This window comes from Streptosporangium sp. NPDC000509, assembly GCF_042898365.1.
Classification (GTDB): Bacteria; Actinomycetota; Actinomycetes; order Streptosporangiales; family Streptosporangiaceae; genus Streptosporangium.
Window position 1 is genome coordinate 282,137 of the sequence record NZ_JBIAYX010000010.1, and the last position, 56,073, is coordinate 338,209.

A 56,073-nucleotide genomic window follows, 5' to 3' on the forward strand; every position below is an offset into this window, starting at 1 on the left:
AAAGGCGTCCGATGCAGCGTACGGTCGGGGCGTGCGTAATTGGATGTGCGTAGTACTTATGGGAACACTCCTGGCCTGTCTCACTGGCTGCACAGTCGCCCCCAACGGCTATGTCGGTATCAGTGTGGACGAGTCAGGTCACCTCATCGCCGTACTGGCCTGGTGTGGGCCTGCACCGGACGGAGTGAGGCTCTACCACGAGCGTGTCACTCCCCGAAGGAGCCCGACCGGCAACCCCGACGATGCGTACATCGACGACGCGGTATACCAAGCACCCACCTTGAACGGACAGAGCGCCTCGTTTCGACTCGACGCCCCCGCCGGTGGCTGGATGATCACGCCCAAGCCTCCCTCTCTGGAGCCGGCGATCACCTACAACGCGTACGGCTTCACCAACGACAACACCAGTTCGCTACGACGCGTGACGTTCGAGCTCGACGATGCCGCCAAGATCGGCCCGGGCCAGGTGCTGATACAGGAACGGGATGAGAAGAGCCAACAAGAGATCGACGTCGTGATCTCTCTGGACGCTTTCGAGCGAATGGGCCAGGATCCCCGGAACTGTCCTTGAGATCATACTCCCGTGCAATACGCAGGAAATGATCCTGATGGCGGAAACGACCGAAAAGACGCCCGATAAGCTCCTGTTCTCGTTCGCCCAACGGAAAGGCGCGGTGAGTATGTCGTCCGACCTCACGCACGAACTCTGCCTCGAAATCGGGCGAACCGTGCGGGATGGCGCCCCGGACGGATGGCAGGAGGTCGACGCCCTTCGCTGTCAGCTCGGCACCTTCAGCATGACCGCGATCACCTATCGGATGGCGGACGGTCCCCGACAAATTCGAGATGGCGAGGACCTCGGTGATCTTTTCCATCGGCTGAAAGTGGCCGAGTACAAGCCGGGTGAGGGGACGTGGTTCGTCTGCCGGCTCGGCTACAGCCTGCGCGGGAAGTCGTACGACTCCATGATGGAGACCTTCAGCATGGAGTCGCCTTTCTCCCAGGACTACACCGTCATGATGCCGCCCGCCTTCGGGATGGAGCTGCCTTTTGCCCAAGCCGTCGAGGTGTCCGCCTGGGCCTATGTGGAGGAGCTGACCATGTTCCCGCGCAGGCCGGATCTCACCCCGTCGTGGATGCGCGCTGCCTGGCCCGAAGGTGTGCCCCTGCCTGAGGGCGACTCCACTCTCACCTCGCCGGCAGGCAGCGAACCCGGCTCGGCCTGGCCTCCGCTGGGAACCATGGTCGCGCGAACCGTCGGTCGCGACGAGGACCCGGAGACGATCGTTTTCGGGATGGCCGAACACGAGGACGGCACCGGGAACGCCTTGATCTTCATGATGTCCGCCGAGGAATCTGACGAGCAGGAGACAGGGCTCGGCATGGACACGTACTGCATCGTCCGCGAGGAGCAGGCAGGCACCACCTACGGCGGCGTGACTCACTGTGGCATCGCCTCCGGTCGCCTGACCTTCCACTTCACCGCGGAGGCCGCGAAGGAACTGAACGTGGAGCCCGTCGTCCGGATCGATCTCCAGATCGACGAGGGCGGCGTCGAACTGCTCAGAAGCAGCCTGCGGGAGATCCTGCTGTCCGGCCGTCACGACCAGCACCCCCAGGGCATGCATCTCTGACCGCCGGGCCATCGGCGGGCTGTCAAACAGGGTGACGAGGGGTCAACCACGGTCACTCACGACCGGCCCGAAGCTCAAGCCGGCAGCCCTACGGCCGTACTCGACGCACTCCCCAAGCTGACAGCGGGGGTTCGATTCCCGTCACCCGCTCCACTTCAGAAAAACGGCGTCTTCCGATCGGCCGGATAACTCACATGCTCCGGCTCATGCCCTGATGTCACACTGTCGCGATGTCCCGAACCGACCTCAGCGATATCGACTATCTGCGTCACATCGAGCACCTGGCACGCGAGATCGTCAACGCGGCAGACGACGCGGGATGGCTCACTCTCACCACCATTTCCGATGAGGCCACGCCACTTCGGCGAGCGGTGATCGAGACAGCCCGCCAACTCCGTCACCATCACTTCGATGGGGACGGATGTCTCGACGAGGATCTTCCGCTGATGAAGCTCGCCGGAGTGGTCATCCTCCGGCCGCACGCCCTTCCCATCGGCATGGAAGAGGGCTACACCGAGATCTGCGCCCGCCTGGACATCGAAGCCCGGCCCGGAGGGTGGGCGATCTGGAACACCTGGGCCAAAGACGGCCAGCCCATCTCGATCGTCCTGGTCGACTCCAGCGGCACCGAAGGACTGCTCACGAACTGGGCACAGGGCGTCGAGGTCCACCCGATCACCCCTCTCCCGGCCCAAGTAGTCCTGACCCGGCAGGGATGGGTCACCCCCATGACCCTGTCCCCTGCCAGTGCTCGGAAGCTGGGTGCGACTCGCCCCACCTGCTGAACGCCTTCCGTACACCCCGAGGTCTTCGGCGGAGGAACCCCAATTACGGGATGAGCAGGTATACGTGGGTGGATTAGATAAACTATGGGATTCTCTTCGGCATGACTGAGCCTACAGAGACCCCGCCTCCCTATATTCCTGGCCCCAGGCCCGATGACGATATCGTATCTGTTCGCATGCTGGGATCTATTGCGTTGGTTGGCGGCGCCGTTCTGTCCTTCGGCGTTCTGCTCTTCAGCGTTAGGTTCCCGTCATGGCCATGGCTCGTGGGCTTATGGTTCACAGCGCTGATCGGTCTTGGATTACGTCTGGAGGCGGCGATTCGCGAGCAGAAGCGACGTCGCGGAGATCCCCGCTGTCGCTCTTGATCTCCGCGCTGATACCCGACGTCGGGCGGATCGTCGGTTTCGTAGGACACGGAGTCGCTTTGAGCGGCAGAGCGACGAGGCCCGTTACCTCAGCAGTGGTCACCTTGGCGACGGTCGGGTCATTAGCGGACCATTAACCAATGGTGACGATGGGGCAACCACGGCCACTCATGACCGGCCGAATATCCAGCTCAACCATTCCTCAAGGCGTGATCGACGCACTTCCCAAGCCGGCAGCCCGTTCATAGCTTCACCCTGTTGCGCGACCATTGGATGATGAGAGCACAAGTGGGCGCCTTCCGATGGCCGGACCTCGAACTCGGGCGGAGCATCGACGACCCTGCCCATGCCTGCGAGCTGCTGGAGATGTACGTCGGCCCGCAGGGAGAGCCGGGCGAGGAACGGTTCCAGCTCACCGTCTGCACCCCCTCGGGCCTCGCCGATCAGCTGCAACATCATCCCTTTCTCGTCGGCCGCCACTGGCTCTTCGTGCCCGAACTGCATCCCGCCGAGGTGACCACGTGGCTGGGCGACCGGATAGCGGTGCTGGAGGCTCCGACGTGGAGCGAACTCGCTGAGAAGATCGGCCGGATCGGAGAATGGGAGTTCGAGGAGTATGACGATCGCATTTCGAGAAGCCATCTTGAAACCGCCCTTCGAAGCCATCGAAAGGATCCTGTGCCGGAATTCTCAGAGAAGTCCTTGCAAGCGGCCGCTCGGGCAGATGCCCTCCACCAGTTGGGCACCATCGCCCAGTGGCGCCCTTGCTCTCGCCATGTCGCGCACAGGCGAATGCCTCGCGGCTGCGATGACTGCATATTCGATGAGGTGAAAACGTGTCCCACCTGTCGTATATGGCCGTGCCCCACGCACTTGGCCTTGTACGACGAGACGGAAGAAGGCTGCGTCACCGAATTCCCGTCGATCCGGTCACAGATGGGACAAGCCATCATTCCGAGCTGTCGATTGTCGTCGGCGACCGCAGAGTAACCACGGATGTTTACGCATGGTGGAGCCAGTCAGGATGGGAACGAGCAGCGTTCTGTTTCACCTTCATCGCCGACCTCGCGCCTGAAGAGGTGCTACGCCGATTGGGACTCACCGAGGACCCTGAACAGGAAGGTTTCGCCACCATCGAAGTCGGCCGCGCTCCTGGTGGATCGATCATGGTGGAGGCGGGCAATGCCGGGATCTTGCGCGACGTGGTGCGCGCCCTCTCACAAGGTACGTCGATCGTCAGCGTGGAGCGCAATGTCAACCACCACTCCCACTTCGTCCATGCCGTAGACGGTCACATCGTCGAGCGCCTGGTTCCGATGTTCGCCCACTGGGGTGACAGTACCGACCCTGAACGACTGAAGCAGGACCTCGAAGAACTGGGCATGCTCTGGGATTTCGACCCGGACCCTGAAGTCTTCCCGCCTTACATCGAGGGTGCTTTGGCGCTTGCTGAACGACGTACCGGCGTCCGGCTGGAACCTCGCCACCTCCAGCCCGGCGCCTTGTCTCACCGCGCCTCCATCGCCCGCTACTACGAAAGCCCTGAAGGCGCATTTCCAGAGCTGGCTTGACGTCGGTGTCCGTCCTGCGGGGAAGCCCGCCTCGATGACGGGATTGGCCGGTAACCCCGCCTCATCTGAAGGCGGAGCGGCGGACGCGGAGTGACCTGGGAGTGTGGTGTCACCCAGGTCCGACCACATCGCACATCTTGGGGGAGGCACGCCGTGTTGACGCTGCCGAATCGCGGTGCGGCCTCCCTTCGGCATCCCGGTATCGCGGGTGGTGATGACGGAGAGTCAATACAGCGGGCCCGGACGTTGTCAAGGGACGGGGGTTCTCGGGGGGCGTCTGCGTCAGGCATCGCCGAGAAGGGCGTCGCCGCCTGCGGAGCTCGGTCCTCGATTCCGGAAGTTGCGGTCCTGATGTGAAAATTTCAGGACGAGACTGCCGATAGATTTCTCCTATATGCCCTGAAGAGATGCCGTGCTCTGGCTGTATCGGACCCGGGGTGAGGGGCATCGGTGCTGGAAGAGCGCGACCGAAAATTTCGCTCAAGTATTGACATGTTTCGGATAGATTTCCAAACTGAGTCTCCAAGCGGCCGACCCTGCCTGATGTGGTGATCGAGTAAGGGTCGCCGGCCATGACGCCATCGTGGTGTGCGTCCCCGTCCGGGGTGCGGCGTCGTTCGCGGGTTCCCGCGTATCCCTCTTTCCGTGATTTCAGTATGGAGTCAGGCATGGGCATGAAGGTTTCACCCCCATCCGCGCGCCGAAGTTTCGGTGCCCTCACCAAGATCATCAGTGCCGGCGTCGTGGGTGTCGTCGGTGCGGCGCTGATGGTGTCGGCTCCCGCGGAGGCGGCGGAGAGCACGCTGGCCGCCGCCGCCAAGCAGAGCGGTCGCTACTTCGGCACGGCGATCGCCGCGGGCAAGCTCGGTGATTCGCAGTACACCACGATCGCGAACCGTGAGTTCGACATGATCACGGCCGAGAACGAGATGAAGATCAACGCCACGGAGCCGAACCAGAACCAGTTCAACTTCAGCAGTGGCGATCGCATCTACAACTGGGCGGTGCAGAACGGCAAGCGGGTGCGCGGGCACACGCTGGCCTGGCACTCCCAGCAGCCGGGCTGGATGGAGGCCATGTCGGGCAGCAGCCTGCGTCAGGCGATGATCAATCACATCAACGGTGTGATGAACCACTACAAGGGCAAGATCTACGCCTGGGACGTGGTGAACGAGGCCTTCGCCGACGGCAACTCCGGCGGCCGACGCGACTCCAACCTGCAGCGCACCGGCAACGACTGGATCGAGGTCGCCTTCCGCACCGCGCGGGCCGCCGACCCGGCCGCCAAGCTCTGCTACAACGACTACAACATCGACAACTGGAGCTGGGCCAAGACCCAGGCCGTCTACAACATGGTCCGTGACTTCAAGGCGCGCGGTGTGCCGATCGACTGTGTGGGCCTGCAGTCGCACTTCAACAGCCAAAGCGCCTACAACAGCAACTACCGCACGACCATCTCCAGCTTCGCGGCGCTGGGTGTGGACGTGCAGATCACCGAGCTGGACATCCAGGGCGGCTCTGCCCAGACCTACGCGGCGGTGGTCAACGACTGCCTGGCGGTGGCGCGCTGCACCGGCATCACCGTGTGGGGTGTGCGCGACAGCGACTCCTGGCTGGGCGCCAACACCAGCCCGCTGCTCTTCGACGGCAACGGTAACAAGAAGGCCGCCTACACCTCGGTGCTGAACGCGCTCAACGCCGCGAACCCCAACCCGAACCCCACCCCGACGGTGACCCCGACGGTCACGCCCCCGCCGGGTGACGGGGGACAGATCCGGGGCGTGGCATCCGGCCGATGTGTGGACGTACCGAACGCCTCGACCACCGACGGCACCCAGCTCCAGTTGTGGGACTGCCACACCAACTCCAACCAGCAATGGACCTACACCTCCGACCAGGAGCTCCGCGTTTACGGCAACAAGTGCCTGGACGCCGCGGGCACCGGTAACGGCTCCAAGGTGCAGATCTACTCCTGCTGGGGCGGCAGCAACCAGAAGTGGCGCATCAACTCGGACAACTCCATCGTGAACGTCCAGTCGGGTCAGTGCCTCGACGCCGCCAACTCCAACAACGGGGCCCTGCTCCAGACCTACTCCTGCTGGGGCGGCAACAACCAGAAGTGGACCCGAAGCGGGTCGTAAGACGGCACCTGCCGGTGCCGATCGGGGCCGGGGCGGCAACGCCTGAGAACGGCGCCCTGCGGCCTCCCGTCGGCACGGCATATCCGCAGGAAGCCGGCTGAAGGAAGAAGGACGAGCCTCCCCTGGTCCGGGATGACCCCCGGACCAGGGGAGGCCGATCTGTTCACGGTCCGCCACCGGATCACATGGTGAAGGTGAGCCCCTCCCCGATCCTCTTCAGCTCGGCGTCGACGGCCTCGGCGTCGGAGAACTCCTTGGCGTACACCGGGCTGAACATGATCTCGGCCCTCTGAGCTTTCCCGGCATGGGATGCCTCACCTGAGTCGATCGCGTGCAGGCCGGGGAAGGGGAGTCCATGCCCGCACCATGGCCGACATGGGGCCGATGAGGCCCTTACCCGGCGTCGGTGTGATGGGAGCGGGCCTCGTGGATGTCGGCCTCGTGGCGTACCGCCCAGTCGGCGAGGGCCGAGAGAGGCTCCAGCAGGGTCCGGCCGAGCGGGGTGAGGCTGTACTCGACGCTGGGAGGCACGGTGGGATACACCTCGCGCCGCACCAGACCGTCGGTTTCCAGGGTGCGCAACGTGCGGGTCAGCATGCGCTGGCTGATGCCTTCGATCGCGCGGTGCAGCTCGTTGTACCGGTGAGGGCGACCGCCGAGCAGGATCAGCAGCAGCATGCTCCACCTGTCGCCCAGACGTCGGAACACGTCCCCGACCGGGCACCCTTCGAACTCGTCGATCGGCACCGGACGAGGCAACGTGTGAGCCAGCACCGAGGGAACACCCGTGTGCGTACCGGACATGAAACTGCCTTCTTCCGTCTCCGACGTGGCGGCCCGACGATTGGACCGGCCGATCACCAGCCTAGGGAGGACACGATGCCGGGCCAACGGGGAAAAACCGTGATCATCAGTGGGGGGACCGATGGCATGGGACGCGCGACCGCCCTGGAACGGCTCGCGAGAGGCGACCGCGTCACCGTGATCGGCAGCAGCGAGGCCAAGGGGCGCGCGCTGCTCGACCACGCCGCGAATCCGAACCTGCGGTTCCTGCGCGCGGACCTGTCCTCGATCGCCGAGGTCGAGCGGGTCGTCGCCGACATCGCCGAGCGCCACGACGCCGTCGACGCGCTCGCCCTGTTCGCCAACCGGATAAGCCCGAAGCGCAGGGAGACCGTGGACGGGCTGGAGTTCACGTTCGCCCTGTACTACCTGAGCCGCTATCTGCTCGGTTCTCGTCTGCGGCCGCTGCTGAACGCCGCACCCGCCCCGGTGGTCGTCAACGTCGCCGGGGTCGGCAACACCGCGGGCCGGATCTTCTGGGAGGACCCCCAGCTGACCCGCGGGTACGGCCAGGTGCGTGCACAGCTCCAGGCCGGGAGGGCGAATGACCTGCTCGGCGTCGCTTTCGCCGATCAGTCCGGGAGCTCCGGGAACGGCGGGGACACAGTCCGCTACGTTCTCTATCACCCCGGCTTCACCCGCAGTGGGGTCGACGGCCATCCGAATCCGCTGGTCCGCAGGACGATCAAGCTGCTCGCGACCTTTTTCGCGCGCCCGGTGGCCGACGCGGTCCGGCCGATCGTCGAGTGGATCGACAACCCGCCGACCGAACCGCTTTCCGCGATCGACCGGGGCAAGGCGGTCGACAGGTCACTGAAGACGCTCGACCCTGACGACGCCGCGCGCCTGGTCGCCTACACCGAGGACCGCCTTCGCCGTCTCCGCGATCTCGGAAGGCCGGAAGCTCCTCAGACCGGACGGTAGACGTCCTCATCCCTTCCGGGGGCGTCACTGTTTCCGCGGTGCTGCCGCGCGTAGTGGCGGACGGCCAAGCCTCCGGTGGCGAGGATGAGGAAGACGAGCGCGATGTCCAAGGGGTTCACCATGCGCGCCCTCTGCCCTGTTCCGGGATGGATAGTCACGATTCATCCGCGCCTCCCGGGACCGGGGCGGTTCGGCTACGACGGAGGCGAGCGTCTCTAGGGTGTGGCGAGCGCCTCCGTCGGGGAGAGCCGGGAGGCGCGGACGGCGGGGTAGAGGCCGGCGAGGGCGCCGATGACCAGGGTCGTCGCGAGACCGCCGATCGTCGCCCAGACGGGGAGCACGAGCGGCCACCCCTGGTAGAGCGCGTATCCGGCGGTGACGCCCATGCCGAGGAGGACGCCGCCCGCCCCGCCCAGAGCCGAGAGCAGCAGTGACTCGGCGAGGAACTGCGTGCGGATCTGCCCGCGCGTCGCACCGAGCGAGCGGCGCAGGCCGATCTCCGGGCGCCGTTCCAGCACCGAGATGACCATGGTGTTCGCCACCCCGACGCCGCCGACGAGCAGCGCGACCGCGCCGACCCCGAGAAGGAGCCCGGTGAACGCCTGGCTGGTGGCCTGCTTGGCGGCGAGGGCGTCGGACGGGCGCGAGACCTCGACCTCGTTGGGCGCCTGCGGGTTCGCCGTACCGGCCAGGACCGAGCGGACGGACTCCAGCCTCGACTCGTCGGAGCGGGTGTAGAGGGTCGTGGGATGCCCGTCGAAGTCGAGCACCCTCTCCGCGGCCGGCCAGCCGACCAGCGCCGCGTCGTCCAGTTCGGTGGCGAGCGGCACCGGGTCGAGGATTCCGATGACGGTGAACCGCACGCCGCCGACGACGACCTGGGTGTCAGGTGCCGCCGCGCCCACCCCGAGCCGTTCCGCCGCCCGCGATCCGAGCACCACGGCCGGATAGCGTTCGGTCGCCCCGTTGAGCCAGGTGCCGCTGCGCACCGTCGCGCCCACCGTGGACAGCAGGTCGAGGCGGGCGGCGTGGGTGGAGATCCCCCCGGTCTGCGCCTCGGAGATCTCCTCGGACCGGTAGACCTTGGCGTCGTCGACGCGCCCGGCCGCGGAGACGGACTCCACGGGGCCGATCCGCTCGATCATCGCCTCGGCGTCCATCGGCATCTTCGCCGTCTCGCCCAGCAGCGTCCGGCCGGAGGAGACGGTGAGCAGGTTCGTGCCCAGTGCCGAGAGCGTACGGTCGAGTTCGGCCCCCGACGAGGAGGAGATGCCGACCACGCCGACCATCGCGGCGATGCCGATGGCCACCCCGAGCGCGGACAGGAACGCCCGCAGGGGGCGGGTGCGCAGGCCGACCGCGCCGACCCGCATCACGTCGCGCGGTCGCATCCTGGCCGGGACCAGCTTCGGAGGTTCCGTCCGATCGGTCACGGCCATCACGCCACACCGAGGCCGGCGACGATTCGGCCGTCGCGCATCCGTACCTGCCGGGGCAGGCTCGCGGCGATCTCCCGGTCATGCGTGATGATCACGATGGTGGTGCCCGAGGCGTTCAGATCGCGCAGCAGTTCCATCACCCCGGCTCCGGAGACGGAGTCCAGTGCGCCGGTCGGCTCGTCGGCGAGGAGCAGCGGAGGATCCCCGGCCACGGCGCGGGCGATCGCGACGCGCTGCCGCTCGCCACCGGACAGCTCGTGCGGCTCGTGGTCGAGGCGGTGGCCGAGCCCGACCCGTTCCAGCGCGGCCGAGGCCCGGCGTCGCCGTTCGGACAGGCCGAGACCGGTGTAGAGGAGGCCGTCGGCCACGTTGTCCAGCGCCGGAACCCTGGCGGCGAGGTGGAAGTGCTGGAAGACGAAGCCGATCCGCGTCGCCCGCAACGCGGAGAGCCCGCTGTCCGGCAGCGTCGAGACGTCGTACCCGTCGATGCGTACGGTTCCCGAGGTGGGACGGTCGAGCGTCCCGACGACGTTGAGCATCGTCGACTTGCCCGAGCCGGAGGGGCCCACGATGGCGACGAGTTCGCCGGGTCCGATCTCCAGGGAGACCGCGGCCAGCGCGGTGACCCCTCCGGGATAGACCCTGGTCACATTCGACAGCGAGATCATTTCGGCATCCCCACGGTCATCCCCTCGTCGAGGCCGTCCCCGGAGATCTCGACCCGGCCGCCGGAGAACAGGCCCGTCTTCACCGTGAGATAGCGGGACCGGACGCCCTCGACGACCTCGACGCCGAACCCGCCCTCCCTCAGCGCCACGAGCGCGGAGATCGGTACGGTCAGCACGTCCTCGCGTCTGGACGCCGTGAAGGTCACGTCCACCGCGGCCTGGTCGAGGCCGGCCGCCGCCTTCTGGCGGTCGAGGGAGACGAGCGCCTCAAGCCTCGTCTGCGGCTCCGCGTTCGGGCCCTCCCCGGGTTCGATGATCGTGGCGACCTCGGTGACCTTGCCCGGCACCTTCCTGCCGTCGGGCATGGTAACCGACACCTTCGCCCCCTTCTTCGCCATCCGCCGGTCCTCCGCCTGCAGTCGGACGGTGACCACCTTGGTGGTGCCGGTGTAGGTGAGCACCTTCTGGCCGGGGGCGACGGGCTGGCCCGCCTCGGCCTGCAGGCTGTCCACACGGACCCTGCCGCCGGCGAAGACGACCTGGCCGAGCTCGACGACGCCGGTCTCCGCCAGACCTCGGTCGTCCTGCCACCGCATGACCGCCGAGGCCGTGGCGCCGGTGTACTCGTCGTCCACGGTGAAGCCGGTGTAGCCCAGCTCGCGGAGGTTGCGCTCCAGGCGCCTGACGTCGGCCCCCTTGGTACCGATCCGCAGGTCGCGATAGGCGGGCGTCGCGCCGTACATCAGTACCACCGGCTTGTTGTCCACCCTGTAGAGCGGCTTGCCGCGGGTGACCAGGTCACCGCTGTCCGGAAGCCAGGTGAGCGTGCCGGGCCGCCGGCTCACCGCGGTGGTGGCCGGGCCGTAGCCGAGTTCGCCGTCGGCGTCCCGCGTGTCGGTGAGCGTCTGCCGCTGCACCGTCGTGGTGGCCGGGGGCAGCACGTTCGCCGTCCTGTCCGTTCCGGTGCCGTCCGACTGGAGCAGGCCGTTCGCGGCCGCGGTGGCCGCTCCGAGGACGGCGACCGCGGCGACCAGTCCGGCGATCTTCCTGCCACGGCCTCGGCCGCGGCGTCGCCGCGAGGGGGGAGAGGACGCGTCCATGTCCGTCTCGTCGTCGAGGGTGTCCGTGCCCATCAGGAGTCCTCCCGACGGGGCGGATGGGGATGAGTGCGTCTTGGCAGGAGGGTGGTCGGGCTCATCGGGAGTCCTCCCGACGGGTCGGATGGACTTGGCCGGAGGGTGGCCGCGCTCATCGGGAGACCTCCTGACGGGCCGGACCAGGGTGGGCGCGTCTCGGCAGGTGAGTGGTCGCGCACATCAGGAGCCTCCCTGACCCGCCTCGGGCAGGAACTTCTTCGAGCACTTCTCCTGCGCGGTCTGGAAATCGGGGTCCTCGCCGACGGCTCCGGTCACGCGCAGCCCGCCGCCCTCGGGGTCCGGGAACTCCTCCACACCGTTCTCGCGCATGCACTTCGCGAACTCGCGCATCGACTCGGCCCTCTGCGGGTCCGCACCCCCGCCCGGTCCGGTGTCGCCCATCGGGGAGAACTCCTTGCAGGCCGCCGTGGCCTTCTCCATCGTCTCCTTGGAGGTGCCCTTGCCGATTCGGACGGCGACACCTTTGCCGGGTTCGGGATCCGGCATGTCGACGCCGTTCTCCCGCATGCACTGCGCGAACTTGATCCCCTTCTCGTGCTGGCTCAGGCTCGGCGCGGCGCTCACGGCGGGCTTGTCGCCGCCGCCGGTCGCGGAGGCCACGTCCGCGTCGTCGCCGGCCGTACCGCACCCTGTCAGGAGCAGGGCGAGCGCCAGGACGCCGAGAACTCTCATGATCTTCTCCTCTTCCTTCGGCCGGCTCTCCACCGGCCGTTCGAGAGGCGATGCAACAGGGGAGCGCGTTTCGGTCGCGTTTCCGTCGGAGCTAACGGCGAGCAAACACCGCGTACGCCACCATCGCCTCGTCCGGACACGACGAGGGAGTACGAGAACGCGATGCGAGTGCTGGTGGTGGAGGACGAGCGCGTGCTGGCCGGTGCGATAGCCGAGTGGCTGCGCGGCGAGACACACGCGGTCGACACCGCGCACGACGGCGCGGCGGCGCTGGAACGCATCGCGGTCAACGACTACGACGTGGTCGTTCTCGACCGTGACCTGCCCGTCGTGCACGGAGACGACGTCTGCAGGGAGCTGGTCGCGTCGGAGTCGACCGCGCGGGTGCTCATGCTCACCGCCGCCGCCGAGATCGGTGACCGGGTGGCCGGACTGTCCCTCGGAGCCGACGACTACCTCGCCAAGCCGTTCGCCTTCGCCGAACTCGCCGCCCGCGTCCTGGCACTGGGACGGCGCTCGCGACCGGCCGTGCCACCGGTGCTGCGGCGGGCCGGGATCACCCTCGACCCCGCGCGCCGGGAGGTGTTCAGGAACGGGCGGTACGTGCCGCTGTCGAAGAAGGAGTTCGCCGTCCTGGCCGAACTGCTGCGCGCGGAAGGGGCGCTCGTCTCCGCCGAACGGCTGCTGGAGAAGGCGTGGGACGAGTACGCCGACCCCTTCACCGGTGTGGTGCGCCTCACCATACTCAAACTCCGGCGCAAGCTCGGGGAGCCGCCGGTCATCGAGACGATGCCGGGGGAAGGGTACCGGATCGCATGATCATCGACAGGTTGCCCGGTCTCACGCTGAGAACCCGCCTCACCCTCGTGTACGGCGCCCTTTTCCTCGCCGCGGGTCTGACCCTGCTCGGCGTCACCTACCTGCTGTTCGACCAGCAGCTGGTCCAGTCCTTCGCCGACAGGTACGGAGGGCTCGGGAGCGAGCGGAAGGTGGTCTTCATCACCTCGAAAGGGCACGTGTTCACCGGGCCGGAGGCGGTTCAGTGGCTGCAGCGGCAGGAGGAGGCGCTGCGCGCCGCCGCGACCACCTCGCTGCTCACCCAGGGGGCGGTCGCGCTGGTCGCGGTCGGTTCCGTCGCCGTGGGCCTCGGATGGGTGGTCGCGGGGCGGGTGCTCGCCCCGCTGCGCCGGGTGACCGAGACGGCGCGGCGGATCGCGGTCACCACGGTCGCCGACCACGGCCTGCACGCGCGGATCGCGCTACGCGGCCCGGAGGACGAGGTCAAGGAGCTCGCCGACGCCTTCGACACCATGGTCGAGCGGCTCGACCACTCCTTCGACGGCCAGCGCAGGTTCGTCGCCAACGCCTCGCACGAACTCCGCACCCCGCTGACGCTCAACCGGGCGCTGGTCGAGCTGGCCATGCACCGCAGGGCGGCGTCGTCCGACGTGAAGCAGCTCGGCGAGAGCCTGCTGGAGATCAACGCCCGGCACGAGCAGCTCATCTCGGGACTGCTGCTGCTCGCCCGCGCCGAACACGAGATCGCCGACCGGTCGCCGGTGGACATGGCCGACGTGGTTTCTCACGTGATCGCGCAGACCGCCCAGCAGGCGGAGCAGGCGAAGGTCACCGTCCACGAGTCGGCGGGGCACGCGCCCACCAGCGGGGACGCGCTCCTGCTCGAACGCCTGGTGCACAACCTGGTCGAGAACGGGATCCGGCACAACACCGGCGACGGTACCGGCTGGGTGCGGGTCGTCAGCCGTACCGCGTCCGAGGGGTACGTCGAAGTGGAGGTCAGCAACACCGGACCCGCAGTACCGCCCTACGACATCCCGGAACTCTTCACACCCTTCCGACGCCTGGGGGCCGATCGCCTGGTCACGTCGAAGAGCGCGGGACTGGGCCTGTCCATCGTCCGCTCCGTGGCCCGTGCCCATGGTGGCGACGTCACGGGCTGCCCGCGCGGCGGCGGTGGCCTGGTCATGACGGCTGTTCTTCCCCGGGCCAGGGAGTGAGGCGCGGGTCGTGTCGCGGCGTCATGTCGGGGAGCGAGGGGTGGGTCGCACCGCGACGTCGCGCTGGAGAGTGAGACGCGGGTGTGTCGCGGCTTCGCGTCGGGGCGTGGGGTGTGGGTCGTGTCGCGGCTTCGCGCTGGAGTGAGTCGTGGGGACCGTTTCGCGCTGGAGAGTGCGCCGTGGGGGGCGTGTCGAGACTCCGAGCCGGTACGGCCACCACGCGATCCTCGGTCCCCATTCCCGACGGATCACGCGGTGGCCGTACCGGCCGGCCTCGTCCGCGCCGCCACCAGGTGCTGTGACGGCGCGATCCGGGGTCGTACGGATTTCGTGAGGTCATGTTCGCGTACCGAAGCGGCCTGCCCCCTGTCCCGCGCGGTTCTCACCGCGGCATGCCGCTTCGGTACGGCCTAGCATCCGACGGGTTCCGCCGTGCTGAGAACGCTGACGGTGCTGTACTGGCCGGGCAGGCAGAGAGAGCCGGTGTACGCGGTCGAGGCGACGGGAATGACGGGAACGCTGAGAGAGGTGACGGAGCACACCGGTGTAAGAGCGATCAGGGGACTGGCCGTGACGCATCCCGTGGGCTTGGTCGGCTTCGCGAGCGGTGTCGCGCCCGCCGGGCCTGTCGGTCCCGTTGGGCCCGCCGGACCTGCCGGCCCTGTCGGACCGGTGGGTCCCGCCGGTCCTGTCGGCCCTGTCGGTCCGTTCGCTCCCGGAGGTCCGTCCGCTCCTGCCGGTCCTGGCGGTCCCGCTGGCCCCACAGGTCCTGCCGGTCCTGCCGGTCCGGGTGGTCCTGCCAGTCCTTTCAGTCCTGCTGGTCCTGCCGGTCCGGGTGGTCCCGCTAGTCCCTTCGGTCCTGCCGGTCCTGCCGGTCCTACCGGCCCTGCTGGTCCGGGTGGTCCTGCCAGTCCCTTCGGTCCTGCTGGTCCTGCTGGTCCGGGTGGTCCCGCAGGTCCGGGCGGCCCTGCTGGTCCCGCAGGGCCCGGAATCCCAGGCAGGCCCGGCAGTCCACGGGGCCTCGGGCGCTCAGGTCCGGCGGCATTGGTGGAACTGGTCGCGGTGGGAGCCGGAGGCTTCCTCCTGACAGGGACGACGATCACTCTGCCGTCGTCGTCGTCATCGTCGTCGTCCAGGTGTCGTGGCCGGTCTCGGTCGTCGTTCCAGCGACACCCCTTCCCTCGACCGCCGGGTCCCGGCCCGCGACCGCCAGGTGGGCAGTCGCAGTTACGCGCACCCTTGGCGGGGCGGCACGGGCGAAGAATGGACTTCTCGCCACGGTGTACGGAATTTTGAAGCCGGGCTTTTCCGCCGGCACCCCCGGTGTCCCCGTTGTCGCTGGGAGGGGCGAAATTGAGAAGATTCGTCTCCCTTGCGGCATTCGCTGGCGTCTGATTCGACGACATCACGAGGATGCCGGCCATCGCTGCGACGGCCAGGGCGCCGACGCGCTTGCCGGAAAGGGCCGGCACCCATTTGCTATTACGAGGAAGCACGTTATTTCCCCATGTCGTTGCTAATTCCGAAATTATTCGGACCTGCCGGGTTATCACGAAAGTGATGACGCACAGGAGATACCCGGGGCTTATGTGGATAACGCGCCGCCATAGTTCTGGAAGGGCAAATAAACAGTGTTGTGAAGGAAAACCTACACCTCATCTATGATTTAGCTACATTTATAATGATTATTCGTTCATAGTATTCAACGGCTGATTTCAGGATGGCCGGTGGAGAGAGGGCGGCTGGGTTCATGCGGGGCGACTCGCCTTCGCCCGGATCCGCTGCGGTCCGCTTGCTCCGGTGCGCGGAATCCCGGTGAGAGCGGGCGAGAACGGTGGTGCGCGGCCGGTTCCTCGCCGTCGTACCGGTCGCCCGGTGGACTTCGGCGGCCTGTCCCCGCCGCGGTGGTACGCAGACTTTCGCGTTCCGTCGCGACGGGGGACGGGAAATGCCCGCCGGGCTTATTTCTCGCGGACGATGATCTCTGGGAATGACGGGTCGTCCTGGAGCTCCCTCATCATCCGCTCCTCTCGGGAGAGGCGCTCGCGTCCTGCCGGCGCCGCGTTCTCGCCCCTGCGCCCGCGATAGCGATCACGATCGCGGTCGCGGCCGTGGGGTCGGTCCTGATAGCGCTGCGGCTTTCCCCGCCACCTGTCGGAGGGCCTCATCTCACGTCCGCGATGCTGTTCGCGGGAGGGGTCGGGGCGGCGGGAGGAGTGGCCGTCGGGATGCGGCTGTGAGATCGAGCCGGGCGTCTGGGCCTGCCCGATGGTGGCGTTGGCCGGTACCTGGTTCGACGTCATGAGGATGCCGGCGACTGCCGCGATGGCGAGAACGCCCACCTGCCTGCCGGAGTTCGGCCCCGGTGTCCGTCCGCTCTTTCGAGGAAGCACGATATTTCCCCATCTCGTTTCTGGTTCCGAAAACATCTGATATCCCTCACTGCTCCATAAGTGGCAGCAGCTAGGAGATACCCCTCGGACCATGAGATAGCGTATTGAAACGGTTGAGGCAGAGCAAATAAATGACACTGTGAATGCCGATGGGAGTTTATCTATTGTTATTTAGTGTTTTGTCATAGTTGTTCGTACGGTAGGGGAAACGGGATAGCTTATAGGAAATAGGAGAAAGGTAGAGCCCTTCCTCCCCTCTCGGCAAGGTCCGGAAGCGGAGGAAGGGCTCGCGGGTCATTACAGGTAGACGCGGCTGTCGGCCTGGAGCGGACGCGACAGGCGCACGGTGATGAACTCGTTGTCGTCGGGCCTGCCCGGCGTACGGCCTGCGGAGAACGGGAAGTTGTTGTCGTTCAGCACGCCGAGGGTCCGGTCGTCGAGGATCACGACGTCCTCGATGGTCTGGAACGGGAAGCGGAAGGTCTCCCCGAACCCGCCCAGCCCGCGCGGGTTGGCCAGGTCGAGCAGGTCGGCGACGAGGGTCTTGCGCAGGTCCGCGTGGCGGGTGTCCACCAGATAGACGCGCTTGGTCCTGGCCTCGTCCCCCTGGAGGTTGTCACGCTCGATGACGAGGAACCGGTGCCGGTCAACAGCGATCATGTCGCCGATCGCGTTGTCGGGGCTCTCCAGCCGGTAGGTCCAGCGCTTGCCGGTGTAGGACCGTTTGCGCAGGTCGAACTCGTTCATCCGCAGCGTACCCGCGGCGTCGCCGCTCACGGTGCCTTCGAGCAGCGGATACAGCGTACGGCCGTCGACCGAGCGCGCCATGCCCTCGAACCCCTTGCTCCGCCCCAGGTTCGGCTGCTCGCCGTTGAGGGAGGGGTTCTCCGGGGCCTTCACACCGGGCAGCGGGATCGGAGCCTCGAGCAACCTGCCCGAGGAGGAGAAGTGCAGCAGGAACGGGCCGAACTCGTCCCCGATCCAGTAGGTGCCGTCGATGGTCCTCACGATCGACTCCACGTCGAAGTCGGCGCCGGTCAGCTTCCGGTCCGCCCTGGTCAGCGGCCAGGTAACGCGTCTGTCGGGGTCGCTCAGGTCGAATCCGCCCAGCACCGTCACCTTCTCGCGACGGAAGTCGGGCCTCACCCGGTGCACCCGCAGCAGGAAGTCCGCGCTGTTGGCCTGGGAGCCGAAACCGTTGTCGGACAGTGCCTCGAAGGTGCCGTCGTGCCGCCGCACGACGCCGCTGAAGCCCTGCACCGGCTGCCCGGCGAACGGCGGGGTCACCCCGTTGACGGGAGTCGTACCGAGCTGGGATCCCGACGGCTCGCTGCCGGGGACGAAGGTCAGGGCGGGCAGGGATGCGAACCCGGTCAGCGTGGCACGTCCGAATCCGGCGCCACCGGCCCCCGGATGATCGGAGCCGGGGTGTCCAGGTCCCGGGCGCCGCGAGTCCGCCCCCTGCGTCCCGGCGCTCTCGGTGGAGGGAAGGCCGGAGTCGGGCCGGCCGGGGTCGGCCATCGCCGGTGCGGACACCGCGAGTGCCAGCACGGCCGCGCCGATGCCGATCGTCATGCGTCGTCTCATGCCGGGCACGCTAGGGAAGCGGCGTGAACGGCCGGTGTTGCGGCGCGGGCCGTACAGCGAAAACACGATGCGACCGTAGGACCGCCCCCACGTCATCAAGGAGCACGGGCGACCGATGTCCGAGGTCCTCCCGCTCGCCCGGGGCCGGGAGGCGAGGGGAGTTCGAGGGTGAACCTTCTCGCCGCGCCCTCAGCGAAATAAAGTTCCAGGCATGAGGACTTTCGCGAACATCATCGAGTTCAAGGCCGCCGTCGGGGAACACCTCGGCCATACCGAGTGGCGCGAGATCACCCAGGAGCAGGTCAACCTCTTCGCCGACGCGACCGGCGACCACCAGTGGATCCACGTGGACGTGGAGCGGGCCAAGCAGGGGCCGTTCGGTGCCACCATCGCCCACGGATACCTGAGCCTGTCACTCCTGCCCTCCCTGATGTCGGAACTGTTCGAGGTGGGCAACCTGGCGATGGGCATCAACTACGGGCTCAACAAGGTCCGCTTCCCCGCGCCGGTCCCGGTCGGCGCGCGGATCCGTGCCGAGGGCGAGCTCGTCGACCTCAAGGGCACCCCCTCCGGCTATCTGGCGAACATACGCATGACTGTGGAGGTGGAGGGCGGGAAGAAGCCCGCCTGCGTCGCGGAGACCCTCGCCCTCTACGTCCCCGCGGAGAACTCCTGAGTCCCCTTCACCCTTTGAGTCCCCTTCGCGTCCCGGCGGAGCTCCTTTTCACGCCCGGGTGGAGGGCTCCTGAGCCGGACTCCTTTCACATCCGGGCGGTGGACTCCTGAGTCACGAGAGCTCCTGAGCCAGGATCGCGGCCTGTACACGACTGCGGAGACCCAGCTTGTTCAGCAACCGGCTGACGTGGGTCTTCGTCGTCGCCTCCGCCATGTCCAGCTCCACGGAGATCTCCGTGTTCGACAGGCCCCGACCGATGCAGGCCAGCACCTCGCGTTCGCGCGGGGTGAGAGCGCCGATCTCGTACGACCTGCGCTCGGGGACCGACGCGCCGAAGGCCGAGATCAGTCGTCGGGTGACCGAGGGCGCGATGAGCCCGTCGCCCCTCGCCACCACCCTCACCGCGTCCACCAGGGCGTCGGCGTCGGTGTTCTTCAACAGGAACCCGGCGGCTCCGGCCCGCAGCGCCCCGAAGACGTACTCGTCGATGTCGAAGGTGGTCAGGATCAGCACGTCGGCGATCCCGCTCAGCTCGCGCGTCGCGGAGATCCCGTCGAGCTTCGGCATCCGGATGTCCATCAGCACCACGTCCGGACGGAGTTCGGAGGCCATCGCGACGGCCTGCTCGCCGTTGGCGGCCTGGCCGACGACCTCGATGTCGCCGTGACCGTCAAGGATGAGGACGATCCCGGCGCGAACCGCCGCGTGATCGTCGGCGACGAGGACTCTGATGGTCACGTGCTCTCCAGGGTGGGCAACTCGGCGCGAACACGCCAGCCGTCATTGTGCGGACCGGCCTCGAAGAGGCCGCCGACGAGGTTCGTACGCTCCCGCATGCCGATGATCCCCGCCCCCGCGCCGGGCAACTCCCGCCCCGCCGCGCCCACCGGGTTGTCCACGGTGAGCGTGACCCGCCCCGGCAGGTAGCCGATCACCACGTCGGCGGCCTTGCCGCCGTGCTTGAGCGCGTTGGTCAGCGACTCCTGGACGATCCGGTAACCGGCCAGATCGACCGAGGCGGGCAGCTCCCTGGCATCGCCCTCCACCCGCATCCGCACGTCAAGCCCCGCCTCCCGGGCCCGTTCCACCAGCTCTCCGGCCTCGGCCACCCGGCGCCGGGTCGCCTCCGGCTCCTCTCCGTCCTGCCGGAGCAGCCCGATCATGGCGCGCATCTCGTTCATGCCCTCGACGCTGTTCTCCCTGATGGACTCCAGCACCTGCCGTACGACCCGTGCGTCCAGGTCCCGGCGGGAGAGGACGGCGGTGGACTGGATGGCGATCGCGCTGAAGTGATTCGCGATCATGTCGTGCAGCTCCCGTGCCATTCTGGCCCGCTCGGCCTGCACCGCCGCCGCCCGGTCCAGCTCCGCGAGCCGCGCCACCTGCTCGGCCCTCGCGCGCTCGGAGGACGCCAGGTCCTGCAGCTGCCTCATGAACATGGCGGTGAGGACGGGGGTCCCCCCGACCAGCCCCACCTGGACGGAGACGATGGCGGCGGCCGACCAGTGCCTGAACACGACCCCCGCGACCACGCCCGCCGCGACGGCGATCACCGAGGTGATGCCGAGCATCCACCGGCCCAGCGCCCGGGGGCCGTACCTCACCCCCGCGTAGAGGTTGTCCGTGACGATCAGGACCGTGCCCAGCGAAGGACCCATCGCGAGGTCGCCGAGGAGGGCCACCACCCCCAGCCCGAGCGCGAGCAGCGGTCTGCTCCGCCGTACCGCGACCCCCGCGCACGCGACCGCCAGCGGCCCGGCGAACAGCGGGGCGGCGGCCCATCGTTGCTGGTAGGCGTTCGCGGCGAGCAGCAGCAGGCCGACGACGAAACACGCCACCGCCCACAGCGCGTCTCGTCTCATGCCTGTCATCTCACCATTTCGACACGGCCCGCAGGAGCGGCGCAGGGAGGATCGTCGGTACATATAAGGGTGTACGCCGGTTCATCAGCGCCGACGATGTCCCAGGCCGACCGGCCCGTGAGCATGGACTCATGATTCTGGCCATCATCATCGGCTGCGAGATCGGCTTCTGGATCCTGCTGGGCCTGGGACTCGCCTCACGTTACCTGTGGGGGATGCGCCGGCTCAGCACCGCGCTGCTGCTGGCGGTCCCGCTGCTCGACGTGATCCTGCTCATCGCCTCCGTCGTCGACATGCGTGGCGGCGCCCAGGCCGACTGGCGCCACGGCCTGGCCGCCGCCTACCTCGCCTACTCGATCGTCTTCGGCCACCGTACGATCACCTGGGCCGACGCGAAGTTCGCCCACCACTTCGCCGGCGGCCCCGAACCGTGGCAGCCACCGTCCGGCGGCATGGCGAGGGCCTGGTACGAGTGGGGCATCTGGTTCCGGATCGTTCTCGCGTACGGCATCGCCTGCGCCCTGCTGTTCGGCCTGACCCTCATCGTCGGCGACCCGTCACGGACTACGGCACTGAACGAATTCATGATCGGTGCGCTCAAGATCCCCCTGATCGCCGCGCTCTGGCCGCTGAGCTACACGCTGTTCCCCAAAAAGGCCGGCGTCACCGGCGATCCCGGCAGCTGACCCGGCACGTACGATCACGGCGTCGCCGGTGCTTTCAGCCGCTTCCCCCGCACGACGGCTGTGGTGCCATCGGCGATTTCAGCAGTCGGCCCCACACGTGGGCTGTGATGCCACCGGCGATTTCAGCCGGAGATCAGCTTCCCCGGTGCCCTCACCGTGATCCTCCAGGCCACCTGACCTCGCTCGTCGCGACACGCCCCCTTCGGACCTCCCACCGGATTCCCCGCCTCCGCTGGGGAATCCGGCGCGGACGGGCGGATCGGAGGACGATGGCCTAACCGGTTCGAGGCATCGCCCAAAACCCGCTATGCTTGCTTACGCAGCGAGCGGCCGTAGCTCAATGGATAGAGCATCTGACTACGGATCAGAAGGTTGGGGTTTCGAGTACCTCCGGCCGCACACATGCAAGAAGGCCCCTGAACAGGCATTACGCCGTCAGGGGCCTTTTTCGTTGTGCTGCTCAGCCGGTCTCTTCGGCGTCTGTGGGAGCCAACCTGGGAGCCAAAGGCGCGGACCTGCCCAGCAAAGCCCCGGAGATCGCCGCCGACGCCGCCCGCTTGTCCCCCTCCATCAGATGCCCGTAGACATCCTTGGTGATCGCGATGCTCGCGTGCCCGAGGACGTCGGAGACGACGTGCAGCGGCGTGCCCTGGGCGAGCATGAGCGAGGCCCCGGAGTGCCGCAGCTCGTGCGGATGCCAGTGACCGAGGCCGGCCTTCTGCGCCAGCTTCGAGAACAGGTGAGAGAAGGTGTCGGGGTCGGACGGATTGCCGAGCATCGAAGGGAAGATCAGCCCGTGCTCGGTCCACTCCTCTCCTGCCTGGAGACGTTCCGCGTTGTGCGCGGCCCGATGCCGCTTGAGCGCGTCGACCAACTCGGGCGTCAGGCAGAGCGTACGGCGTGACTTTCTGGTCTTGAGTTCGGTGATCACGAGCTTGGTCTTGCGTTCTGCGCCGGGGGTGCGGTTCTTGATCCGTTTCACCGCGTGTGCCACACGCAGGGTCCTGGCCTCCGGGTCGAAGCCGCTCCACATCAGACCGAGAGCCTCACCGCGGCGAAGGCCGAAGACGAGCGCCAGGAGGACGAGCGCCCCCATTCGATGCCCCGCAACCTCGTCGAGAAGCTTGTGCGACTGGTCGATCGTGAGCGTACGGCCCTCGTCGGTGTTGAGCCGGGGAGGCTTCGACAGCGCCGCGACGTTCCGCGCCACCAGGCCCTCACGCTCAGCCTGTCCGAGTGCCTTGCGCAGGACGGCCCGCATGATCCGAACGCTGTTGGGCTTGTACTTCGCCCGCTTGGCCTGCCACAGGGCATCGACGTGGGCGACGGTTAGCGCGGTGAGCTTGTGCCGCCCGAGCCCCGGCTTGAGGTGGAGCCGCACCGTGTCCTCGTAGTCGTCCAAGGTCGAATCGGCGATATGACCGGGGAGCGTCGACAGCCAGCGGTCGAGGAAAGCACCGACAGTGATCTTGTCGTCGGGGACCGGCAGACCCTTGGCGATGCCCTCACGGATCTTTCGAATCTTCTCGACGACCTCGGGTCGCGTCTTGCCGGAGACCTTCTTGCGGAGGCGCTCCCCGTTCGGTCCGTATCCGATGGAGATCGCTCCGCGCCACCGGTCGCCGTCCTTGTAGATCGAGTCCTCGTTGTGGCCACGCTTCTTGGTGCTCATGCTGCTTGCTCCTCTTCCAGATGCGCGACGAACTCGGCGAGCGCGGTCGGGGGAATCCTGCGAAGGGTGCCGACACGGACCGAGCGGATAGCGCCCGACCGCATCAGCGCGTAGACCGTGGTCCGGCCGATACTGAGAAGCTCCGCCGCCCTCTCCGGGCGAAGAAGCAGGTGATCGAGGTCATCCGTCATGCCGCCTCCTTCGTTGCCGAAAGGTCGGGTGCGAGTTGGCCGGTGGCTTTCACCTGGAGAGCGAGCAGGCTTGCTCTCCAGCGCTGGCGTTCGGCGACCATGCGCAGCAGCCGCAAGGCCAGGGAGGGGATGTTGCCGTCGCCGGCCGGGACGGGTTTCCAGACGTAGCGGTGCGGGTCGGTGGGCTCGTCGGCCAGACCGAGGGCTTCCATGACCCAGGTGCGCCGGTCGCGCCTGTGCTCGGACAGGGTCTTGTTCGACCACTTACGCGAGACCAGGACGCGACGGCCCGCGTAGCCCAGGTGTTCGGGCTTGTGCGCCTTGCTTCGGCATCGGCCCGGTGCCATGCCCACCTTGGGACTCTTGGGCTGTACTCCGTAGCGCAGCCAGTTCGGGCAGGCCGGGGAGCAGGGTTCGTAGCGGAGTGCTTCCACCATGCGGGCCGCGTGGTCGCGTTGGGCCGGGTTGTCGGCGTCGAGGGTGTCGCCGAGGCTCTTGGTCAGGTACTTGCTCAGGTAGCGGATGCACTGGTCGGCATCCGGGGTGCCGCCGAGGACGCCCTGAACGTCGACCTGGTCACCGAAGCGGACCACGTGCAGCGGTTCGGCGTCCTCGTCGGCGTCGAGCCGGTCGAGCGCTTCACGCCAGGTAGGCAGCACTTCCCCGGTGACCGGATCGAAGTAGTCGCCGTCCTGGCCATCCGGGTAGGGCGTGCCGTCTTCCCGCGTGGGACGCTCGACCCACACCGGCAGGTGGTCGCCCTCGAAGCGCACCTCGTCGACCGATGGCCACCACACCTGGTGGTAGGTGGCCGCTGCGATCGCCTTGACCTCGGCGCGCGGCATGGTGCCGCGGATGGCCATGTGCAGGTGCGGCGCGAGTCGCTTCTGCGGTTCGACGGAGGAGAAGTACTGCAGGTCATAGCCCGCGACGCGGCGCAGGTTCTGTACGAAGCGGTCGACGAGCTTGGAGAAGTGCAGCGCGTCCCGGACCGCCTGCCGGTAGTCATAGCTGCCAGAGTCGACAGGCACGCCGTTGCGCACCTTGCCGTAGGAGGGAAGCGTGAGCGTAACGAACAGCGACGGCCGGTAGACCATCCCGTCGGAGCTGGTGAACGTCCGCCCCAGGGTAGTGTTCTGCCGGACCTTCCTGGGCAGGTCGGGAGCGTCCTGGCGTCGCCGGGTCGAGCGGTTGCGCTTGGCGGTGGTACGGCCGAGCAGAGTGCCGCGCATCCCGGCCGCGGTGATCTCGGCATCCAGTCCGCTGAGGATCGCGTCCAGGTCGGTGGTGTCGTCGCCGACCTTTTCCGCGGCATCGCGCTGGGCCTGCATGTCGGCGCGGAACTCCACCAGCCAGAGCTGTTCCTCGTTGGGCTCATCCGGGGCGATCGAGGGTTCGGCCTCCAGGTGCCAGCCTTCCCGGCACTGGGCCATCCGCAGGTAGCGGTTGCGCCGGGCGCACGACGAGCACTTGGCGTCCATGGTGGCCCCGCAGGGCACGTTGACGTCCTCGGTGAGCCCGGTGCGCGTGTCCAGCCGACGCAGGACCACCGGCCGGACGCACACCCCGTTGTGCTCGGCGATCTCCACCGCCACGTCCAGCGCGAGCGGCATCCTCTGACGTTCGGCGCGTGACAGGCTGCGGTCGTTGGGGTTACTCACGCGTCCGCCTCCTGGTCGTGGTCGAGGAGTGCACCCTGTCCGCACTCGCGGCACTCGACCAGGCCGCGGATCAGGTCTAGCCACAGCGTGTTGACCGCGTGGCAGGCCGAGCAGCGCAGGCCGTCGAGGATGTAGGCCAGTTCAGTCACGCTCGTTCCTCTCCTGGATCTCGGACAGGTCGGCCACCAGCCGGAACGTGGTCTGGTACGGGTCGGTGGTGACGCGGACGTTGAACAGCTCGAAGGCCAGGACGGGCTGAGCGTGGCGCGGTCCCAGGACGGCGAGGATGGGTCGCTCGCACAGGCGGGTGATCTCCTCGTCGGTGCCGTAGAAGCTGACCCTCATGCGGTCACCTCCATGGCCATCGCGCGGATGTCGCTGTCGGAGACGTAGGCGGCGCGGACCCGGATCGGGTCGGGTGAGGTCTCCAGCCGGACGTAGCCGATGCCGGCGCCCTGCTCGGAGATCGGGGAGATGTGATCGGCCAGTGCCCCGCGGTCGCGTGCGCCGTCGCCGAGGACCATGTCGACCTGCTCGGACTCATCCAGGCGGAGCGCGATCTTGTCGGGGAACAGGTTGCGAATGTTCATGACCTCCTTGCGCGGGTCCTGGAGGGCAGCGAGGACACCGAAGCCGACCGCGCGACCCTGCGTGGTGAGCGTCGCCAGGGCTGCGGAGATGCGGAGCTTGAGGCCCTTGTCGGATTGGTAGGCGGTCAGGAACGCCACCTCGTCGACCACCACCAGGACGAACGGGTCATCGACGGAGGGCGTGTGGGAGCGCTGGAGTCCGGCGTAACGGTCGGCCCGCTCCTGCATGATCTTCACCGCTGCTTCCAGCAGATCGGCGCAGTCAGCCGGGCTTGCGGCGTAACGGTCGCCGAACAGGTCACGCCCGTAGGACAACTCCATCCGTTTGGGATCCAGCGCCCACACCTGCGCCAGGCCCGCACGCGTAGCGGGCAGCAGGCCGCGAATCGCCGACCAGATGACCGAGCCCTTGCCCGCCCCGGTGGCGCCGGCGACCAGGACGTGAGTGCCGTGGACTTTCAGGAGCCAGGGAGTGCCGTCCTCGCACTTGCCGACCTCCACCGGACCCACCGACACCTCATCCGAGACCGGTACGGCCAGGAGCGGTGTGGCGAGGGGGTCGCGGCGGGGGAAGACGAGCAGCAGCCGGCCCGAGCGCGCGATGGAGACCCGGCAGGAGCGAGCGCCGAACCCGTGGGCGAGGTGCTCGGTGCGGTCGGCCCAGTCCTTGACCGCCTGTCCGGTAAGCATTCGCACCGTGACCACGTCGGCCCACGAGGTGCAGGTGACGCGGACGACGCGAGGCAGGTAGTCCCGGCCGCGTAAGTGTCGTCCGAGCCCGGAGATGATCATCACCGGTTGCCAGTGCCGCCGGTAGATCCACACCAGCCGCCACCAGGCCAGCAGAGGCCAGCCCAGCAGGCGAAGGAACGAGGGACGAGCGAGGAAGAACCAGGCGGTGAGGCTGAGAGGGGTCACGGCGACGAGGCCGAGGCCCCAACGCCAGCCGCAGACGTAGGTGACCACGCCGGGGGTGAGTACGACGGCCGAGGCGATGGGGTGGCGCCACAGCAGCCGCAGGGCACCGGCCAGCAGTCGCCACACAAAGATCACAATGGTGACGATCGCCGGGGTGCGCAGGACGGCCGGGCGGAAGACGACGGCGGTATCGGGGGTGGTGGAGACGAGGTTCTGCGCCTCGTCGCCGGGCAGTTTCTTGAACATTAGGCTGGGGGCCTTCCTTGAATTCGCGTGAGAGGGAGAACCGAGGGGCCGCCGGAAGTTGGCGCTTCTGGCGGCCCTGCTTACGTGTCAGGCCGCGACCTCACCGGACGGTGTGGTCTGGTCAGTGGGGTTGATCGGCTGTTCTGCGTGGAGGCGCTCGCAGTTGGCCAGGTAGCGTGCGGAAGCGGTGAAGATCTCCCGAGCGAGGGTCACGTTCTGCTCGGTGACCGGCCCGCCGCCCGTGGTGGTGACCGTCATGTGTGCCTCGGTGCTGGACAGGGCCAGGAACGGTCGCTCACCGTCGCCCCCGAACGCCTTGGCCGACATCTCCGAGGTGCAGAAGGAGACATCGAATCGGGTGACGCCCTCGTGAATCGACGCGGTGACGTAGGTGTAGGGCTTGTGCTCGCTCACGCCGCCACGTCCTTACCGGCCGTCTCCTTGACCGGCGCCGGAGCACTCTGCCGAGCGGGAGCCGCAGCGGTGCGGGGAGGACGCATCGTGGTTGCCCGGATGGACCAGGCCAGGCGTCCGGTGTTCTGGTTGACGTAGGCGGTGGCGGTCATGCCGTCGAACTCCACCGGCACGAACGGCAGGCCCGGCAGTGCAGCCGGAACGACGGGCTGGATGGGGGACAGGATCTTGACCGAGACCGTCTTCTGTCCGGCCTTCACGGTCGGGTCGGCGTCCATGACCGCGACCTGCCACACCAGCTCTCCGGTGTTCTTGTCCTTGGCGTAGACGGTGCGGCCCTTGGATGAGGCGTCGAAGTCCTTGACCTGCTCGACCTCACCGACGATGAAGCAGCCGTGCGGGAAGACCTGCCCGAAGTGGACGGGGATGGGGCCTTGGATGGCCATGTCGAGTGGTCCTTTCACTTGGACGGCCGATGTTCGGTCGTCCACTTGTCCGATTGAGTTGAGAGTAGCCTACGGCAACTTGTCCGCACAAGTGAATGAGTGGATTGGTGGAGAGGGGATGACCAGGTGTGCCAGCCTGCCCCTCGGGCGTCTTAACGGTGCTCGGTGCTCAAGGAGGATGCGCGATCATGTCGGTCATGGCCTCCATGACTTCGCCGGTGCACGACACCACCGAGAACAACCGGATCAAAGTCTGGTTCCAGTTCGTGCCGCGAGAAGGCTGGCTTCCCTACAGCACCGAGGGGATCTGGGCCACGCGGCTCAGCGAGGACACCGCGCGTGTAGAGAACATCCCCTTCCTTCAGGAGGGGGTGGCCGAGGGAGATGTCGTGCGGTTTCTTACCAATGCCGACGGTCTCCACTGGGCCACGGAGCGCGTGGAAGCGTCGGGAAACTGCACCGTCCGGGTCCTGCCCGTTCCCAGCGGCCCACTCGGAGCAAGCGCCGAAGCCGTGCACGAGCAGTTGGCGCCGTTCGGCCTGGGGGGAGAGGTCTTCAGCAAGGAACTGCCGCTGGTCGCCTTCAACGTGCCGGCCCGCGCGGAACTCGGCCGGATAAAAGCGCTGCTGACGCGTGGCGAGGAAGACGGTTGGTGGCACTTCGAGGCTTCCTGCGTCACAGATGCTTGGCGCAACGCCTAGTTAGCTAACCGGGTAGACGTCCTGGAGTTCGTGAAGGTCACCGGGGAGCGCCACGCTCATCACCAGAAGCACAGCCCCGGCGGCGTCGTGCACGCTGGCCAGCACCCCCATGACGGGCTTGGAAGAGCCGAGCAACTCGGCCTCTTCCTTGGTGGGGTTGCGCGCGGTCAGCCGCTCGGTGACGTGATCGAAGCGCAGATGCTTCACCGCCTGGAGATGATGACGCACCCCGCGCGCGAGCGGCTCGGGCTTGTCGACGTCGGTGCCCAATGCGATCTCCAGCGGGAACCACAGGGTTTCCACCGCAGACAGTCGGCCCCCCTGTTTGGCCACTCGTCGACGCGAGATCACCGGGGTCTTGTCCTCAACGCCGAGAAGACGGGCGATGTGGCGAGGAGCCGGAACACGGGCGACGTCGGTGACCATGTCACCGCTCTCGGCCTGCTCGGCCACCGCTAGCCCCGGCCGGATGCGATCGACGGCACTCTCGGGACGGCCCTTCACGAACGAGCCGCGGCCATGCTCACGTTCGATCCAGCCTTGCATGGCCAGGGTCTGGAGCGCCCGGACCACCGTCGTGCGACCTACGCCGAACTCGCGGACGAGCTGCGTCTCCGAGGGCAGCATGTCACCGGCCGCGTACTGCCCGGCCTCGATGCGCTCCTGAATCGTGCCCATCACCTGGGCGTACTTCGGAGGGGCGAAATCCTTGCTCATCTTAACCGCCCGATCACTCTTCCACTTGTCTGCACAAGTACAGTACCGGCTAAGAGCAGCCCTGTCAGGACCCGCAACAGCAGGAAACAACTACCTGGCCAACCCTGCCAGAACTCTGATCCACACCACCCGCGCCTGAGCAGGCGACCACGCGTCACTGTGAAACACGGTCACCTTGCCTTTGTTCTGAACCGTCTTACGAATGAACGACAACCCGCCCGCATCGCACAATTCGTAAAACGTCACCCGATGCTCATGACAGGTCCAGGCCACCACCCGAACCCGCCCGAAACGCCGCGACCTATGCCAGGCCAAAGGCATGCATCCCGGAGCGGCCGGAACGAGATGCTCGGACAGACATGACACTCCCCGTCGAGAGAAATCCTCGCTCACGATTCCCGCCGCTCGAAACGCACCGAACCGGCCAGGTCCACGCTGGCGTGAAAGATCACCTGGCGTGACCAGTCGCCCGGCGCCATGCCGAAGTCGTATACCCGTCGCGTGATCCGCCCCCACAGCGCCGGCTGCGGCTCCATCCTGCGCAACGCCTTGCGCAGCTCGTCCATCGAGGTCGCCTGCCCCGAGCTGGTGCCGCACGGCCCGAGCCGGTCGACGCCCTCGGAGGTGAAGACCTCCCACTCGAACATCTCGACAATGGGCTCCGGGCCATCGCAGTACAGGCAGTCCTCCTGAGAGGAAACCGCACCTCCCAGAAACGAGGTAGCGACATGTCCGCGCCGCGTGACGATCTTCCAGCCGCGCCCATCGCATTCATCGCACTTAACCGGTGTTGTCATACCGGAAAGGATCGATGGAAGAACTTCTCACCCCTATCCCACGCGTATATTCCATCAAGGCATATAGGGTCTCGACATGTAGCGACGCACCACCTCGGGAACCGACAGCCAGAGGGCGGAATGCACGGGAGCGCTTTCGAGCCGATCAAGATCCCAGCCGAAGTATGGGACCGCGAAGACAGTAGAGAAATCCTCAAAAATCGCGACGTAGCAGGACTTTTCAAACTCACCGCGAAGTACGCAGGCGCCAGCCAAGTGGACATCGGCGCGGCAACCGGCCTGTCCCAAGGACGCGTGAGCCGGATCAGCCACAACCAGTCCCACATCACCGAACTGGACGTCTACGAGCGCATCGCCACCGGTCTCGGCCTGCCCGACCACGCTCGTATGCTTTTCGGCCTTGCCCCTCTCGATACCGCATCTCCCACTGGGAACTATGGCGATCACCACCAGGAGCAGAGTGAGGAACTGACGGCCCGGATCGAAGCAGCCGCCGCCATCGATCCAACCATGGTCATGATCCTCACCACCGACACCAACAACCTGCGCCTCATGGACCGCCGACTCGGCGGCATCGCCATCGCCGACAAGATGCGCGCCCAGATCTCCCACGTTGAACACGCCCACCGCCACGCCGTACGCCCCGGCATCCGCGCCCAGCTCGCCCACGTCCTGGCCGAGACCGCCTCACTGGCCGGATGGCAGGCCATCCACACTGGAGCACTCAACGACGCCTGGAACCACTACGAGCACGCCAAAGCCGCCGCCCGCGAAGCCGATGACCCCGCCCTCATCGCCTACGTCTCCGGCGAACAGGCATACGTCCTGATGGAACTCGGCCGCCCCGCCGAAGGCACCGAACTCCTCCAGTACATCCACGCCACCTACCGCGACCGCATCCCCGCCCGGCTACGCACCTGGATGTCCGCGGCCGAAGCCGAAGGCGCCGCCATCCTCGGAGACGAGATGACCTGCCGTACCGCCCTGGAACAGGCCGCCGCACTCCTGCCTGATGGCGACGCCGACCCCGACATGCCTTACCTGTCGGTCAACGCCCACCACCTGGCCCGCTGGCGGGGGAGTTGCCTGGTGCGCTTCGGCGATCCGGGAACCGTCGAGGACCTGCGCTCAGCACTGGCCGGAATGGACGGCACCTACAACCGCGCCGAATCCGGCGTCCGCTGCGACCTGGGTCATGCCCTTCTCGCCCGCGGAGAGCCTGACGCCGCTCAACCCCACATCCAACGCGCCCAGCACCTGGCGACGATGACCGGATCCAGCCGGCAACGCCGACGCGTCGAGGAACTCGCCCGAGCCGTCAGCCGCTCGTTGCGCTGAGCCGATCCCGCGCCGCAAACAGACCGATCAACGTCCCCGACGTCCAGATGTCACCGCGGGCGATCATCGCCGGGATCTCCGCCATCGGCACCCACTCGATGAGATCGGCCTCGATCTCCCCGGTTGGACTTCCGACCAGATCGGCCCCTCGTACGAGGAACAGGCTGTGTTCGGAGTCGACCATGCCCGCCATCGGCTGGTAGGTGATCAAAGGCTCGATCTCCTTGGGCCGATACCCCGTCTCCTCCTCCACCTCACGAGCAGCCGTCGTGATGGCGTCTTCGCCGGCGTCGACCAGGCCGCCGGGAAGCTCCCAGCCCCACCGGTCGAACAGGAACCGGTGCCGCCACATCATCAGCACCCGGTTCTGCTCGTCGACCACCACGGCGATCGCCGCCCGATCCAGATGCACCGCATGATGCTCGAACCGCTCCCCGTCCGGGATCGCCACGTCAACGAGCCCCAACCGGATCCACCGGTTGTCATAGATGAGCCGTTCCCCGTGCACGATCCACCGCGACCGCTCTTCGTTGGTAGCCACACAGCGAAGTTACAGGCCAACATCCTCGACGTACACGGGCATGAGCGCAGAGCCGTCACGCTGCCGCGGAGCATTGCCGAATTAATCTTGTATGGATCAAGCGGCGGCGCGCCGCGCCGCCGTACCCGGCCCTCTGCCGCCCGCCATCCGGGCGTGCGGCGTGGGCGCCGGTCCCGGCCGGCGGCGACCCGGGCCGTCCACCGACCTGCGCGCCCGCCGTAGCCAACGCACTCGCCGACCTTGCGACGCGCCACCGAGGTCGTATCCTGCCCCAATGGACGCGGCCGCGATGCTCGAATGGCTCCTGGAGCGCGACGTGAGTGCCCTGCTCAGGGTGGACGCCGAGCGTCAGGGGGTTCGCCCCTGGACCTTCCATGCGAGCGGCGGATCCCAAGACAACAGATGGACCATTCGAGCCGACGCTGACTCCGCAGAAGAATGCCTCCACCGGGTTCGCAAGGCGCTCAAGGCCCATGGGCTGGATCTACCCGAGTAAGGCAACTGCTGAGGTTAACCGTGTCCGGTACCGCCCTCACGATCGCCCGGCGGTGGCCGATCTCCGTGCATGGTTGGGGGCGATCGACGGGCCGGGACTTCGTTCCTCAGCCCCGGCCCACCGAGCACCGGGGCACCAGGATGAAAAGCCTCAATGATTTCGCCAGGAGGGGCATCCTGTCTTCCTGCCAGTTCTGCTATCGGGAGTCGCTGGCCATTTTTGGTCGCAACCTTTAGCGCTGCATTCCCATAGGCAAGTTTTCCCAGAACCCGGCATTAAGTCCCAAGCCGTCAATTCGGGATGATCGATTACCTCGACAAGCTCTTTAGCGACAGCTGGGTACAGATCTGCGAGAGACTGTCCGGGCTTTGGCCGGCTTCTAAGAGCTGCACGCCGCTTCACACTACAGGGCGGACAACCTTCTCTAACATTTTTTCGGGTTCTAGCGTTTGGCGTTTTTAACCATTCATGGCCACACCCTTTGGCGCTACAGCGCCACCTACATGGAATTCCCGAACCCGGTTTGATATCCCATGCGGTCTTCTCTGGGTGGCCTATAACTTCTATAAGTTCCCTTGCCAGGTCGGGCTCAAGTTCTGCAAGTGACTGCCCCGCCGCAGGACGAACAACAGAAGCAGCTTGCCGAACAGCGCCACAAGGTGGGCAGCCCTGACCGCGCTTAACCCTCTTATCAACGGCTGCATCCCACTCGTACCCGCAGTAGCGACACTTCCATCTACAGACGTCCTCACTGCCGGGAGGCATCCATGCTAGATTCCGGCCGGGGGAGTCTACGTTTCGTATGAACTCTTCCTCTAGGTGAGGGGCAATATCAAGGGCTGAAGGGCTGGGTGGAGATCCGCACAATTCGGTCCACGCCGCGTTCGATCTCTCCAGTGCTGCATTTATCTCTTGTGAGCTGAGATGTCTCCAGGAAAAACCTTGTCGCTGTAGCTCTTGGCCGATTGTCGTAGCCCACGATCGAGGATTGGAGCTATAGGGCGTTTCGACTTGACAGTCTGCTGGTATTCCAAGCGACGGCAACCCGTGATGCCGGATCCGAATAATTTTGTATCCACTCTCCATGAGAGCAATCGTCTTACGTTTATCCCGTTGAATAGCATCGGGCGTTCCGTGACCAGGGCTTGGATCGAGGTCTATGAGTAAAGGAATATCGGGAAGGAAGAGGTCGACTTCTCGATATCGACCGTTCGTTAATTGAACTTTGTGATGAAGTGCAACCCGCATCCTGCTAGCAGATCTAACTAATTCAGCTACACCGTACTCAAGTCGCGATTTTCCTCTAGTGGTGCACTTAGGGCACCCGTTTCCTGCCGTTCGATCAGAGACTATGGCTTCCCAGAAATGACCGTTTCCGCATTCCCATTCGCAGAGGTATTTACTCTTAGCTCTAAGCTGCTCTGGTCCCCGATTTGGCCGTTCAAGGTTGCGGCGAAACTGCCGAGAAATCTCTGGATTAAGTTCCGCTATAGATTTACCTGGAAGTGGAAGGCCGTTCCGTTCGTCAAAACATTTAGGGCATCCACCTTGATTGGCGCTAGTCCGGGCAGACATTTTTGACGGCCACTTGTTCCCGCACGTCCGGCAACGCCATTGGCATACGTCTCCACAGCCGGGCATCATGTCGCTCCAGCTTTTGCTGGGGTGATCAATATTGATCAGGAATTCATCAGCCACTAAGTCGCGTCGACAGGAAACACATAAAGGATGACGTTTGGCGGCTTGATTAACTCCACCACACTCTAAGCATGCCGCTTTGCTTGATATCTTGTCCATAAGTTGCTTAACTCCTCCTACGTAAAGAAAACATGTGGGCTTAGGCTTCTGGTGGAGTCTCTAATCCTAAACGGATAAATCTAGCCGAAAGTTTCCTCAAGTCTGATTACTTGGAAATCTGCACAGTCGGTCGGATATTAAGACTGCTTGGAGCCGCTCTCATCCTCTGTGGAGCCTTGAGGAGAAAGATCATCAACGAGGGCTCGAAGATGCCGATCGATCGCCGCTTGGTCGCCGGGGTTGATCGCCTCATCGCTATTGCTATACGCGATGTAGATGTCCGGTTCGGTCACATTCTCAAGATGTAGCACAAAATTGAGTAGCGGCATCCAGTCGTCTTGGTGTCCTAGTCTGGCCTCAATTTCTACTCGCTGCTCTCTCAGGTCAATGTCGAACTCCTTGAATGGGGTTCCAAAGTCAATGATAAGTTCAGTGGCTTTTCGGCCTTCCACAACAAAGACAGATGGAAGATCCCTTAGGTCTCCTTTGCCTGGCATGAAGCGGTTCCGCGTGTTTCGCCAAGGTAGAGGAAACAGCATGTCAGGCTGGTCGAGTAGTCGCATGCGCAGGTCCTGTACGACGATCGGCTTGGCGCCGTCGTTGAAGAGGACTAGGGGAATTCGAATCGAAATATTCCTTGAAAAAGCCCCTGCAAAAGTGTGGGGCTCAAATGCTCGCAATCTTCCTTGTCGGGCATTAAGCCACCAAAATGATCCGATCGTAAAGGCAAGTGCCAATAGTGCGATGAATGCTGCGGATGTCATCCACGTGAGCTGAACTGAGGGTGTCATCCGAGTAGCATGCCAGAATATGTATCGTTTCGCCCTCTATTTGAGAGGTAGGTCCACAGCCACTTCTCACTACGATCGCCTTGCGGTGGCTGATGTCCCGTTCGGGCTGGGCCGCAGCAGCTCACAGGGTCGCGTACCGAGATCTTCCAAACTGGTGGCCAGGGGTTCGATTCCCTCTCTACGTGCACCTATAGCATTTCGCTGGCCACGCCCCGCGGAGCCGGAGCTAGCTCTTCCTCTCGCAGCGTACGCACCACGCCTTCCAAGCTTTCTCGAACATCGAGATAACCCATCATGCCGGTCAGCTCAAAGAGGCGGTGAGGACGGCCCTCAGCAGGAAGGACCACCATCAAGCGTCCCCTACGCTCCGAGACCTTTTCCTGGATCTCCACCAGGGCACCCACACCCGCCGAAGCCATGAAGGTCACATGCGTAAGATCCACGACCAACGTGAGCGCCTCGAAAGCGAGCAACGCCCTGTCCAGCTTTACCCGGACGCTTGGGGCCGTACAGGCATCCAGCTCACCCACAAGACGAACCTCGAAGCTTGTTTAACGATATACAAATTTAAACAGTCCCTTCCTTGCCTTCATGGGGTTGGTCAAGCTGCTGTTGCCGCTTACGCTGCTCAACTCTTAGAAGTTCTATCTCCTTGGCTAGTTTATATAGATTCCGGCTCTCGTCGGCATCATCATATGGTGGAATTCCCAGCTCAAAAGAAGAAGTGTGTTGCTCAATGGAATCTGCTGTTTGTTGTAGATAGAAGCTTCGCTCTCGGTACTTAAAGTATCCGGTGAATCCGGCAGATATGCCGACGGCAAGACTTAGTCCTACAGTTATCCACTTTAAGGGGGGAGATGTTTCCGCAAGGCTCGCGGCGGTAGTAGTTCCTAAGGAGCCAATTATGATGGTTGCTTGAAATGCGTTGTGAATCCTCCGATAATATTTAGCCTCTGATCGTAGCTGCCCAAGCTCGCGAGGAATGTCCTCTTTATAGGCATACTGGCGCTGGTAGACCGGTAGCCCGAGATGGGCTGCATAGAGACGGCGTCGCTCCTCGGCCAACTCTAGGTCCAATTGGAGTCTACGAACAGTCTTACTTGCTTGGCTATCCCTTTCGCTCTCAACATACAATAAGCGAGCAAAAAGCACTCCAGATAATAGTGTTAAGGGAATGGCGACACGGTTAATAGGGCCCATGTCATACTTCCCCCATGCGGCAACGGTCACAGTAAATATTGCAAGAGATGAAAGTGTTGCAAATAACCCCGAAGCAAGTAGGGCTTTTGTTTGAATCTTTCGAACCCTTACTGCTTCTTGTAGTTCCAGGATTGTTGCGTTGTGGGCGAGTAGCCTCTCTTGGGGGCCTGTGCCAACTTGCTGTATTTCGGACAAAGCTTCTCCATGTCAGTAACTCACTGGTGGCTCGTTGTGCTTTGTGTTGCACTAAATTTTTAACCTAACGCGCGTACAACCAACTTGTTTGACAAGGTACATGAAGGACCTTGTCGCAACATCGCCCTTCAGTTGCTAGGGCTGACGGCATACAGCCTGTGGATCTCCGGGTTGCCTCACCAGGCTCCAGAAGGAATAGCGGAATCGGAAAGACCGAAATTGTTGATACGGTTTGTTCTCTAACTCCATCAGCCAGACTTCAACAACATTCGTGTTGGGATTTTACGCGAGAAGGACCTAGACAGGTGCTGCTTATCGGCTGATACCTCGCGAAGTAATCGAATCAGTGGCGCGGGATATGCATGGGATGATCTTCGGTGGTCGAGACGAGAAAAGGTGCTCCTGCCCTGGTGAGATGCCCTGTCCCCGCTGGGAACGTAGCCCTCTTGAAAACCGCTAGGCCTCCGGCGGGGGCACTTCGGCTCCGGGATGATCGACGTCGCACCATGAAGGCCGTAGATGGTTGAGGTGGAAGCCGGATCTTCCCGCCTGCCACGTCCCAGGCAAGCCCAACGTCTCGACTCCTCCGGATCAAGGCCGTCTGTGACCGTTGGCATCCCATGGCCGAGGAACGTCTACCGGCCGGCGTACACGCGAAGACGACCTTGATCCTCCGTCCCCGAGCTGTTGCCCCTCCGGGGTGGGACGAGGCAGACGGGAAGATCCAACGGGCGGGGTGGGTGCGTCCGCACGAGGTTCTCAGGCCGTGCCCGTTGCGTGCCCGTCAGCAGAGGGAGCAAGGGGAACTCACGGGGAATCACGGGAAACCGAAGCACTCACCCGCAGGTCAGCGTCTCCCCAGCTCAGCGGCCAGGTGCGTTAGAGACTTCCCAAGCTGATAGCTTCAACTCACCGGACGTGGCAGCTTCGGATAGTGCAGGACCTCCACGTACATGATCCGTCCCTCAACGACGTCAAGGATCAGATCACCTCTCGGCGGAAGCAGCGGCACGCATCTGTGCCCGAGACCGTACGCTCCGTCCGGCCGCTCGGCCGTATAGAAGCTCCGACAGAAGTCATCATCACATCCGCACTCCTCGTAGAGCCGAATATCCTGGGCGGAGACGGCGAGGTCCTCCTCCCCTTCTTCTCCCAGGCACGCGATGAGATCCGTGACGAGATCGGGGAACAACTCACGTACGAGCGGCCGTTCGATCCTGCTCATGTCACACAGTCTCCCAGCCCTCTCTTCGGAAGCGCCATCAAGATCCGGACCATGCACGGATTTCCTTCCCCGGGCAAGAGGGAGACGGTATCCTAAACACCAGGTCAGAGCGTTGCGAATGCCAATAAGAGCCGTCCACTTTAATCCGTTAGGGGTTAGGGCAAGTCGGCGGACCAGCAGACCGTTAACGGCGTTCGGGTGGCAGTTCACCCACCGACGCGACGGTGTGCGTTCCGCCACTTGTGCAGCGCCACACGGCGATCTCGTTCTCCGACTCGGCGCGTAAGCCCCGGTCGTGCACGGGGCAGACGGGCCACATCTTCCACGTCGCCTCCACGACCACGTCCTGGGTGGCGTCGGCCACACACCCGACCCCGCTTCCAGGCCCGAGGCCGTTGCCATGGCAGATGCCCTGGAACTCAACCCATGCCATACCCATGTCGTCCCAGTCGGGCAGGACTATCTGAAGCGTCCCGGTAATCCCCGCCGCACGGACGTCCCGCTCCACGACCTCCAGCGCCTCCTCTAGCGGCACTAGCAGACCCGGTTCCAGAGCGAAGGTCGGCCCGAAGCCGACGCCATCGAGAAGGGCCTCGCCCAGCCGGGCCAGGTCGGCTTCCGTCAGCTCGATGGTGGGACGTTCGAGGAGTTCCCGCGTGACAGCGGTGGACACATCCCACTCCTCTACTAGGCAGGCCAGCTCGACGAGGGGTTCGGCGTCGAGACCACCATCACGCAACGCCGTGTAGATGCGGGCACTCAACTCCTCGACGGCCTGGTCGAGCTCATTAGCCTGCTCGTAGGGACGCATGCTGCAGTGTCTCCTGCCCCCCGAATCCCGGCAAGCGAGATTTCACCCATCGTCGATGGATATTCGATAGCTCCTGACGCCGTCGATCCGGAGCCTCACTCCTCGACTCTGGCCTATCAGATGCCGGGTTGCACTTCGGGTTGCAATACAAGGGCGTTCAGAGCCGTTCAGGATGGACCGCACATGTCCGCTGACCTGCATTGAACTGTCTAGAACAGCGCGAGGCCGATCTTTTAATCCGTAGGTTCGGGGTTTGAGGACTGTGATGGTTGGGCGAAGGCCAGGGTTGCACTGAGACGATGCTCGTGGTCTGAGGGAGCGCTACAAGACGTAAGCACTAAGTTTGGATGATGATCGGTAAGGAAGGTTCAGCACTGGGCACGGAGGCTGCGCGTCATCTGGCCCAACTGGACTGCTGTGAGATTGAGGACGGACTTTCCAGGCGGAGTTTGCTCACATCAAGGTCAGTTCGCGCGAGGCGCAGTAGGCAGCAGAATCGCTGGTTGCCTCCGGCTTACCGACAACTTTAAAGACGGACAGCGGTGAGGCGGTCCATCGAAGGCGGCAAGAGCGTCGGCATCCTTGTTTCTGCCCGCATCGCCCATAGGTCAGACTGATCTCTCGCCTGTCCTCTCAGCTCCATCGCTTCTTGACAACACCATAGGCGGTACCGCTTCTCCATTAGCCTCAACGACTCGGGTTCGGAACCTCAAGCGCGCACGCTTTCCCGGGGAGGTTCCGAATCCCAACCAAGCCGCTTCATGGATAAATCGGACAGCTTAGATGCGCTCTCTCGGGCACTCTCCGTTATCAGCCCAGCTCGCGAGTGTTTTATCCTTGCTTCATCGCCGGGCCTCACTGTGGCCACTCCGCCACCAATGCGACCAGCTCGGCGTCGATGTTCTATTCCGCTTTCATCGTGGCAAGATCCGCTGAGCAAGAGACCACGCTTCACCGCGAGCTCCATTCCGGTTTCATTGCCGGGCCTCATTGCGGCCGGACCCGCACGATCACGGGCGGAACGTCCCGGTAGACCCCCTCCACCCGGCTTCATTGCGGCATCGAGGAGTGCGAGGCGACGCATGCCGCAGTGGTCGCCCTTCCATCCGGCTTCATCGGCGGGCCTCATTGCGGCTACCGCAACCTCCGCCTAATCAAGATCAACCGGCGCCCTCCACCCTGGCTTCATTGCCGGGCCTCATTGCGGTGTTGATCCGCAGGTTCAACTCTACAACGGCGCCCTGGCGTCAACCTGGCTTCATCGCTGGGCCTTATTGCGGCTGCTTCTGATCCCACTCTATGGGCAGCTGGCAGGTACCTTCACCTGGCTTCATTGTCGGGCCTCATTGCGGCAGCTGCGACTGGATACCCTGCTGAAGTTACTGGCCGACTCCAACCTGGCTTCACCACCGGGCCTCATTGCGGCCTGAAGCTCCGTCAGGACGCGCCCAAGCACATCCAGTGCTCCAACCTGGCTTCACCGCCGGGCCTCATTGCGGCGGCGCTGCCTCCGTCCTGTCGCCGGTGCTGTGGCAGGCTCCGACCTGGCTTCACCGCCGGGCCTCATTGCGATTGTGACCGGGCAAGACCGACGACTGGGAAGCGGTGGCTCCAACCTGGCTTCACCGCTGGGTCTCATTGCGGCGAGTGGCTCTATAACCTGCTGGTCGGCAACTCGATCCCTTCAACCTGGCTTCATCACCGAGCCTTATAGCGGCGCACGGGCGGCGCGAGCCATCTCGTCGGCGTCGAACACTCCACCTGGTTTCATTGCCGGGCTTCATTGCGGCTCACCCGGACCATACTTGCCGCGCTCAATCGCGTCTGTGCCCCCCGGCTTCGTCGTCAGGCCTCATTGCGGCGACACCATCTCCGCCCACCTGCGCGGCATCGGTCCGCGCTCCCCCCGGCTTCATCGCTGGGCCTCATTGCGGAAACTGTTCTATCTCGACCTCTACAGCGATCGCGACCCGCTGCACCCTTGGGGCGGAAGTTGATAACGGCTTCGCTAAGCAACAACCACTTCTATCAACTCACCGTGAAATGTCGGTGCCTGTATGTAAAGTCAGCCTCCGCTCGGCTCAGTCATACGGATCGAGCACGAGCGAGCCAACAGATCAGGCCATGTCTGGTGTGCGCACCAGGGGTCTGCTCATGAAGCCAGCGGAGGTCGAGACATGGTTGAGCACATCGTCAAGCGGCTGGTAGATGCCGTTAGCGAGGATCGGCGAGATGCGGGGATTGGCGTAGAAACGGTCTACCACTCGGCGGTCGGGGACAAGGTCATGCCTCCATCGTTTCCTGGAAGTGACGGACCGTACCTGATGGAGACGCGGTGGGTAGGTGGTGAGGCGAAGAAGGTCGTTGTCCTGGATCAGGTGCCTTCGCAGGCCAACCGGGTCGAGGAGGCGTTACTTGTGGCCCGTGACGCCGGCCGGATTCAGCTTCCGCTGTTCGAGCTGATGGCCGAGACCAGCCGAGGGCCGCTCCGTCTCACCTCGCTGGAGTTCCCGCACCGCTACGCGGACGCCTATCTGCGCGACAGCACGGTGGACGGCGTGCGCTTCGACCGCAGCGAAGTCGGTCAGCATCTGCGGCAGGTCAGCGCATTGGACGTGCGCCCCCTGTATGAGCGTGACCCTGGCTCGCTGTTGTTCGGCGCATGGGACTCACATCGCAAAGGGCGATGGCCGAAGTTCGCCCGGATCTACTCCTCGTCGATCGTGGGCCTGGACCCGCAGGAGGGCCAGCGTAAGGCGACCCGAGTGGACCCGCTCAACCTCACCGGAGCGATCGACGACAAGGCCAAATCGGAGACCGACTGGCAGTACGTGCTGGTCGGTGAGAAGAAAGACAAGAAGCAGGGCCAGCGGCTGAGCGAGATCGGGCACGGCAATATCGCGCCGGGAGACGCCCACGGCGGCGTTTCGATCGTGGAGGCCCGGCGCTCTGGCTGGATCTCGCTGGCGGCCATCGAGCGACTGCGATTCGGCGATGCGCCTGCGGAAGCTGCGCAGCTGGCGAAGGCCGCGCTGGTCGCGTTGGCGCTGGCCGGAGATCGTCTGGCGTTCGGCCGTCCGTCGGTGTGGCTGCGCTCAGGATGCGATCTCGTCCGGTCGGCCGAGGTGCTGGCGTTCGAGCAGGACGGCGGTGCTCGGGAGGAGTTCAGCCTGTCCGCGGGTGAGGCCATCGAGGTCTTCCACGAGCTACGGGACCGTGCGGCAGCAGCCGGCGTAACGATGGCTACGGATGCTATTCGGCTAGAGCCGATGCCGTCGCTGGCCAAAGCCATCGAGTTCTCCACGACCAAGTCCGCGGCGGAGGAGTAACCCCTGATGCCGGTGGCAATCACGGTCTGCCTACGGGCGGGCCGCTACGAGGCGGCTGAAATGCGGCCCTCACAGGCGGAATGGCCGCCGCACCCGGCGCGGCTGTTTTGTGCCCTGGTGGCTTCTGCCGCTGATGACAACGACTGGGCTGTGCTGCGCTGGCTGGAGGCGGCGGGCCTCCCGGAGGTGTGGGCATGCGAAGCCGCCGACCAGGAAGCCGTCGAAGGCTACGTGGTGACGAACACGATCGAGAGCAAGGGCGGAAGCCAGTCGTGGCCGGGACGCACCAACGGGTCACGATCGCGGGTCTCGGCGATTCCCCAGGTTCCGACGTTCACGGTCGTATGGGCGCACGCCGTTCCCGACGAAGAGACGTTGATGCGGCTGCGCAGGCTTGCCCGGCGCGTGCCGTACGTGGGTCGCGCGACTTCGACGGCGATGCTCAGCGTGGCGGCCGAGGTCGACGTGCCGGGGCCGCAATGGGCGCGCTATGTCCCTTCGCGGATCGGGGAGCACGCACTCGCCGAACTGCGCATCCCCTACCCCGGTTATACCGACCAGCTCCAGCACGCCTATGCCGACGGTCAGCGCGCGTGGGCCGTGGCCCGCAGCGTCCCCTACACCGTTGCCGGGCGAAAGGCGGAGCCTGCGGCGGCGGAGGGGCCTTTCTCTGACCTGGTGGTCTTCCGCTTCGCACCGCGTGTCGTTCAGCCGGCCGGAGACGCGCTTTTGACATTGACCGCCAGGCTTCGTCAGGCGGTGATCCAGCGCATTGGCAGCGATGTCCCGGTCGAGGTGTCAGGGCACGGGGCCGATGACCGGGCGCACCTGGGCTACCTGGCCCTGCTCAATGTCGGTCACGACAACGCTGACGGTCACGTGCTCGGCGTGGCGCTTGCCGTGCCGCGGACGATGGAGGCGAGCAGCCTCGATCGGCTTCTGGAACGAACCATCGATGACCCGATCCGCCGGTTGACGATCCGCCGCGACCAGACGATCGCCATAGATCATGATCCGTATCTGACGGCTCCGCTGCGGCTGACCCCCGAGTGGTGGATGGCAGCCCCCCGAGGCAGCCGCAGCTGGGTGACCGCCGCGCCGCTGATGCTCGACCGCTACCCCTCCCGCAAGCACGACGCCCGTTCCCTGGTGTTTCGGAGCCTGGCCACCGCTGGATACCCCGAACCGGAGGAGGTCGAGATCTCTCCCGCAGGGTTGACGCAAGGGGCCGTGCACCGGCCGCGCAAGGGCACGATCCCCGAAGGAAGGCCGGTCCGGCCGATGGTGCATGCGCGAGTGACATTCGCCCAGCCGGTCGTCGGCCCCGTGCTGGCGGGGTCGATGCGCTATCTCGGGCTGGGGTTGTTCGTCCCGGACAGGAGCAGCCGATGAGCGCGTTGACCGCCGCGGACTTCTCCGCGTTCCTTGTCGAGGCCCACGGCCGAAAGCCGTTTCCGTGGCAGCAGCGCCTGGTCGAGCGCGTGCTGACGGACGGGCGGTGGCCGGATGTGCTGGACGTTCCGACCGGCCTGGGCAAAACCACGATGATCGACATTGCGGTCTTCGTGGCCGCGGCAGGCATCGAGTGCGCGCGCCGCCGGTTGTTCTTCGTGGTGGATCGCCGTCTGGTCGTCGACGAGGCTTACGAGCACGCCACCGCCCTGGCCGCATCGCTCGCCGGGCCCAAGGGGCCGATCAGCGCCTCCGTCGCCCAAGCCCTGCGCCCAAAAGACGACGACGGGCCGGCGCTGCAGGTCACCAGGATGCGCGGTGGCGTCACGTGGTCATGGCGGTGGCTGGAGCGCCCCGACCGGTATGCGGTGGTGGTCGGCACCGTCGACCAGATCGGCAGCCGCCTGCTGTTTCGCGGCTACCAGGTCGGCCAGCATCTGCGTCCCATCGACGCCGCCCTGACCGGCACCGACAGCCTGATCGTGATAGACGAGGCGCACCTGGCCGAGCCGCTGATCAAAACCATCCGATCCGCTTTTACCGCGGACCGCCCGCAGGTCGCGGTGGGGCCGCAGCCGACACTCATCACCATGTCGGCGACCACGCCCGCCCACCAGGGACAGCAGGTGCACCGGGCCGACACCGACGAGCAGAACGAGATCGCCCGCGAACGACTGGCCGCTTCCCGCCGCCTGCACCTTCTGCAACCGGAGGTGACCAAGAAGAACGCTGGCGCCGTGATGGCCACGACGATGGCCACCTGGGCGAAAACTCTGGCCGGCGACGCCCAGTCAGGGCGTGTCATCGCCGTCATCTGCAACACGGTCGGCCGAGCGCGTGCTGTGCACACCCTCCTCCAGGGCGGTGACGCCGATGTGGAACTGCTGATCGGCCGCAGTCGGCCGATCGACCGCGAGTACCTGCTCAAGCGCTGCTACCCCCGGATGAAGGTGGGCCGCACTCGCGCCGCGGGCAGGCCGTTGATCGTGTGCGCTACCCAGACCGTCGAGGTCGGCGCCAACATCGACGCTGATCATCTGGTCACCGAGTCGGCTTCGTTGGCGGCACTGATCCAACGGCTGGGAAGGGTCAACCGGCTCGGCAAGCTCACTCGGGCCGATGCGGTAGTGGTCCATGACGCGAGCGTCGGGGTGGACGATCCGGTGTACGGCCCGGCCCGCCAGGCCACCTGGCAGTGGCTCAGCACACTGACCGCACCGCTTACATCGGACCAGTTGGGCGACGGACTCGATGTCTCGCCGCTGGCCCTTCGCGCGCTTCTGGAGCCTGTGGAGTCGGTCGTGCGGCAGGGGATGCGCGAGCCGCTACCGTACATGCCCGTACTGTTCGACCACGTGCTGGACGCCTGGGTACGAACCTCTCCCATTCCCCACCCTGATCCGCCGATCGCCCCGTATCTCCATGGGATCGATCGGGGAAGTCCCGACGTCGCGGTGGTCTGGCGATCAGGACTGGCCCATGGGGATCCGCAGGCGTGGCCATCAGCGGTCGCGCAGCTGCCGCCGTCCACCGAAGAGGCCGTCGAGATCTCCCTACACGCGGTACGGCGCTGGCTGGCCAAAGAGGACAACACCGAACCGGTGAGCGATGTGGAAGGTACTCCTCAGGACGAGGAGCTACCACCGAGCCGGTCTTGGCAACTGGACCAGGTGGTGCGCTACCGGGGCAAGGACGATGCCACACTGATCACTCCGGCCGAGATCAGGCCAGGTGATCTGATCGTGGTGCCTTGTGAACAGGGCGGCTGTGATGAGTACGGCTGGAACCCCGCCTCCATATCCCCTGTTCTTGATGTGGCCGACCTCGCCTACCGCGGTGGCCGCCCTGTTACACGGCTCGGCCCGGTAATCGTTGAGGCCGCCGACCGTGAATCTCCCGCTATCGGGCAAGCGCTGCGGGATCTGATCGACCGCACCCGCGCCGACCTGGCCGACGACACTCCACCCGCCGTCAGCGTCTACCGCAAGGAACTCCAGCGGATCATCGACCTGCTACCGGTAGAAGACCTGAAGAGTCCGCTGCCGTTGGCTCGTAACCTGCGTGCTCTGACTCGTTGCACGGTCACCTTCGTCGACAAGGCGCCGTACGTGGCGCTGCTGACTATCAAGGGCGGGGCGTGGGTTGGGGACACCGACGCCTGGGGATCGTCCGTGGCCGGTTCCGGTAAAAAGATGCCCCTGCTCGTTCACGAGCGCGCCGTCGCCAAGCGGGCCGAGGAGTTCGCTGTCAATCTCGGCCTGGGACCGGTACTGGTCAACAGTGTGCGAGTCGCGGCGCTCTGGCATGACGAAGGCAAACGCGACCCCCGCTTCCAAGCGATGTTGCACGGCCGCCCCCCTCGCGTTCTACGCCGCGGAACCCAACGGCAACTGCTGGCCAAGTCCGGGCTCAACCCCGCCGATCGTGCCGCCTACCGGCGAGCCAAACTCATCTCGGGCTACCCCGACGGGATGCGGCACGAGGCTTTGTCGGCCCGCATCGCCCGCCTCCACTTGAAGACTGGATCCCACGATGTCGATCCCGACCTTGTGATTCACCTAGTTGCAGCTCACCATGGCCGCAGCCGCCCCCTGCTGCCACCCGTCACCGATCCGGCTCCAGAAACCGTTCATATCGACGGGTCGTCGGCGACTCTCGACACCGGCGAAACCCTCGACTGGGACGCTCCCCGTAGATTCGCCGCCCTCAACCAGCGCTACGGACGCTGGGGGTTGGCCCTGTTGGAGTCCATCGTGCGACTGGCCGACATCTGGTGCTCCGAGCGCGAAGAGGAGGGCACAGCATGAACACCGTCGAACTGTCCGCCCTGGACGGCCGCGACCCCCTGGGGTTCCTCGCAGCCCTGGGCGTGCTGCGGGTCTTGGGAGACGAGGTCAGGCTTAGCTTCTCCGACACCACCGGCTGCGCCCAGATCCACAGCGCTTTCCAAAACACCGACAACATCGCAGGCGCGCTGCGAGACATCGTCGAAGCCACCGACGAAGACGCAGCGCTCCCCGCACTGGGGCCGAAGTTTCCGCTCCGCCCGGCCCCACCCAGCCGAGCACGTGACGCGGAGAAGACCGACGAGAGCGACCCCATGCGGGTGCTTCGTCCAGCGTATGGCGAACACCTCTACGACCGGGTAGAGGCCCTGGGGAGCGAGGCCGTCACGTGGCTGTCGTTCCTGGTGACGGACCTGGCGGTGGATCGCGCCGGACGGGCTGTACTCACGCCATACATGGCTCCAGCCGGCAAGCAGACCGTCTGGACTTTCTTCCGCAAGTCCCTGGAAGTGGTGCGGGCAGAACCGTCCCGGCTCACCGAAGCCCTGACCGGCTGGCGCCGAGTAGACGGCTTCACCGGCGAGTACCTCGACCACCGCGTTCTGCGCAGCGCCGCCGACCACCCGTCAGGAAAATCCATCCCCGCCGGAGTCCCCGGTGCCACCTGGCTGGCCACCCAGGCACTACCCTTGCTCCGCGTCACAGGGGACGGCCACAACGTCTCCGCCACGCTATGGCATCGCCACAACCGACGCACAGTGATGATCTGGCCTGTGTGGAAACCCGCTCTCGACATCCACGCCGTCCAAGTACTACTGGACCACCCGTGCCTGCGGCCTTCGCCTACGCGGCAGGGGCGGCCTACCGCTGTCGAGCGCGAGGGCCTTCTCCCCTTAGGCGTCTTCGACGTCTACGGAGCGGAACGCCAACCCATCGAAGGCGGCAAAAGCGCCGGCGTTCTTGCTCCTGTCCACATCGCCCATAGGCCAGACTGATCTCTCGCCCGGCCCTCAACCCCATCGCATCTTGACAACATCACAAGCAATACGGCGCCCCTGTGAGTCCAACGATTCGAGTTCGGAGCCTCAAGTACGCACGCTTTCCCGGGGAAGTTCCCAAGCTCAACCAAGCCGTTTTGTGCACAAACCAGACAGCTCTGGCGTGCTCTCCCGGACGCTTTTGGTTATCGCCCCAGTTCACGAACCCCTGCATCCCGGCTTCATCCCCGGGCCTCATTGCAGCACGAAGGCTCTGGCAGCTGCGGAGAAGAAGGACCCCACCTGCATCCCCGGGCCTCATTGCAGCTGGTTTACCCATCGGATGTCGTTGTCCTTCCACAAGACACCTGCATCCCGGCTTCATCCCCGGGCCTCATTGCAGCATGAAGTCGATGAAGCCCGGCCAGCTCGCCGCCGCGTCCTGCATCCCGGCTTCATCCCGGGCTTCATTGCGGTGGGACGACTAACCCCGACGCGCCGAACCACTGACTCTGGCTGCGTCCCGGTTTCACCGCCGGGCCTCATTGCGGTGGCGGGACGTCGTAGTACCCATACACGCTGCCGTTAGCTGCGTCCTGGTTTCATCCTCGGGCCTCATTGCGGCTTGCCGGGCGAGCCGCAGTGCGCGGTCATCGTCACTGCCTGCATCCCGGTTTCAGCTCCGGGCCTCATTGCGGCAAGAGCGAGAAGAAGATGCTCATCCCCGACACCAAGCCTGCACCCGGCTTCATTTCCAGGCCTCATTGTGGCTCGGCGGTCTCAGCGACGGCCATGCTGGGCAACGCGACCTGTACCCCGGCGTCAGCTCCGGGCCTCATCACGGCGCGATTACATGCACGACCCTGGCGAACACCAGCCAGATCCCTGCACCCCGGTTTCACCCCGGGCCTCATTGCGGCCAGTTTGTGTGGCCCCAGGTGCAGCTCTACAGCGGCCGCTGCATCCCGGTCTCGTTGCCGAGCCTCATTGCGGCGTGGCCCATGTGCAGTAGCACAGCTTACACGTCACGGGCTGCATCCCGGTCTCACCCCCGGGCCTCATTGCGGCGGGCCATGCACGCGGATCGTCCGCTCGATCCACGCGCTGTATCCCGGCTTCATAGCCGGGCCTCATTGCGGCGCCTACTGGCGCGTCGGTGCGAGTGTCGTCAACCCAGGCTGCATCCCGGTTTTCATCGCCGGGCCTCATTGTGGCGACCCGGTCACGGGGCTCTACAAGTGATACGAACCAGGCTGCACCCCGGCTTCATCCCCGGGCCTCATTACGGCAACGCGAACGAAGTCTCGGGCACGGGCTACACCGCTGGGCTGCATCCCGGTTTTCCCTCAGGCCCCATTGCGGCACCGGCTTTTTCTCCATGTCCTGAATCTTGGCCCACGTGGCTGCATCTCGGCTTCATCCCCGGGCCTCATTGCGGCCACTACTTCCTACTCAACCGCGGTCAGGCCTCTTGCGGAGGTTGCACCCCGGTTTCATCTCCGGGCCTCATTGCGGGTTGGTGCTGAGGAGAACTGCAGAGGCTCTCCTAGGTTCCCTCCACTGCGGCTTTACCTTCGAGCCTCATTGCGGCGGTCTCGACGCCTTTCACGGTGCCTCGATGGCCGGCTCGACTCCACCCTGGTCTCATCGCTGGGTCTCATTGCGGGACCGAACAGGTCCTCGGCGAGCCGCTGTGGTTTAAGCGACTGCATCCCGGTTTCATCCCCGGGCCTCATTGCGGGGTTGTCACTGCGTTGACCGGTTCGGTGCGGACCATGTTCCACCCCGGCTTCATCGCCGGACCTCATTGCAGGAACTCGCAGGGCGCGTACGAGTAGGAGATCATGCAGGCTTCACCTCCGCTTCATTGCCGGGCCTTATTGCGGGATCGTTATAATGCGGCACACCGCACTGATCTGCTGATGCATCCTGGTTTCACTGCAGGGCCTCATTGCGGACAGTCCACGGCCGATGTCTACTTCATTCCGCTGTCGCTGCGTGACAACCTAGTTGACGCGCTTGCTTCCTCGGCTTCACCGCCAAGCCTCATCGCGTCGCCTGGAGCCATGTCACCATGACTTGGTTCCCGGTTGCTTCATGGTCGTTCCCCATACGTTCCCCTGCGATGGCCAATTTCGTATAAGCGCAGGTCGAAGTACTTTTGTGACGGGTCTGTAAAACCGTCGACGCTCCAACCCCGGGAGCCAACTTGGGAGCCAACGGGCCGTACGATCCCGGACCGAGCTGGACTGATATGAACAGCTGGCTTGTTCGCGACCTGAGTGGCGAACTAGTGCGAACGCTTTGGAGATCGTTTGGGGATCTACGGATCAGAAGGTTGGGGTTTCGAGTACCTCCGGCCGCACAGCAGGTCAAAGGCCCTCCGGGATTATCCCGGAGGGCCTTTTTCGTGCCCGTACAGCAGTGAAATACAGCAACGGGATCTGACGGCGCTACGGGGGATCTGCCCCGTATGGGAGGCGTCCGCCGCAGAGGAGAGTGAAGCGTGTGACCGAGATCCGTATCCTCTCGTTCGCAGCTTGGCGAGGAGGCCACTATGTCGGCCTGGCGGAGGTCCTTGCTTCTCTCGGTGTCTTGATCAAGGGCCATCGCTGGCAATTGATCATCGACTGGCTCGTCTGTCCGGAGACTGAGGCGATCATCGAGGCCACGGCGAACTCACTGGTGACCACGAGGCATCTCATCGACCTGTTCAGCGGGGATGGTCAGCTCATCGATGGAGAGCTGGTGGGCTACGGCGACAGTTCGTCGGTGCCGGAGGTGAGGATCCGAGCGTTCGACAGCGGCCACTGGGATGTGCAGACGGACAACCCCGAGCTGTTGGAAAAGATCATCATGCTCTATCCCGACGCGCACGAGCTTCCCGAGTGGTGAGTCCGCGAGACTCACCGCGAAAGGCCTCCCAGGAGCATCCTGGAAGGCCTTCGTCGGTCCGCGGGCGATTGCGTCTAGCGGTCACCTTCCTCGGTGTCGAGGCTGGCATTCAAACGATCCAGTGCCTTCCGGGTCTCGGGTGATGGGATCTGCGTGTAGACGTCCATGGTCATCGAGATCTGCGAGTGGCGGAGGATGCGCATCGCCACCCGGGGATGAACGTCGAGGGCGGCCAGGAGTGAGGCGCAGGGGTGCCGGGTGTCGTGAACCCGGATACGCGGGACACCCGCGTTGCGGCTTGAACCTCGAAAGATCGGTTGAAGTTGCGCGGCTCGATCGGCGTGCCGTTCCGCGTGGTGAAGACGAGATCAGACTCCTTCCACTTCGTTCCGGCCGCTTTACGGGCATCGTCCTGGGTTCGCTGACGGTGCTTGAGCGGATGCACAGGCCGAGCAGCGGAAGCGACGCGGTGGAGAAGCTCTCCCCTGAGACGGGTGAGGTGCGGGAGATCCGCATCTGCTCCCACCGAGGTCGACGCAGTCCCAGAAGAATGCAAGCACCTCGCCGCAGGATCAGCACGTAGGCCGCGTAGAGCGGGTCATTCTCCGGGGCGGATCGCCACGCCGTACAAGAGGAAGAACAAGCCCGCATCGCAGAAACAGGCCAACCTCTTGCACGCCAAGCTCCGCGGACTCGGCGGCCGCGCCAACGCCCAGCTGAAGAGCTAGAAAATCCTTCGGAAGCTACGCCACCGTCCTTCCAAGGCTGGCTACCCGTGCAGGGACATCGCCGTCCTTCAAAACCACGGCGTCGCACAGGTCGCCTGAGGACGAAAAGGTTCGCTGCAGCACCCAGCGAGGATCGGCACATGAGTATCTAAAGTTTGTTGAGAGGGTTACCTTGTTGCTTCGATCCGAATATGTGTTCGTCAAAATATTTCGGACATCCGAATAAAGATTAAAGCTCGCGCGCCAAATCGATATTGATCACGATTGCATAGCAAATGCCGATGCCATTCGAGTGACGCGATAACGTTCCAACATGGGCAATTTGGACGTTTCTGCATGCAAGGAATGGTTCAGTGTCGCTTATGTTGAAGCACTATCTTATGCTGCGGGATATGCTGTGACGGTAGTTCACGTTGATCACTTTGGAGTTGACTTAGAGATTCGCGACCGAGCACTTCGTGTCGACGTTCAAATGAAGTGCATGAACGAATCCGATGTCAAAGGTGACCATATATCGTATGATCTCGATACTCGAACATACAATCTCTTGAGTGACCCTGGGCGTAATGTGCCAGCATATCTCTTTGTTGTAGAGGTTCCAGAGGCAAAGAACGATTGGGTTCTCTCCGATTCCGAAGGCATACATCTGCGTAGATGTGGATACTACGCCAAGATGTCTGCTCTCGAGCCAACGGCGAACAAGGCTACTAAGGCTGTACGTGTGGCGCGCGAGAACAGACTGACAATCAAGTCACTCGATCGGCTCATGCGCGAAGCAAGGGGTGAACTTTGAAAAGCGCCAGCTCACTAGCTTCACAAGTCTCCCCTGCTGGAATGAGGGCTTATCTAAGGGCCAACTCTTGGCAGATTGAGAGCGCTTCTCTTCCTCGTGCCGAGCTATGGCGAAGAGGCTCGTGGGAAGTCTTAGTACCGCTCAATAGCGAAGCATCGGATTACCCTCGCAGAGTACGAAACTTCATCGAGGACATCGCAGGAGAACGGGGAGATCAAGAAGACATCGTCGCGAACGAGCTGCGATATGTTGAAGATGACGTCGTCGACTTAAAGTTTGATGACGACCGCTCTATAGTGCCTTTGTCGGATGCTTCCAGATTGCTGCAGGGCGCTAAAAGATTCGCGATTGCCAACGCGTGCTCTGCTATCCACCGTCGCTCTTATCATGGTAGGTCACAGCCCGCAAAGGCGCGAGAATATGCGGAGTTTGTTGGGATGGGGCATACTCGCGAAGGAAGCTTTATAATACCGATCGTGAGCCCTATAGGGTCAATGAAGCCAATAATAATTGAAGGCGAACAAGAGCTGCTCATAGATGTTCAGTCTGAACTTAACTTCTTCCCTCGGCGCGTCACTGGAATGATGGCTGATGTTCTGCGAGAAGTTCATAGCCTTGCTGTAGAACAAGAGCGGATACCACCCAAGGAAGATCTTAGTCGGGCGGTCATCGGTGGACTATCTGCCGACGCCTGCTCAGCACTTGCGGCTATGGTTGCTGCTCCCCACGAAAGTGATCTCAACATCAGCTTTCAGTGGGCACTCACGGCTGCCCCCCCTCGTGCCGGCGGCGAGAAAGTCGAGTTCCCGCGTGAATCTGCAGGTGCAATCAAAGAGATCGGCCATATCCTTCGCGACCAGGTTAGCCTTGCTGACACCGTTATCTATGGCTTTGTAAGCTCTCTCGACCGAGACCCGGGTGACGAAGAAGGAGTCGTAAAAGTAAAAGCAATTGTTGGCGATCGTGTTAGGCCGGTCAAGATGACACTCCATGGGGATTCTTATCATAATGCCGTTGAAGCACATGACTTAAAATTGCGAGTCATTGCTACAGGGTCCTTGGTGAAGAGCGGAACGGGTGTGCTTTCGATGCCCCGGGTCGACTTGTTTAGAATTGACGACTATTTGCCGCTTGAGATAGGGGCCGCGCTTAACTAAGAAGAGTCCGCCGCTAGACATCTGCCGCATCACCAAGCCAACGAACATCGACTGAAGACCTGCGGAGCAGACGCCCGGCAAGGCCGTACCCTGACCTACAGATCGTCAGCGTTGTGCTGGATTGGTGAGGCCGCCTTCCGCCTCTGTCAGCATGAGAGATTTTACTAACGCGGGTGCTAACGGCAGCTCTGGGCGACCATGGACGATGGTGGAATCTCCGCAGTCAGATACCCTTTCTGAACAGGCATTTCTAATGTCCATAGACGTCAGTAGACGATCTCGGACTGGCTACGGATCAGCCTGGTACACCGCTAGGGTTCGCCGTGAACTGTCTGAGGCCGTAACGATCGCCGCCTCCGATGCCTACCGCGCGTGGCCTGGGCGATCGGCTGGCAAGGATCGACTTCGTCGGTCTTTGCCACCGGATGAGAGGGCTGGTCGAGCGCGTCCCCCGAAGAAGATCGTCAGAACCCGGAAAGCCAGGCGGCGGCATCGGGCATTGGCTGACCATGGGGTGTAGGAGGTCTCATGCGAAGAATGATCGCGTACCTATCCCTGGTGCTGCTCCTGTCCTCCTGCGGCGGGGCCCACGGTGCCTCGGTTGACGAGTTCGAGGATCGTGCCCGGGAGGTGGCGGGGCGCTGGCAGGGCTCGGCCGACGATCGCGCCTGGCGCAAAGGGTTCGTCGCACTGGAAGTGCTGAACCCACAAGGATGGGCTCACGTGGGCCGGATCCCGGCCTGGGTGAACAGAAGCTCGCACAACGGCGTCTGGCGGCTGGCAGCCAAGCTGCCCAAGGACTCCCCGGACCGCGCCGACGTGCGATGGCCGGACGGCGAAGTCTCGCAGGTGCCGCTCATCACAGTGGCGAGCGCGTACGCGGAGTTCAGCAAACCGGCCGACCTCATCGAAGAGGAGTGCCCGGCCAAGGGATGCCGCCCGCTCCGGGTGACCGGCGCCAGACTGGGCAAGGTCCCGCTGGAGACCAGCCGCGGCACGATCCAAGTGCCCGCCTGGGTGTTCACCGTCGAGGGAGTCGAGCAGAAGAAGGTCCATGTGGCGGTCGACCCCTCAGCCGTCACCGCCCGTCCCGAGCGGGTGCGGGGGGATGTCGAAGAGGTGATGGCGTTCGACCTTGTCGCCGGCAAGCCGGACGAACTGCTTCTCCGGTACGGCTACGGCGCCTGCGACATCATTCACGGGGCACGCGTTTACGAGACCAACCGACTGGTGGTGGTCGACGTGGACGAGAGAAGATCCGACTCTGTTGAGGTGTGCCCGGGCATCCTCAAGACAGCCATGATCACCGTCACGCTGGCGCGACCACTCGGCGACCGCCTTGTGCTCGACTCCGGCATCGGACTCCCGGTGCTGCGGGGACTGAGCAGGCGCTGACGGCCCGGCGACCGTATGCGGCGCTGCAGAGAGGCGCGGGCTGTACAGCTGCCGCCCGCCCACTGGCCGGGCGTGCGGCTTGGGCGCCGGTCCCGGCCAGTGAGACCTCGGGCCGTCCATCGACCCGTTCACCCGCCGTACCCAACGGAACGTGCCGACCTCGGCGGCGCACCACCGCACGAGCTTTCCCTAGGCAGAACTCACCGCTCATGCCATGATCGCGCCTCATGGACGCGGATGCCTTCTGGGCGCTCATCGAACAATCCGGGCGTGAGACTCGCACGCAGAAAAGACGCCTGATCTGGCTGGACGCGCAGCTGAGCGAACTCCCTGCCGACGACATCATTGACTTTCAGATGTGGCTTGACGTCTGCGAATACCGATCCAACACCTGGGAGCTGTGGGTCGCCTACCTCCTCACTCTTCCTTTGGGATCAGATGATGGCTTCCTATATTTCCGATATTGGCTCGTCGGCCTCGGGCGCGGAACCTTTGAACGCGTAGTCGCCGACCCCGACACGCTGATAGAGGTCCCCGAGGTCCTCCACCTTTGGAAGGTCATCCGGAAACGAGCAGGCAAGAAACGATTGTGGACCGATGACGAGTGGCCCGAATTCGAGTTGTTGGCATACGTCGCGTGGGAGCCTTATAAAAAGCGCACCGGCCTGGATCTGACCACCCTGCATGAGAAGGCGCACGCACGCACCGACTTGGATGATGACGACTACGAAATACGCGGCGAGCAATGGATCATCGACAGCGAAGAAGAGCTAACGCGCAGATTCCCGCGTATCGCATATTACCGGGAGGGAAGAACCTGAAGGCTTTGGTACAGAGACCAATGCCTCCGGCAGGGGCCTCCAGTTCCGGGAGATCGCCAAGGGCAAGGGCCGGGTTTGTAAGTAGGTGGGACGACGGCGACGAGAAGAGCCGGCGGGGGAGGCGTGTGCGTCCGCACGGGGTTCTGGCCGTGCCCGTTGCGTGCCCGTCAGGAGGGGCACCAAGGAGGAGGCACAGGGACTCGCGGGCAAGACGAGACCGCCTCTGATCTGTAATGCAGTAGGTCAAAGGGTCGTGTGCCGAGATCTTCCTAACTGGTGATCCTGGGTCAGGTGAATGTCTCCTCATGAAGGATGACCGTATGGAGCATGCTGAGATCGTCATCGGCCGGGGCAGGAACTTCGATCATGTGCTGATCCGCGTCCTTGGCCGTATGCATCCCGGCTGTACCGACTTCTGGGACGGGAACTGGTTGATCTCTCCGATCCACGCGCAGGTCGGAGGGTTCGCTGCCGAACTGGACGCGGCGCTTCGGACGGAGGAGTTGCGCGACTTTCGTGTGGCTTTGGAGCGCGTCTACACGGAAGTCGGAGGAAGTGCCACCCTCTCCTCCCTTGAGCATTGGATAGAGCTCACCGTCGAGTGTCATCCCACAGGCTCCCTGTCGATCGCCGGGACCGTGACCGACCATCCTGGGATGCGGAACACCCTTCACTTCGAGATCGAAGGCTTGGACCAGACGGACATCCCGGAACTCGTGAGTGCGCTCGTTGCGCTGGAGAAGCGGTTCCCCGTCCTGAAGCGCGAGTGATCGCTCCCTGGGAGCCAAGTTGGAAGCCATCCGGCGCAGCATCGCCGCTTGGCCTCCGCCCGCCGGTGATCCTTCTTCTGGTCACAGCAGGCGCAGAGGGCGACCAGGGTATTTCAAGTGCCTGTGCTTTCAACGCCACATTAATGACTCGCGACATGAGAGGGCTGATGACGATTGTGACGGCATTCGATGAGAGTGAGCGTCTGATCTGGGCTGGGCGGGCCGGAGCGTACGCCGATTCTTTCGCCAGGCTCTGTGCTTTTCCCGTCGAGTGGCTGCTCGACGCCGCCGAAGTCCGGTTGGGAACGCGTGTGCTCGATGTTGGCACCGGCACGGGAGCCGCTGCGGCGGCTGCCTGCGACCGGGGCGCCAAAGTGACTGCAGTGGACGCCGAACCCAGCATGGTCGAGCTGGCGGCGTTGAATACTCCGACGGCTGATGTGCAGGTGGCCGCTCTACCCAGCCTTCCCTTCAGGGATGATGAGTTCGACGCCGTGGTGGCGAACTTCGTCCTCAATCATGTTGGCCAGCCGCTACTGGCGTTGGCCGAGCTGCGTCGCGTGACCCGTCCAGGCGGACGGATCGCTTTGACGATCTGGTCGGCTCCAGCCGCAGCGGGGCAGGCCCTCCTCGGAGGAGCGATCCAGGCAGCCGGTGTGACTCGGCCCGCTCACCTCCCGCCGCTCTCTCTTGAAAACGACTTCCCGCGCACGAAGCAAGGTTTCGCTGCTCTGCTCGATAAAGCCGGGCTCGCCGAGGTCTCCTGCCAGACCCTCAACTGGGATCACCGCACGACGCC

At 64.7% G+C, this 56,073-nt stretch carries 51 protein-coding genes, 1 tRNA gene and 4 pseudogenes (1 of these 56 running past the window's edge); 28 read left to right on the plus strand and 28 right to left on the minus strand.

Going from position 1 to position 56,073, the window contains the following annotated elements; genetic code table 11:
- Positions 1-31: 31 nt before the first annotated feature.
- The 6 genes and pseudogenes from ACFY3D_RS20440 (at position 32) to ACFY3D_RS20465 (ending at position 6,499) form a co-directional block, all read left to right on the plus strand.
- Positions 32-571, plus strand: coding sequence for a hypothetical protein (locus ACFY3D_RS20440; protein ID WP_389981333.1), 540 nt, complete (start codon positions 32-34; stop codon positions 569-571).
- Between the two features lie 109 nt (positions 572-680).
- Entirely contained in the window at positions 681-1,634 is a 954-nt protein-coding gene (locus ACFY3D_RS20445; protein WP_389981335.1) for an Imm10 family immunity protein, read from the plus strand.
- Between the two features lie 230 nt (positions 1,635-1,864).
- The gene (locus ACFY3D_RS20450) at positions 1,865-2,419 is read left to right on the plus strand and encodes a hypothetical protein (RefSeq protein WP_389981337.1); all 555 of its coding nucleotides are present in this window, start codon (positions 1,865-1,867) and stop codon (positions 2,417-2,419) included.
- Between the two features lie 734 nt (positions 2,420-3,153).
- Positions 3,154-3,345: pseudogene (locus tag ACFY3D_RS20455) on the plus strand (Imm8 family immunity protein); the annotation flags it as partial.
- A gap of 278 nt (positions 3,346-3,623) precedes the next feature.
- Positions 3,624-4,358: a DUF6461 domain-containing protein gene (locus ACFY3D_RS20460; protein WP_389981339.1), complete on the plus strand. Its 735-nt coding sequence runs from the start codon at positions 3,624-3,626 to the stop codon at positions 4,356-4,358.
- Between the two features lie 668 nt (positions 4,359-5,026).
- Positions 5,027-6,499, plus strand: coding sequence for an endo-1,4-beta-xylanase (locus tag ACFY3D_RS20465; RefSeq protein WP_389981341.1), 1,473 nt, complete (start codon positions 5,027-5,029; stop codon positions 6,497-6,499).
- A gap of 393 nt (positions 6,500-6,892) precedes the next feature.
- Here ACFY3D_RS20465 and ACFY3D_RS20470 read toward each other — a convergent pair whose 3' ends face one another.
- Positions 6,893-7,303 (minus strand): winged helix-turn-helix transcriptional regulator, encoded by a 411-nt coding sequence (locus ACFY3D_RS20470; RefSeq protein ID WP_389981343.1) that lies wholly within the window; start codon positions 7,301-7,303, stop codon positions 6,893-6,895.
- A 75-nt stretch (positions 7,304-7,378) separates the two neighbouring features.
- Between ACFY3D_RS20470 and ACFY3D_RS20475 the strand changes: the two genes are divergently transcribed.
- Entirely contained in the window at positions 7,379-8,266 is an 888-nt protein-coding gene (locus tag ACFY3D_RS20475; RefSeq protein WP_389981345.1) for an SDR family NAD(P)-dependent oxidoreductase, read from the plus strand.
- Here the strand turns inward: ACFY3D_RS20475 and ACFY3D_RS20480 are convergent.
- From ACFY3D_RS20480 to ACFY3D_RS20500, 5 genes are all read right to left on the minus strand, one after another.
- Entirely contained in the window at positions 8,251-8,388 is a 138-nt protein-coding gene (locus ACFY3D_RS20480; RefSeq protein WP_362903287.1) for a hypothetical protein, read from the minus strand. The two genes, ACFY3D_RS20475 and ACFY3D_RS20480, sit on opposite strands and share 16 nt — an antisense overlap.
- Before the next feature lie 93 nt (positions 8,389-8,481).
- On the minus strand, positions 8,482-9,657 hold the full coding sequence (locus ACFY3D_RS20485) for an ABC transporter permease (RefSeq protein ID WP_362926343.1): 1,176 nt from the start codon (positions 9,655-9,657) through the stop codon (positions 8,482-8,484).
- A 47-nt stretch (positions 9,658-9,704) separates the two neighbouring features.
- The gene (locus tag ACFY3D_RS20490) at positions 9,705-10,373 is read right to left on the minus strand and encodes an ABC transporter ATP-binding protein (RefSeq protein ID WP_362903288.1); all 669 of its coding nucleotides are present in this window, start codon (positions 10,371-10,373) and stop codon (positions 9,705-9,707) included.
- Positions 10,370-11,506: an efflux RND transporter periplasmic adaptor subunit gene (locus ACFY3D_RS20495; RefSeq protein ID WP_389981348.1), complete on the minus strand. Its 1,137-nt coding sequence runs from the start codon at positions 11,504-11,506 to the stop codon at positions 10,370-10,372. The genes ACFY3D_RS20490 and ACFY3D_RS20495 overlap by 4 nt, the downstream gene beginning before the upstream one ends.
- Positions 11,507-11,689: 183 nt before the next feature.
- Positions 11,690-12,202 carry a hypothetical protein gene (locus ACFY3D_RS20500; protein WP_389981350.1) on the minus strand — a complete coding sequence of 171 codons (513 nt, stop codon included), beginning with the start codon at positions 12,200-12,202 and terminating at the stop codon, positions 11,690-11,692.
- Positions 12,203-12,364: 162 nt separating this feature from the next.
- On the opposite strand from ACFY3D_RS20500, the gene ACFY3D_RS20505 reads away from it, so the two are divergent.
- The 3 genes from ACFY3D_RS20505 (at position 12,365) to ACFY3D_RS20515 (ending at position 15,307) form a co-directional block, all read left to right on the plus strand.
- Positions 12,365-13,021 (plus strand): response regulator transcription factor, encoded by a 657-nt coding sequence (locus tag ACFY3D_RS20505; protein ID WP_362903294.1) that lies wholly within the window; start codon positions 12,365-12,367, stop codon positions 13,019-13,021.
- A complete protein-coding gene (locus tag ACFY3D_RS20510) occupies positions 13,018-14,220 on the plus strand; it encodes a sensor histidine kinase (RefSeq protein WP_389981352.1) in 1,203 nt (400 codons plus the stop codon). Before ACFY3D_RS20505 ends, ACFY3D_RS20510 begins: the two co-directional genes overlap by 4 nt.
- Before the next feature lie 607 nt (positions 14,221-14,827).
- Positions 14,828-15,307, plus strand: coding sequence for a hypothetical protein (locus ACFY3D_RS20515; RefSeq protein ID WP_389981354.1), 480 nt, complete (start codon positions 14,828-14,830; stop codon positions 15,305-15,307).
- Positions 15,308-16,181: 874 nt separating this feature from the next.
- Here ACFY3D_RS20515 and ACFY3D_RS20520 read toward each other — a convergent pair.
- Positions 16,182-16,613 (minus strand): hypothetical protein, encoded by a 432-nt coding sequence (locus ACFY3D_RS20520; protein ID WP_389981356.1) that lies wholly within the window; start codon positions 16,611-16,613, stop codon positions 16,182-16,184.
- A gap of 297 nt (positions 16,614-16,910) precedes the next feature.
- Positions 16,911-18,200 carry an esterase-like activity of phytase family protein gene (locus ACFY3D_RS20525; RefSeq protein WP_389981358.1) on the minus strand — a complete coding sequence of 430 codons (1,290 nt, stop codon included), beginning with the start codon at positions 18,198-18,200 and terminating at the stop codon, positions 16,911-16,913.
- A gap of 211 nt (positions 18,201-18,411) precedes the next feature.
- On the opposite strand from ACFY3D_RS20525, the gene ACFY3D_RS20530 reads away from it, so the two are divergent.
- Positions 18,412-18,876 carry a MaoC family dehydratase gene (locus tag ACFY3D_RS20530; protein WP_389981360.1) on the plus strand — a complete coding sequence of 155 codons (465 nt, stop codon included), beginning with the start codon at positions 18,412-18,414 and terminating at the stop codon, positions 18,874-18,876.
- 111 nt (positions 18,877-18,987) lie between these two features.
- Here the strand turns inward: ACFY3D_RS20530 and ACFY3D_RS20535 are convergent, their stop codons facing one another.
- Positions 18,988-19,614 (minus strand): response regulator, encoded by a 627-nt coding sequence (locus ACFY3D_RS20535; protein WP_389981362.1) that lies wholly within the window; start codon positions 19,612-19,614, stop codon positions 18,988-18,990.
- The gene (locus ACFY3D_RS20540; protein WP_389981364.1) at positions 19,611-20,738 is read right to left on the minus strand and encodes a sensor histidine kinase; all 1,128 of its coding nucleotides are present in this window, start codon (positions 20,736-20,738) and stop codon (positions 19,611-19,613) included. The genes ACFY3D_RS20535 and ACFY3D_RS20540 overlap by 4 nt, the downstream gene beginning before the upstream one ends.
- 131 nt (positions 20,739-20,869) lie before the next feature.
- Between ACFY3D_RS20540 and ACFY3D_RS20545 the strand changes: the two genes are divergently transcribed.
- Positions 20,870-21,424 carry a hypothetical protein gene (locus ACFY3D_RS20545; RefSeq protein ID WP_389981366.1) on the plus strand — a complete coding sequence of 185 codons (555 nt, stop codon included), beginning with the start codon at positions 20,870-20,872 and terminating at the stop codon, positions 21,422-21,424.
- 326 nt (positions 21,425-21,750) lie between these two features.
- Positions 21,751-21,823: transfer RNA gene (locus ACFY3D_RS20550), tRNA-Arg, on the plus strand.
- A 61-nt stretch (positions 21,824-21,884) separates the two neighbouring features.
- Here the strand turns inward: ACFY3D_RS20550 and ACFY3D_RS20555 are convergent.
- The 8 genes from ACFY3D_RS20555 to ACFY3D_RS20590 all read right to left on the minus strand — a co-directional run bounded on the left by ACFY3D_RS20555 (position 21,885) and on the right by ACFY3D_RS20590 (position 27,562).
- Entirely contained in the window at positions 21,885-23,096 is a 1,212-nt protein-coding gene (locus ACFY3D_RS20555; RefSeq protein WP_389981368.1) for a tyrosine-type recombinase/integrase, read from the minus strand.
- On the minus strand, positions 23,093-23,287 hold the full coding sequence (locus ACFY3D_RS20560) for a helix-turn-helix domain-containing protein (RefSeq protein WP_389981370.1): 195 nt from the start codon (positions 23,285-23,287) through the stop codon (positions 23,093-23,095). The genes ACFY3D_RS20555 and ACFY3D_RS20560 overlap by 4 nt, the downstream gene beginning before the upstream one ends.
- Positions 23,284-24,948, minus strand: a complete 1,665-nt coding sequence (locus ACFY3D_RS20565) for a replication initiator (protein WP_389981372.1) — start codon at positions 24,946-24,948, stop codon at positions 23,284-23,286. Before ACFY3D_RS20565 ends, ACFY3D_RS20560 begins: the two co-directional genes overlap by 4 nt.
- On the minus strand, positions 24,945-25,097 hold the full coding sequence (locus ACFY3D_RS20570; protein WP_389981374.1) for a hypothetical protein: 153 nt from the start codon (positions 25,095-25,097) through the stop codon (positions 24,945-24,947). The genes ACFY3D_RS20565 and ACFY3D_RS20570 overlap by 4 nt, the downstream gene beginning before the upstream one ends.
- Positions 25,090-25,293 (minus strand): hypothetical protein, encoded by a 204-nt coding sequence (locus ACFY3D_RS20575; RefSeq protein WP_389981376.1) that lies wholly within the window; start codon positions 25,291-25,293, stop codon positions 25,090-25,092. The genes ACFY3D_RS20570 and ACFY3D_RS20575 overlap by 8 nt, the downstream gene beginning before the upstream one ends.
- On the minus strand, positions 25,290-26,702 hold the full coding sequence (locus tag ACFY3D_RS20580) for an FtsK/SpoIIIE domain-containing protein (protein WP_389981378.1): 1,413 nt from the start codon (positions 26,700-26,702) through the stop codon (positions 25,290-25,292). The genes ACFY3D_RS20575 and ACFY3D_RS20580 overlap by 4 nt, the downstream gene beginning before the upstream one ends.
- A gap of 87 nt (positions 26,703-26,789) precedes the next feature.
- Positions 26,790-27,116: a hypothetical protein gene (locus ACFY3D_RS20585; RefSeq protein ID WP_389981380.1), complete on the minus strand. Its 327-nt coding sequence runs from the start codon at positions 27,114-27,116 to the stop codon at positions 26,790-26,792.
- The gene (locus ACFY3D_RS20590; protein ID WP_389981382.1) at positions 27,113-27,562 is read right to left on the minus strand and encodes a plasmid replication, integration and excision activator; all 450 of its coding nucleotides are present in this window, start codon (positions 27,560-27,562) and stop codon (positions 27,113-27,115) included. Before ACFY3D_RS20590 ends, ACFY3D_RS20585 begins: the two co-directional genes overlap by 4 nt.
- 188 nt (positions 27,563-27,750) lie before the next feature.
- On the opposite strand from ACFY3D_RS20590, the gene ACFY3D_RS20595 reads away from it, so the two are divergent.
- Positions 27,751-28,263: a DUF4265 domain-containing protein gene (locus tag ACFY3D_RS20595; protein ID WP_389981384.1), complete on the plus strand. Its 513-nt coding sequence runs from the start codon at positions 27,751-27,753 to the stop codon at positions 28,261-28,263.
- Here ACFY3D_RS20595 and ACFY3D_RS20600 read toward each other — a convergent pair whose 3' ends face one another.
- Positions 28,264-28,980 (minus strand): GntR family transcriptional regulator, encoded by a 717-nt coding sequence (locus tag ACFY3D_RS20600; RefSeq protein WP_389981386.1) that lies wholly within the window; start codon positions 28,978-28,980, stop codon positions 28,264-28,266.
- 389 nt (positions 28,981-29,369) lie between these two features.
- Positions 29,370-29,777 carry a hypothetical protein gene (locus ACFY3D_RS20605; RefSeq protein WP_389981388.1) on the minus strand — a complete coding sequence of 136 codons (408 nt, stop codon included), beginning with the start codon at positions 29,775-29,777 and terminating at the stop codon, positions 29,370-29,372.
- Between the two features lie 294 nt (positions 29,778-30,071).
- Here ACFY3D_RS20605 and ACFY3D_RS20610 point away from each other — a divergent pair, with 294 nt between their 5' ends.
- Complete coding sequence (locus tag ACFY3D_RS20610; RefSeq protein ID WP_389981390.1) at positions 30,072-31,115, plus strand: XRE family transcriptional regulator; 1,044 nt, start codon at positions 30,072-30,074, stop codon at positions 31,113-31,115.
- On the opposite strand, the gene ACFY3D_RS20615 is transcribed toward ACFY3D_RS20610, so the two are convergent.
- A complete protein-coding gene (locus ACFY3D_RS20615) occupies positions 31,096-31,656 on the minus strand; it encodes an NUDIX hydrolase (protein WP_362515015.1) in 561 nt (186 codons plus the stop codon). The two genes, ACFY3D_RS20610 and ACFY3D_RS20615, sit on opposite strands and share 20 nt — an antisense overlap.
- 274 nt (positions 31,657-31,930) lie before the next feature.
- Here ACFY3D_RS20615 and ACFY3D_RS20620 point away from each other — a divergent pair, with 274 nt between their 5' ends.
- Positions 31,931-32,152, plus strand: a complete 222-nt coding sequence (locus ACFY3D_RS20620) for a hypothetical protein (RefSeq protein WP_389981392.1) — start codon at positions 31,931-31,933, stop codon at positions 32,150-32,152.
- Positions 32,153-32,302: 150 nt separating this feature from the next.
- Here ACFY3D_RS20620 and ACFY3D_RS20625 read toward each other — a convergent pair whose 3' ends face one another.
- From ACFY3D_RS20625 to ACFY3D_RS20650, 6 genes and pseudogenes are all read right to left on the minus strand, one after another.
- Positions 32,303-33,949: a zinc-ribbon domain-containing protein gene (locus tag ACFY3D_RS20625; RefSeq protein WP_389981394.1), complete on the minus strand. Its 1,647-nt coding sequence runs from the start codon at positions 33,947-33,949 to the stop codon at positions 32,303-32,305.
- A gap of 137 nt (positions 33,950-34,086) precedes the next feature.
- Positions 34,087-34,713, minus strand: a complete 627-nt coding sequence (locus ACFY3D_RS20630; RefSeq protein ID WP_389981396.1) for a hypothetical protein — start codon at positions 34,711-34,713, stop codon at positions 34,087-34,089.
- 215 nt (positions 34,714-34,928) lie between these two features.
- Positions 34,929-35,273: pseudogene (locus ACFY3D_RS20635) on the minus strand (anti-sigma factor antagonist); the annotation flags it as partial.
- Between the two features lie 34 nt (positions 35,274-35,307).
- The gene (locus tag ACFY3D_RS20640; RefSeq protein WP_389981398.1) at positions 35,308-36,135 is read right to left on the minus strand and encodes a DUF4231 domain-containing protein; all 828 of its coding nucleotides are present in this window, start codon (positions 36,133-36,135) and stop codon (positions 35,308-35,310) included.
- A 904-nt stretch (positions 36,136-37,039) separates the two neighbouring features.
- Entirely contained in the window at positions 37,040-37,360 is a 321-nt protein-coding gene (locus ACFY3D_RS20645; protein ID WP_389981400.1) for a hypothetical protein, read from the minus strand.
- A 184-nt stretch (positions 37,361-37,544) separates the two neighbouring features.
- A complete protein-coding gene (locus ACFY3D_RS20650; RefSeq protein WP_389981402.1) occupies positions 37,545-38,171 on the minus strand; it encodes a hypothetical protein in 627 nt (208 codons plus the stop codon).
- A gap of 2,177 nt (positions 38,172-40,348) precedes the next feature.
- Between ACFY3D_RS20650 and cas7u the strand changes: the two genes are divergently transcribed.
- From cas7u to ACFY3D_RS20675, 5 genes are all read left to right on the plus strand, one after another.
- A complete protein-coding gene (gene cas7u, locus ACFY3D_RS20655) occupies positions 40,349-41,500 on the plus strand; it encodes a type I-U CRISPR-associated RAMP protein Csb1/Cas7u (RefSeq protein ID WP_389981404.1) in 1,152 nt (383 codons plus the stop codon).
- A gap of 6 nt (positions 41,501-41,506) precedes the next feature.
- Positions 41,507-42,892, plus strand: coding sequence for a type I-U CRISPR-associated protein Csb2 (csb2, locus tag ACFY3D_RS20660; protein WP_389981406.1), 1,386 nt, complete (start codon positions 41,507-41,509; stop codon positions 42,890-42,892).
- Positions 42,889-45,759, plus strand: a complete 2,871-nt coding sequence (cas3u, locus tag ACFY3D_RS20665) for a type I-U CRISPR-associated helicase/endonuclease Cas3 (protein ID WP_389981408.1) — start codon at positions 42,889-42,891, stop codon at positions 45,757-45,759. Before csb2 ends, cas3u begins: the two co-directional genes overlap by 4 nt.
- Entirely contained in the window at positions 45,756-46,733 is a 978-nt protein-coding gene (locus ACFY3D_RS20670) for a hypothetical protein (protein ID WP_389981410.1), read from the plus strand. The genes cas3u and ACFY3D_RS20670 overlap by 4 nt, the downstream gene beginning before the upstream one ends.
- Positions 46,734-49,223: 2,490 nt before the next feature.
- On the plus strand, positions 49,224-49,610 hold the full coding sequence (locus tag ACFY3D_RS20675) for a hypothetical protein (RefSeq protein WP_389981412.1): 387 nt from the start codon (positions 49,224-49,226) through the stop codon (positions 49,608-49,610).
- A gap of 74 nt (positions 49,611-49,684) precedes the next feature.
- Here ACFY3D_RS20675 and ACFY3D_RS20680 read toward each other — a convergent pair.
- A pseudogene (locus ACFY3D_RS20680) lies at positions 49,685-49,927 on the minus strand (tyrosine-type recombinase/integrase); the annotation flags it as partial.
- A 297-nt stretch (positions 49,928-50,224) separates the two neighbouring features.
- Between ACFY3D_RS20680 and ACFY3D_RS20685 the strand changes: the two are divergent.
- The 7 genes and pseudogenes from ACFY3D_RS20685 to ACFY3D_RS20715 form a co-directional block, all read left to right on the plus strand.
- Positions 50,225-50,437: pseudogene (locus ACFY3D_RS20685) on the plus strand (IS5/IS1182 family transposase); the annotation flags it as partial.
- Positions 50,438-50,651: 214 nt separating this feature from the next.
- A complete protein-coding gene (locus ACFY3D_RS20690) occupies positions 50,652-51,131 on the plus strand; it encodes a DUF4365 domain-containing protein (RefSeq protein WP_389981414.1) in 480 nt (159 codons plus the stop codon).
- A gap of 476 nt (positions 51,132-51,607) precedes the next feature.
- Positions 51,608-52,288, plus strand: coding sequence for a hypothetical protein (locus ACFY3D_RS20695; RefSeq protein ID WP_389981416.1), 681 nt, complete (start codon positions 51,608-51,610; stop codon positions 52,286-52,288).
- 528 nt (positions 52,289-52,816) lie between these two features.
- Positions 52,817-53,683 (plus strand): hypothetical protein, encoded by an 867-nt coding sequence (locus ACFY3D_RS20700; protein WP_389981418.1) that lies wholly within the window; start codon positions 52,817-52,819, stop codon positions 53,681-53,683.
- Positions 53,684-53,910: 227 nt separating this feature from the next.
- Positions 53,911-54,504 carry a DUF4240 domain-containing protein gene (locus ACFY3D_RS20705; protein WP_389981420.1) on the plus strand — a complete coding sequence of 198 codons (594 nt, stop codon included), beginning with the start codon at positions 53,911-53,913 and terminating at the stop codon, positions 54,502-54,504.
- 320 nt (positions 54,505-54,824) lie between these two features.
- On the plus strand, positions 54,825-55,274 hold the full coding sequence (locus ACFY3D_RS20710) for a hypothetical protein (protein WP_389981422.1): 450 nt from the start codon (positions 54,825-54,827) through the stop codon (positions 55,272-55,274).
- Between the two features lie 167 nt (positions 55,275-55,441).
- Positions 55,442-56,073, plus strand: the 5' portion of a protein-coding gene (locus ACFY3D_RS20715) for a class I SAM-dependent methyltransferase (RefSeq protein WP_389981424.1). It continues 184 nt past the right edge of the window; 632 of the gene's 816 nt are visible here — the first part of the coding sequence; it begins with the start codon at positions 55,442-55,444; the stop codon falls past the right edge of the window.

What these genes read in the sequence shown, in the direction of transcription:
- ACFY3D_RS20560 (WP_389981370.1), bottom strand. Translation starts at nt 23,287, where the DNA reads ATGACGGATGACCTCGATCACCTGCTTCTTCGCCCGGAGAGGGCGGCG.
- ACFY3D_RS20630 (WP_389981396.1), bottom strand. Translation starts at nt 34,713, where the DNA reads ATGACATCCGCAGCATTCATCGCACTATTGGCACTTGCCTTTACGATC.
- ACFY3D_RS20555 (WP_389981368.1), bottom strand. Translation starts at nt 23,096, where the DNA reads ATGAGCACCAAGAAGCGTGGCCACAACGAGGACTCGATCTACAAGGAC.
- ACFY3D_RS20470 (WP_389981343.1), bottom strand. Translation starts at nt 7,303, where the DNA reads ATGTCCGGTACGCACACGGGTGTTCCCTCGGTGCTGGCTCACACGTTG.
- ACFY3D_RS20670 (WP_389981410.1), top strand. Translation starts at nt 45,756, where the DNA reads ATGAACACCGTCGAACTGTCCGCCCTGGACGGCCGCGACCCCCTGGGG.
- ACFY3D_RS20605 (WP_389981388.1), bottom strand. Translation starts at nt 29,777, where the DNA reads ATGACAACACCGGTTAAGTGCGATGAATGCGATGGGCGCGGCTGGAAG.
- ACFY3D_RS20480 (WP_362903287.1), bottom strand. Translation starts at nt 8,388, where the DNA reads ATGGTGAACCCCTTGGACATCGCGCTCGTCTTCCTCATCCTCGCCACC.
- ACFY3D_RS20575 (WP_389981376.1), bottom strand. Translation starts at nt 25,293, where the DNA reads ATGAGGGTCAGCTTCTACGGCACCGACGAGGAGATCACCCGCCTGTGC.
- ACFY3D_RS20625 (WP_389981394.1), bottom strand. Translation starts at nt 33,949, where the DNA reads ATGGACAAGATATCAAGCAAAGCGGCATGCTTAGAGTGTGGTGGAGTT.
- ACFY3D_RS20450 (WP_389981337.1), top strand. Translation starts at nt 1,865, where the DNA reads ATGTCCCGAACCGACCTCAGCGATATCGACTATCTGCGTCACATCGAG.
- ACFY3D_RS20690 (WP_389981414.1), top strand. Translation starts at nt 50,652, where the DNA reads ATGGGCAATTTGGACGTTTCTGCATGCAAGGAATGGTTCAGTGTCGCT.
- ACFY3D_RS20525 (WP_389981358.1), bottom strand. Translation starts at nt 18,200, where the DNA reads ATGAGACGACGCATGACGATCGGCATCGGCGCGGCCGTGCTGGCACTC.
- cas3u (WP_389981408.1), top strand. Translation starts at nt 42,889, where the DNA reads ATGAGCGCGTTGACCGCCGCGGACTTCTCCGCGTTCCTTGTCGAGGCC.
- ACFY3D_RS20650 (WP_389981402.1), bottom strand. Translation starts at nt 38,171, where the DNA reads ATGCGTCCCTACGAGCAGGCTAATGAGCTCGACCAGGCCGTCGAGGAG.
- ACFY3D_RS20505 (WP_362903294.1), top strand. Translation starts at nt 12,365, where the DNA reads ATGCGAGTGCTGGTGGTGGAGGACGAGCGCGTGCTGGCCGGTGCGATA.
- ACFY3D_RS20700 (WP_389981418.1), top strand. Translation starts at nt 52,817, where the DNA reads ATGCGAAGAATGATCGCGTACCTATCCCTGGTGCTGCTCCTGTCCTCC.
- ACFY3D_RS20495 (WP_389981348.1), bottom strand. Translation starts at nt 11,506, where the DNA reads ATGGGCACGGACACCCTCGACGACGAGACGGACATGGACGCGTCCTCT.
- ACFY3D_RS20510 (WP_389981352.1), top strand. Translation starts at nt 13,018, where the DNA reads ATGATCATCGACAGGTTGCCCGGTCTCACGCTGAGAACCCGCCTCACC.
- ACFY3D_RS20620 (WP_389981392.1), top strand. Translation starts at nt 31,931, where the DNA reads ATGGACGCGGCCGCGATGCTCGAATGGCTCCTGGAGCGCGACGTGAGT.
- ACFY3D_RS20545 (WP_389981366.1), top strand. Translation starts at nt 20,870, where the DNA reads ATGATTCTGGCCATCATCATCGGCTGCGAGATCGGCTTCTGGATCCTG.
- ACFY3D_RS20530 (WP_389981360.1), top strand. Translation starts at nt 18,412, where the DNA reads ATGAGGACTTTCGCGAACATCATCGAGTTCAAGGCCGCCGTCGGGGAA.
- ACFY3D_RS20645 (WP_389981400.1), bottom strand. Translation starts at nt 37,360, where the DNA reads ATGAGCAGGATCGAACGGCCGCTCGTACGTGAGTTGTTCCCCGATCTC.
- csb2 (WP_389981406.1), top strand. Translation starts at nt 41,507, where the DNA reads ATGCCGGTGGCAATCACGGTCTGCCTACGGGCGGGCCGCTACGAGGCG.
- ACFY3D_RS20490 (WP_362903288.1), bottom strand. Translation starts at nt 10,373, where the DNA reads ATGATCTCGCTGTCGAATGTGACCAGGGTCTATCCCGGAGGGGTCACC.
- ACFY3D_RS20445 (WP_389981335.1), top strand. Translation starts at nt 681, where the DNA reads ATGTCGTCCGACCTCACGCACGAACTCTGCCTCGAAATCGGGCGAACC.
- ACFY3D_RS20590 (WP_389981382.1), bottom strand. Translation starts at nt 27,562, where the DNA reads ATGGCCATCCAAGGCCCCATCCCCGTCCACTTCGGGCAGGTCTTCCCG.
- ACFY3D_RS20540 (WP_389981364.1), bottom strand. Translation starts at nt 20,738, where the DNA reads ATGAGACGAGACGCGCTGTGGGCGGTGGCGTGTTTCGTCGTCGGCCTG.
- ACFY3D_RS20465 (WP_389981341.1), top strand. Translation starts at nt 5,027, where the DNA reads ATGGGCATGAAGGTTTCACCCCCATCCGCGCGCCGAAGTTTCGGTGCC.
- cas7u (WP_389981404.1), top strand. Translation starts at nt 40,349, where the DNA reads ATGGTTGAGCACATCGTCAAGCGGCTGGTAGATGCCGTTAGCGAGGAT.
- ACFY3D_RS20595 (WP_389981384.1), top strand. Translation starts at nt 27,751, where the DNA reads ATGTCGGTCATGGCCTCCATGACTTCGCCGGTGCACGACACCACCGAG.
- ACFY3D_RS20475 (WP_389981345.1), top strand. Translation starts at nt 7,379, where the DNA reads ATGCCGGGCCAACGGGGAAAAACCGTGATCATCAGTGGGGGGACCGAT.
- ACFY3D_RS20600 (WP_389981386.1), bottom strand. Translation starts at nt 28,980, where the DNA reads ATGAGCAAGGATTTCGCCCCTCCGAAGTACGCCCAGGTGATGGGCACG.
- ACFY3D_RS20580 (WP_389981378.1), bottom strand. Translation starts at nt 26,702, where the DNA reads ATGTTCAAGAAACTGCCCGGCGACGAGGCGCAGAACCTCGTCTCCACC.
- ACFY3D_RS20485 (WP_362926343.1), bottom strand. Translation starts at nt 9,657, where the DNA reads ATGCGACCGCGCGACGTGATGCGGGTCGGCGCGGTCGGCCTGCGCACC.
- ACFY3D_RS20705 (WP_389981420.1), top strand. Translation starts at nt 53,911, where the DNA reads ATGGACGCGGATGCCTTCTGGGCGCTCATCGAACAATCCGGGCGTGAG.
- ACFY3D_RS20710 (WP_389981422.1), top strand. Translation starts at nt 54,825, where the DNA reads ATGGAGCATGCTGAGATCGTCATCGGCCGGGGCAGGAACTTCGATCAT.
- ACFY3D_RS20500 (WP_389981350.1), bottom strand. Translation starts at nt 12,202, where the DNA reads ATGAGAGTTCTCGGCGTCCTGGCGCTCGCCCTGCTCCTGACAGGGTGC.